Here is a 57,671-nt window from a genome sequence, read left to right on the forward strand (position 1 = left end):
CACCAACGAGACCGCCCTGCGCGAAGCCCTCGACGCCGCCTCGCAGAACCCCGAACTCGCCCCGCTCGTACGAGCCGTGGAGACCCTCCGCACACCCGCACCGACGGCTCCTGCGCAGAAGGCCTCCACTTAGAGTGCAGTCATGGGAGATCTTGAAATGCGGCCCGCCACGCCAGACGACATCCCCGCCATCGTCGCCATGCTCGCCGACGACGCTCTGGGCTCCCAGCGTGAGTCACCGGACGATCTGACTCCGTACCTGGCCGCACTGGAGCGCCTCTCCTCCGACCCGAACCAGCATGTGGTCGTCGCCGCACGCGAGGGTCGTGTCGTCGGCACTCTCCAGCTCACGATCATTCCCGGGCTGTCCCGGCGCGGCGCCACCAGGTCGATCATCGAAGGTGTGCGCATCCACGCCGACGAGCGCGGCAGTGGCCTGGGAACACGGCTCATCGAGTGGGCGATCGACGAATCCCGGCGCCAGAACTGCCAGTTGGTACAGCTGACCTCCGACAACACGCGCACCGACGCCCACCGCTTCTACGAGCGGCTCGGCTTCACCGCCTCACACGTGGGCTTCAAGCTGCCCCTGTGACGGGCTGCCGCGACGAGCCCTTGCGACGAGGCGAAGCGCTCTGTTTCACGTGAAACAGAGCGCCAAGCGCGCGAAAACCTCTAACCGATGCCCCGCCACCCCTGCGGATCCACTCCACCTGGCACGGAAGACCCCTGGTCGTACGGCTGACGAGTGAAGACGAACGATCCAAGGTCGAGGTGGTCCACGGACCCGTCCGGCCGCCGTAGGGCCTTCAGGAGCTCCCCGGCGAAGTAGCCCTCCAACCCTGTCCAGGTACCGTCACCGTTCGCCCGGAAGCGCGAGCGGCGGCCGTTACCGGACAAGGGCTCCAACGACGCGAGGCCGTCGGCAGTCAGCCGTAGCGCGAACCCGTGCGTCCCCCAGTACCACTGCCCCACCAACTCCAGCGCGGCCGCGTCGGCTTGGGGCAGCGGGCGCCACGGTTCGGGAATCCTCGGTTCGGCCTCGGCGACGATCCGTACGAGATCGGCGCCCACGGTGGACACCAACGGACCGGAGGTGCAGTTGGCGAGCACCACCGCCGCGATGTCGTCCGCCACGCTGATGGTGAGATTCGCGAGGAAGCCCGGCAGCGACCCCGAGTGGCCCACGAGCAGCCGGCCGTGGCGATGCTGGATCTGCATCCCGAGACCGTAGGTGGCACCGTCCACGACATCCGCAGTCTCGGCCGGCGCCGCGGGCGTCCGCATCTCCCTGACGGCCTCCGCACTCAGCACCCGGTCGTCCCCCTCCGCCAGGAAGATTGCGAACCGGGCCAAGTCTGCGGTGGTGGACCAGAGTTGGCCGGCCGGTGCCATCCGCCCAAGGTCCTCGGCGGGTTCGGGCAGCATCACATCGGCCCACGGGTGCACCGCCCAGCCGCCCGCATGGGGCGCTTCCGGACGTACGCCCGTGCGGCCGAGGCCCAGGGGTTCGAGCACCTCACGCCGGAGCACCTCCTCCCATGGAGCCCCCCGCAGCTTCTCCACGAGTGCCCCCAGCAGGGTGTAGCCGGGGTTCGAGTAGTGGAAGCGGCGCCCGACCGGGTGCAGGAAGGGCTGATCCCCCAGCACGTCGGCAAGTTCCGGGCGCAAGGACCCGGGAGAACGTTCCCACCAGGGCGCGGGCGACTCGGCCGCCAACCCGCTGGTGTGGGCGAGCAGTTCGGCGACGGTGGCCTCCCCCGCCGCGGTACCGGGCACGTGCTTCTCCAACGGATCACCGAGGTCGAGCAGACCCTCGTCCCGCAGCCTCAGCACGAGAACCGCGGTGAAGGTCTTGGTGATCGAGCCGATCCGATACTGCACGTTCTCGTCCGGCCCGTGCCCGTCCACCGAGGTCCGCGCACCGTGCCACACGGTCCGCCCGTCCCGTACGACCGCCGCGACCAGCGACGGCGCACGCCCTTCGGTCTGGGCCACGGCGATCCGGTGCAGCAGTGCCCTGCGCGTGCCGGGAAGCAGCTCTTCCTGAGGTGTCGTCATGGGGGCCAGTCCACCCTGCGGGGCACACGGGAGTCGAGCTCATATTGCCCAGGTGCGGTGGATCAGGTCTGCGCCATGTCCACGAAGCGCGAGTAGTGGCCCTGGAAGGCGACGGTGATCGTGGCCGTCGGGCCGTTACGGTGCTTGCCCACGATGATGTCCGCCTCGCCCGCGCGTGGTGACTCCTTCTCGTAGGCGTCCTCGCGGTGCAGCAGGATCACCATGTCGGCGTCCTGCTCGATGGAGCCGGACTCACGCAGGTCGGACACCATCGGCTTCTTGTCCGTGCGCTGCTCAGGACCACGGTTGAGCTGCGAGAGCGCGATCACCGGGACCTCCAGCTCCTTGGCCAGGAGCTTGAGGTTACGGGACATGTCCGAGACCTCCTGCTGACGGCTCTCGGAACGCTTGGAACCACCGGCCTGCATCAGCTGCAGATAGTCGATGATCACGAGCTTGATGTCGTTGCGCTGCTTCAGCCGGCGGCACTTCGCGCGGATCTCCATCATCGACAGGTTCGGGGAGTCGTCGATGTAGAGCGGCGCGGAGGAGACCTCGGGCATCCGGCGCGCCAGGCGCGTCCAGTCCTCGTCGGTCATCGTGCCGGAACGCATGTGGTGCAAGGCGACGCGGGCCTCGGCGGACAGCAGACGCATCGCGATCTCGTTGCGCCCCATTTCGAGGGAGAAGATGACGCTCGGCAGGTTGTGCTTGATGGACGCGGCCCGGGCGAAGTCCAGCGCGAGCGTGGACTTACCCATGGCGGGACGAGCCGCGATGACGATCATCTGGCCCGGGTGCAGGCCGTTGGTGAGCGAGTCGAGGTCCGTGAAGCCCGTGGGCACGCCGGTCATCTCACCGCTGCGCGAGCCGATCGCCTCGATCTCGTCGAGGGCGCCCTCCATGATGTCGCCGAGCGGCAGGTAGTCCTCGCTGGTGCGCTGCTCGGTGACCGCGTAGATCTCTGCCTGGGCGCGGTTGACGATCTCGTCGACGTCGTCGTCGGCCGCGTATCCCATCTGCGTGATGCGGGTGCCGGCCTCGACCAGACGGCGTAGAACCGCGCGCTCGTGCACGATCTCCGCGTAGTACTCGGCGTTCGCCGCCGTCGGCACGGTCTGGACGAGCGTGTGCAGATACGATGCGCCGCCGACCTTGTTGATCTCGCCGCGCTTGGTGAGCTCGGCGGCGATCGTGATGGGGTCGGCCGGCTCGCCCTTCGCGTAGACGTCGAGGACCGCCTGGAAGATCGTCTCGTGGGCCGGCTTGTAGAAGTCATGGCCCTTGATGACCTCGACCACGTCGGCGATGGCGTCCTTGGACAGAAGCATGCCGCCGAGGACGGACTGCTCGGCGTCAAGGTCCTGCGGCGGTACGCGCTCGAACGCCGTACCCCCGCCGTCCCACTCGCCGTCGTCCCGGCCGCGATCATGCTGTTCATCGCGGCCCCGCCCTCCGTTGCCCCGGCCGCGGGAGGCGGGCAGACGATCACTTGGACCGCTGTCGGCCCACGGGTCGTCCAAGGGCTCGGAAATACTCACCGAGCCACCTCCTCCCGTCCGCCGAGCGGACCTAGCCGTGCCCCTCTTTTCTACGGCACGGCACTGACAAATAAGAGGCCCAACTCCGGTTCTGGCGCGTCGGTTTTGTGACGGTTTCCAGGCCGACGGACGGAGTGGGCGTCGCACCACCGTAGGCCTGCGGGCACCGTCAGCCAATCTGGTTATCCACAGGCCATGTGGACGACGGCCCGGATGCTGTGGAGAACTCCGCAAAACCTGTGCACGACACGGTGGACAGGCCTGTGAACAAGCTCTACCTCTACGCTGAAGAGCGCCCCTGACCTGCAGGTTCACCGTCCACTGGCTGTGCAGAAGAAAAACTTTCCCAGTCGGATCAAGATCACATCGAGCGGGGCACGGCGGCGTACAGTGCGTGACGATGAGTAAGGGTCAGATCCCCATTGCGTCTCTTACCTGTGGACGATTAGATTGGTGCTCATGACACAGGCCCCCGCGACACCCAAGGCCACCCGGAGACAGCACGACCGAGAGATCGTCGCGCTCGCCGTTCCGGCCTTCGGCGCGCTCGTCGCCGAGCCCCTCTTCGTGATGGCCGACAGCGCGATCGTGGGCCATCTCGGCACTGCACAACTCGCCGGCCTCGGCGTCGCCTCGGCCCTCCTCATGACAGCCGTCAGCGTCTTCGTCTTCCTCGCCTACGCCACCACGGCCGCCGTCGCCCGGCGCGTCGGCGCGGGCGATCTCCCGGCCGCCATCCGCCAGGGCATGGACGGCATCTGGCTGGCACTGCTGCTCGGTGCCGCCGTCATCGCCGTGGTCCTGCCCACGGCACCGGCCATCGTGGAGCTCTTCGGCACCTCCGACACCGCCGCTCCATACGCGATCACCTACCTGCGGATCTCGGCACTGGGCATCCCCGCCATGCTCGTCGTGCTCGCCTCGACCGGAGTACTGCGTGGACTGCAGGACACGAAGACCCCGCTCTATGTCGCCGTCGCGGGCTTCATCGCCAACGGGGCCCTCAACGCTGGCCTCGTCTACGGCGCCGATCTCGGCATCGCAGGCTCCGCCTGGGGCACCGTGATCGCGCAGTTCGGCATGGCCGCGGCCTATCTCGTGGTAGTCGTCCGCGGAGCCCGGAGGCACGGTGCCTCCCTGCGCCCCGACGCTGCCGGGATCACGGCCTCCGCTCAGGCCGGCGTGCCCCTGCTGGTCCGCACACTCTCGCTCCGGGCGATCCTGATGATCGCCACGGCCGTCGCAGCCCGCCTGGGGGACGCCGACATCGCCGCGCACCAGATCATCCTGTCCCTGTGGAGCCTGCTTGCCTTCGCGCTCGACGCCATCGCCATCGCCGGGCAGGCCATCATCGGGCGATACCTGGGCGCCGACGACACCGAGGGCGCCCGTCAGGCCTGCCGCCGCATGGTGGAGTGGGGTCTTGCGGTCGGCATCGCGCTCGGGACACTGGTCGTGATCTCTCGGCCGCTGTTCCTGCCGCTGTTCACCAGCGACTCCTTGGTCAAGGACGCCGCCCTGCCCGCTCTGGTGATCGTGGCTCTCTCCCAACCGATCTGCGGTGTCGTCTTCGTCCTGGACGGAGTCCTCATGGGCGCCGGCGACGGCCCCTATCTGGCGTGGGCCATGGTGCTCACCTTGGCGGTCTTCACCCCGGTCGCCCTGCTCGTTCCTGGGCTGGGCGGTGGACTGACGGCCCTCTGGGCCGCGATGACGCTGATGATGGCGGTGCGGATGCTGACCTTGTGGCTGCGCGCCCGCTCGGGTCGCTGGCTGGTGACCGGTGCGACGCGCTGACTGTTTCACGTGAAACACGCCCAGCCGACCGCACTGACCGTTTCACGTGAAACATGACCCCGCAGACCTGGCCCAGAGCACGCGGAAGGGGCCGCACCCTGATGGGTGCGGCCCCTTCTCAGCTGTCCAAGCCGAGTGCAGCGATCAGGCCGCGACGACCTCGATGTTGACCTTGGCGGCAACCTCGGGGTGCAGACGCACGGACGTCTCGTGAGCGCCCAGCGTCTTGATCGGCGAACCGAGCTCGATGCGGCGCTTGTCGACCTCGGGGCCACCGGAAGCCTTGATCGCAGAAGCGATGTCGGCCGGGGTGACGGAACCGAAGAGACGACCGGCGTCGCCGGAGCGAACGGCCAGACGAACCTTGACGCCCTCGAGCTGGGCCTTCACCTGGTTGGCCTGCTCGATGGTCTGGATCTCGTGGATCTTGCGAGCACGACGGATCTGCTCGACGTCCTTCTCGCCACCCTTGGTCCAGCGGATAGCGAACTTCCGCGGGATCAGGTAGTTGCGAGCGTAACCGTCCTTGACGTCGACGACGTCGCCCGCGGCACCGAGGCCGGAGACCTCGTGGGTGAGGATGATCTTCATGTTTCGGTCACCCTTCCCTTATCGCGCGGTGGAGGTGTAGGGCAGCAGCGCCATCTCACGGCTGTTCTTCACGGCCGTGGCGACGTCACGCTGGTGCTGCGTGCAGTTGCCGGTCACGCGGCGGGCACGGATCTTGCCGCGGTCGGAAATGAACTTCCGCAGCATGTTCGTGTCCTTGTAGTCCACGTACGTGACCTTGTCCTTGCAGAAAGCGCAGACCTTCTTCTTAGGCTTGCGCACAGGCGGCTTCGCCATGGTGTTTCTCCTGTGTGATCAAGAAGTTTGGGTACGAACCCGCCCTTAGAAGGGGGGCTCGTCCGAGTAGCCGCCGCCACCGCTGCCGCCGCTGCCGCCGGAGTTTCCACCCCAGCCGCCGCCACCGCCGCCGCCCTGGCTGCCACCGGCGGGAGCGCCGGTCGCCCACGGGTCGTCGGCGGGAGCACCGCCGCCGGCCGGCTGACCGCCGCCGGAGCTTCCACCCCAGCTGCCGCCGCCCTGGCCGCCACCGCCGCCGTAACCACCCTGACCCTGCCCACCGCGGCCGGCGGTCTTGGTGACCTTGGCCGTTGCGTTGCGCAGGCTGGCGCCGACTTCCTCGACGTCCAGCTCGTAGACCGTGCGCTTGACGCCCTCACGGTCCTCGTAGGACCGCTGCTTCAGCCGGCCCTGCACGATGACGCGCATGCCTCGCTGGAGCGACTCGGCGACGTTCTCCGCCGCCTGACGCCAGACCGAGCAGGTCAGGAACAGGCTCTCGCCGTCCTTCCACTCGTTCGTCTGACGGTCGAAGGTGCGGGGGGTGGACGCGACACGGAACTTCGCGACCGCCGCACCGGACGGGGTGAAGCGCAGCTCGGGGTCATCGACAAGATTGCCGACGACCGTGATGACGGTCTCGCCTGCCATGGGGGAACCTCTCGGCGGGTTTGCTGCTGGCTGCTTGGTGCTGCTGCTACTCGAATCCCGAGATCAGCTGAGCGGGATGCTCAGTGGGTCTCGGGGCGGAGGACCTTGGTCCGGAGGACCGACTCGTTCAGGTTCATCTGGCGGTCGAGCTCCTTGACGACCGCAGGCTCGGCCTGCAGGTCGATGACCGAGTAGATGCCCTCGGGCTTCTTCTTGATCTCGTACGAGAGACGACGACGGCCCCAGGTGTCGACCTTCTCGACCTTTCCGTTGCCCTCACGGACGACGGAGAGGAAGTTCTCGATCAGGGGGGAGACAGCGCGCTCCTCCAGATCGGGGTCGAGGATGACCATCACCTCGTAGTGACGCATGTGGAACCCACCTCCTTTGGACTCAACGGCCACGGCGGTTCCGTGGCAGGAGGGTTGTGATGCGTACGCAACGGTATCGGCCGCCACTGACAATCGGGGCTCCCGAGTGGAAGTCCCTGTCGTGACGTGGGCAGACACCGCTGCAGAGGCTACAGAGTACCCGCACACCGGCTTCCGGTTGAAATCCGGCCGTGGGGACCGTCAATCTGTACACATCGGGTGTGTATGGCGCTACGATGCGCCGCCTTTCGCAGGAGGTGCCCCATGGCACAAGCATTGCGACCCAACACCGTCGGAGGCCTGTTCGCCACGGACGGCAAGCCCCACCCGCTCCAGGACACGCTGCTCGCGGTGACCCTGGTGCTGGGCATCATGTCTTTCGTCACGGCGATGTTCCACAGTCTCCACTTGCTGAGCTCCTGGACCGGCTTGGTGGGGATCATCACCGGCGCGTACGGCCAGTGGATCTCGGAGACGACCCGCGAACGCTTCGGCCTCATCCTGGGCCTCGGCACCGCGGCGATCGGCTTCTTCCTCGGCATGGCGCACGGCGGGCTCTTCGGCGGGGTCGTCGGCTGACGCCAAGGACACCGTCCGCCCAACACTTCATAAATCAGCGCGGAACGCCTCGGTGGCCCACAGGCCGAGGCGAAGGTTCCGTACGCCCAGTCAGGGCGCTCGCAAGGCGCAGTAGGCTTCGGCGCGAGAGCCGGAGCCCCTGTACCCATGGGGACACACCAGCCCGAGGAGCGCCCCGAATGAGCCTGACCCTGAGGACAATCAGCCGCGAGCAGCATCTGGCGTACATCCAGAGCCTGCCGTCGGCGAGCCACATGCAGGTTCCGGCCTGGGCCGACGTCAAGGCGGAGTGGCGCTCCGAGAGCCTCGGCTGGTTCGACGACAAGACCGGTGAGATGGTCGGCGCGGGCCTCGTCCTCTACCGTCAACTGCCCAAGATCAAGCGCTACTTGGCCTACTTGCCCGAGGGCCCGGTCATCAACTGGTTCGCGCCGAATCTCACCGACTGGCTGGAACCGATGCTCGCGCACCTCAAGCACCAGGGCGCCTTCTCGGTGAAGATGGGCCCGCCGGTGATCATCCGGCGTTGGGAGGCCACCTCCATCAAGGCTGGCATCCAGAACCCCGACGTGAAGCGGCTGCGCGACATCGAGGCCGACTTCATCGAACCGCGTGCCTTCGAGGTGGCCGACAAGCTGCGCCGGATGGGCTGGCAGCAGGGCGAGGACGGCGGGGCCGGCTTCGGCGACGTCCAGCCCCGTTACGTCTACCAGGTGCCGCTGGCGAACCGGTCGCTCGAAGAGGTCCACAAGAACTTCAACCAGCTGTGGCGCCGCAACATCAAGAAGGCCGAGAAGGCCGGTGTCGAGGTAGTCCAGGGCGGCTACCAGGACCTCGAGGAATGGCAGCGGCTGTACGAGATCACGGCTGTGCGCGACCACTTCCGGCCCCGCCCGCTGTCGTACTTCCAGCGCATGTGGACGGCCCTCAACACCGAGGACCCCAACCGCATGCGGCTGTACTTCGCCCGCCACGACGGCGTGAACCTGTCGGCGGCGACGATGCTGATCGTCGGCGGGCACGTCTGGTACTCCTACGGCGCCTCCGACAACATCGGCCGTGAGGTCCGGCCCTCGAACGCGATGCAGTGGCGCATGCTGCGCGACGCCTACGCGCTCGGCGCGACCGTCTACGACCTGCGCGGCATCTCCGACTCGCTGGACGAGACCGACCACCTCTTCGGCCTGATCCAGTTCAAGGTGGGCACGGGCGGCCAGGCCGCCGAGTACCTCGGCGAGTGGGACTTCCCGCTCAACAAGCTGCTCCACAAGGCACTCGACATCTACATGTCGCGCCGCTGAGACCCGCCGGCCCCGGCCGTTTGCTTCGATAGCTTCCATACCTCTGATACACCGCAGCCACGAGAAAGGTTCCAGGTCCGGCCATGGCGCTCACGCTCTACGTCGACACCGCGCGCTGGCGTGCGCACCACAAGCACGTGCAGGACCAGTTCCCAGGACTCGTCCCGGTCTGCAAGGGCAACGGCTACGGCTTCGGACACGAGCGACTGGCCGAGGAGGCCACACGGCTGGGCTCGGACGTCCTCGCCGTCGGCACGACGTACGAGGCTGCGCGGATCAAGGACTGGTTCGGAGGTGACCTGCTCGTGCTGACGCCGTACCGGCGCGGCGAGGAGCCCGTTCCGCTGCCCGACCGGGTCATCCGCTCGGTGTCGTCGATCGACGGGGTCTACGGCCTCGTGGGCGCCCGGGTGGTCATCGAGGTGATGTCCTCGATGAAGCGGCACGGCATCAGCGAGCAGGACCTCCCGCAGCTGCACGCCGCCATAGAGAACGTCCGCCTCGAGGGCTTCGCGATCCACCTGCCGCTGGACCGCACCGACGGCTCGGACGCCGTCGAGGAGGTCATCGGCTGGATGGACCGGCTGCGCGCGGCCCGCCTGCCGCTGCACACCATGTTCGTCAGCCACCTCAAGGCCCAGGACCTCGCCCGGCTGCAGCAGCAGTTCCCGCAGACCCGCTTCCGCGCCCGTATCGGCACGCGGCTGTGGCTGGGGGACCACGAGGCCACCGAGTACCGCGGGGCGGTCCTGGACGTCACCCGCGTCTCCAAGGGCGACCGCTTCGGCTACCGGCAGCAGAAGGCGGCCTCCGACGGCTTTCTGGTCGTCGTGGCGGGCGGCACGTCGCACGGGGTGGGCCTGGAGGCCCCCAAGGCACTGCATGGCGTCATGCCGCGTGCCAAGGGCGTCGCCCGCGCCGGCCTCGCCACGGTCAACCGGAACCTTTCTCCGTTCGTCTGGGGCGGCAAGCAGCGCTGGTTCGCCGAGCCGCCGCACATGCAGGTCTCCATCCTGTTCGTGCCCTCCGACGCCCCGGAGCCGAAGGTGGGCGAGGAGCTGGTGGCCCATCTGCGGCACACCACCACGCAGTTCGACCGGATCGTCGACCGCTGAGCACCGTAGACACAGCACAAAGGCCGTACACGGGTTCTTCCGTGTACGGCCTTTCGCGTACGTGACTCAGGGGCTGTTCGCTCAGAGCGAACCGTCGGCGGCCTTCTCGCCGCTGCCCCACTCCACCTGCGGTCCGTCGAAGTGGGCCGCGTGCCGCGGCGGATGGGCGGCGGGACCGAGGACGAAGACATCCTCCGCGCCGTCGAGGACACCGCCCGAGGGGTCGTCGTCGCCGGCCCGGCGCACCACGTCCCGCTCCGGCATGAGGATGTCGCGTACGACCATGACGCACAGGTACAGCGTGCCCAGCAGGTGGAGCCCGATGGCCCAGTGGTAGCCGTCGGTCGGCAGGCCCTTGTGGGCGTCCCCGCTGGTCGTGTACGCGAGGTACATCCAGATGCCCAGGAAGTACGCCACCTCGCAGGCCTGCCAGATCAGGAAGTCCCGCCACTTCGGCCGGGCCAGCGCGGCCAGCGGCACCAGCCACAGGACGTACTGCGGCGAGTAGACCTTGTTGGTGAGGATGAACGCCGCGACGATCAGGAACGCGAGCTGGGCGAAGCGCGGACGGCGCGGGGCGGTCAGCGTCAGCGCCGCGATACCCCCGCAGCACAGCAGGACCAGCAGTGTGGCGAGTGTGTTCACGGTGTCGGTGCTGAGCGGGTCGGTCGAGTTCTGGGCCATGATCAGCCAGAAAGACCCGAAGTCCACACCCCGCTCCTGGCTGAACGTGTAGAACTTCGACCAGCCGTCGAAGGCGAAGAGCATCACCGGCAGGTTCACCACGAGCCAGGAGACGGCCGCGCCGCCCAGGGCCTTGCCGAAGTCCCGCCACTTGCCCGCGCGCCAGCACAGCAGGAACAGCGGCCCGAGCAGGAAGACGGGATAGAGCTTGGCTGCCGTGGCGAGCCCCAGCAGGACACCGAAGGCAAGGGAGCGGCCCCGCGCCCACATCAGCATCGCGGCGGCCGTCAGAGCGACCGCCAGCAGGTCCCAGTTGATGGTGGCGGTCAGTGCGAAAGCGGGCGCCAGAGCGACCAGCAGGCCGTCCCATGGCCGCCAGGCCTGCGTACGGGCCACGCAGACCACGATGACGGCCGCGCAGACCATCAGCATCCCGGCGTTGACCATCCAGTACCACTGCTCCTGGTCCTGGATGCTCCCGCTGCCGGGTGTGAGCCAGGAGGCGACCTCCATGAACACACCGGTCAGCACCGGGTATTCGAGGTACTGCATGTCGCCGGGCAGCTTGTCGAAGTACGGCACCAGCCCGTCGGCGAAGCCACGCCCCGAGTAGAGGTGCGGGATGTCCGAGTAGCAGGCGTGCGTGTACTGCGAGCTGGCGCCGAAGAACCAGGCGCCGTTGTAGCAAGGCGCCTTCTGGACCAGACCGAGGGCGAACATACCGATCGCCACCAGCGCGACGATACGGACGGGAGTCCACCAGGACGATCCGAACAGGGCTCGCCGCCCGATGGGTCCACCGATGAGCTCGCTGCCGTTCCTGGCGATCTCGTCGTCCTTGGTCGGCCGCACCGGATCCGGCTCGTGCACGCTCGCTTGCGTCGATTCAGCACTGGGCATGCCGCACATCCTGCCGTACGCGCCTAGGAATACGCCGAGGGCCGCCGCACCTGGTGGGTGCGACGGCCCATGTTTCACGTGAAACACCCGCGGCGGGCGATATGGCGCCTAACCGGCTGGGCCTCCGAAGATGCCTCCGTTGTTATTGCCGTTGTTGCCGTTCTCCTCCGTCGATGTGGCCGTGGGTGTCGAGGTCACACCCCCGTCGGTGCCACCGCTGTCCGTCCCACCGCTGTCATCGCACTGCCAGTCGAACTGGCAGGTCTCGGTCGCCGAAGGCGTCGGAGAGGTCACCGTCTCGCTGGGCGTCGGGCTCGGAGTCGGGGTGGCCGACTCGGTCTCCGTGGGCGTCGGAACGGCCGTCGGGCTCGGGACGTCGTTGACGATCTCACCGATGGGCTCCGGCGTCGGGAACTTCTCCGCCGGCTCGTTCTTCAGCGCCTGCTCCATGTAGTCGTGCCAGATCTCGGACGGGAACGAAGCACCGTGGATCTTCTTCTGACCACCTGTTCCGAACATCTCCAGGAACTGGCGGTTCTTCTTGGTCTCGTCGTCGTCCATCCGGAACATCGTGATCGACGTGGACAGCTGCGGGGTGTAGCCGACGAACCAGGCGGACTTGTTGCCGTCGGTGGTACCGGTCTTGCCCGCCACCTCGCGGCCGGTCAGCTGGGCGTTGGTACCCGTACCGTCCTCGACCACGGTCTTGAGGACGTCCGTGACGTTGTCGGCGACCTTCGACTCGAACACCTGCTCGGGGTCTGCCTTGTGGGTGAAGACCGCGCCGTCCTTGCCGGTGACCTTCTCCACGGAGTACGGGTCGTTCTGCTTGCCGCTGGCCGCGAAGGTGGCGTAGGCGCCCGCCATGCGGATCGCGCTCGGGTCGGAGATGCCGATGGAGAACGACGGGTAGCTGGTGCCGGCCAGGCTGCTCTCCAGCAGGCCCGCATCCACGGCCGACTCCTTCACCTTGTCCAGGCCGACGTCCATGCCGAGCTGCACATAGGCGGAGTTCACCGATTCCCGCATCGCTTCACGAAGATCGATCTGGTACTTCGGGGCCGAGCCGTACGACTCCTGCCCGTCGTTCTCCTGGAGCCACTCCTTGCCCTTCTCGTTCTTCCAGACCGACTTGTCGTAGTTCTCGATCTTGAGGTCGTTCTTGCCGCTGTACAGACTCTTCGGGGAGACGACGGTGCGCTCGTCCTGTGCCTGGCTCTCGCCCAGGTCCGGGTCGCGCACACCCCACTTCATCGCCGCCGCGAGCACGAACGTCTTGAACGTCGAACCGACCTGGGCACCGGTCGAGTCGCAGTTGTTGGTGAAGTGCTTGGTCGCGTCCTCGCCCCCATAACAGGCCCGGATCGCACCCGTGGTCGGATCCACGGAGGCCCCTCCGAACTGAACGAAGGTGTCCTCCGGGCGCTCCTTGGGCTTGATGTTCGCCTTGCGGACCTTGGTGACCGCTTCCTCGAGCTCGTTGACCTTCTTCTTGTCGAAGGTCGTGTAGATCGACAAGCCGCCCTGCTGGATCTTGTCGGCGCTGACGTAGTTGTTGTTGATCAGATATGCCTTGGCGAGGTCGACGAGGTAGCCGATCTGGCCGCTCAGCTCGTTGTTCGAGCGCGGGTTCTGCCACTTGGGGAGCTCTGTGTACTTGGCCCGGTCCGCGGCGCTCAGATGGCCGTACTCGACCATCTTGTCGAGCGTGTCCTGCATCTGTGCCAGGGCCCGCTTGCTGTTGGCCTGAGGAGTGGCACCGGTCGGGTCGATGGACGTCGAGCCCGCAGGGTCGTAGTACGTGGCCCCCTTGAGCATCGCCGCCAGGAAGGCACACTCGCCCGGGTCCAGGTCGACGGCGTCCTTGTTGAAGTACGCGCGCGCGGCCGCCTGGATTCCGTAGGCACTGCGGCCGTAGTACGCGGAATTCAGGTAGCCGGCCATGATGTCGTCCTTCGAGACCGTGGTGCCGACCTTGATCGAGACGAAGATCTCCTTGAACTTTCGCGAGACCGTCTGCGACTGGTCGTCCAGCATCGCGTTCTTCACGTACTGCTGGGTGATGGTCGAGCCACCCTGCGTCTCACCGCCCCTGGCCATGTTGAACACGGCACGGCCGATGCCCTTCGGGTCGATGCCGCTGTCGGTGTAGAAGGTCTTGTTCTCCTGCGAGATGACGGCGTTCTGCATCGCCTTGGGGATCTGCGAGAGGTTGACGTTCTGGCGGTTCGTCTCACCACCCGTGGCGACCATCTCGCTGCCGTCGGACCAGTAGAAGACGTTGTTCTGGGCCGTTGCGGTCTTCGCGAGGTCCGGCACATCCACCATGGCATAGGCGATGCCCGCGGCGGCCACCATGCTGCCGAAGAATCCGATGAAGAGCCCGCTCACCAGCTTCCACGACGGCACCCAGCGCGCCACGCCGTACTTGCCCGCGCGCGGATAGTCGATGATCCGCTTCTTGCCGGGAGTGGCTGAGCGCCCTCGGCCTCGTCCCGGGCCGTTCGGGCCACCGGGAGCACCGCGCCGACCAGCGCGGCCTGCCGGCTCGGCCGCTCTGCGGCGGCTCCCTGTGCTTCTCTGTGCCGCACGGCGGGCCTCGGCGCGGCCGCCGTACTGACGGTCCTCGCCTCCCGAACCGTAGGAATCCGAATCCTGGGAGCTCGCCCCATAGGAGTCGGACAGAGACCCGGTGGCGCCTCGCGGTGCCGCGCGGCGGCCGGAGGACGAGCCGGACTGGCCGCGTCGGGCCGCGGCACGTCCGCCTCCCTGCGGCTGCGGCGGTTTGCGACGGTGCTCGCTCATCGAACGACTACTCCTCGGGCAGGCGCACCTTTGCGCGCCTGGAAACGGCGGCTGGTTTCCGGTCCCCCCGAAGTACGGATGTGGTCGGTTCCGCATTCACCCGTACTGCACCGAGGACTGTGACGCCCCCCAGGCGTCACTCGGTTCCCGGTGGTGTGCATGGCGCACAGACTACGCACCGTCAAAACCTGCCTAGCCCCGAAGTTCACCCCAAATCAGGCAACTCGCTTCCCATGAATCGGTGATGTGATCCCGTTCACCATCCCCTCTCTTGCAGCATCCGGAAGGCCGTTCTATCGTCCTGATGTATCGAGTCGATACATCAGCTCGGCATAAAGACCGTGCCGACGAGGCAGCGACAGGGAGGAGGCGACGATGAGCCGGCGTTCCGGGATCCTCGAGTTCGCCGTACTCGGCCTGCTCCGCGAGTCCCCGATGCACGGCTATGAGCTGCGCAAACGACTCAATACGTCACTGGGAGTGTTCCGTGCCTTCAGCTACGGCACGCTGTACCCCTGCCTCAAGACGCTGGTCGCGAGCGGCTGGTTGATCGAAGAGACGGGGAACGCCCCCGAGGACGCCCTCGCCGCACCACTCGCAGGGCGTCGCGCCAAGATCGTCTATCGGTTGACGGCGGAAGGTAAGGAGCACTTCGAGGAGCTCCTCTCGCAGACCGGGCCCGACGCGTACGAGGACGAACACTTCGCCGCTCGCTTCGCTTTCTTCGGGCAGACCTCTCGTGATGTGCGCATGCGCGTCCTCGAGGGCCGTCGCAGCCGGCTGGAAGAGCGCCTGGAGAAGATGCGCGCCTCGCTGGCGCGCACCCGGGAGCGCCTCGACGACTACACGCTTGAGCTCCAGCGCCACGGGATGGAGTCCGTGGAGCGCGAAGTGCGCTGGCTGAACGAGCTCATCGAAAGTGAGCGGGCGGGCCGGGACCTGAAGGGTCCCGCCCACGGAGAACCCGCTCGCGACACCACAGAGGGAGCGCCGGGCGTCCTGCCCCGGCCCGGGGACACCCCCGGTCCGGATACGCCCGGCGACACCACCACGTGAGGCCCCTGCCAGGGCCTCACTCGTACACACAGGGAGCAACCGGAATGGGTTCGGTCCGCGTAGCCATCGTTGGCGTGGGCAACTGCGCCGCGTCGCTGGTTCAGGGAGTCGAGTACTACAAGGACGCCGACCCGGCGTCCAAGGTCCCCGGCCTGATGCACGTCCAGTTCGGCGACTACCACGTCGGTGACGTCGAGTTCGTCGCCGCCTTCGACGTCGACGCGAAGAAGGTCGGCCTCGACCTCTCGGACGCCATCGGTGCCAGCGAGAACAACACCATCAAGATCTGCGACGTCCCGAACAAGGGCGTCACGGTTCAGCGTGGCCACACCCTCGACGGCCTCGGCAAGTACTACCGCCTCACCATCGAGGAGTCCGCCGAGGAGCCGGTCGACGTCGTCCAGATCCTCAAGGACAAGCAGGTCGACGTCCTCGTCTGCTACCTGCCCGTCGGTTCCGAGGACGCGGCGAAGTTCTACGCCCAGGCCGCCATCGACGCCAAGGTCGCTTTCGTCAACGCCCTTCCGGTCTTCATCGCGGGCACCAAGGAGTGGGCGGACAAGTTCACCGAGGCGGGCGTCCCGATCGTCGGTGACGACATCAAGTCGCAGGTCGGCGCCACCATCACGCACCGTGTGATGGCGAAGCTGTTCGAGGACCGCGGTGTCCGTCTCGAGCGCACCATGCAGCTCAACGTCGGCGGCAACATGGACTTCAAGAACATGCTGGAGCGCGACCGCCTCGAGTCCAAGAAGATCTCGAAGACGCAGGCCGTCACCTCGCAGATCCGCGACCGCGAGCTGGGCGAGAACAACGTCCACATCGGTCCGTCGGACTACGTGGCCTGGCTGGACGACCGCAAGTGGGCGTACGTCCGCCTCGAGGGCCGTGCCTTCGGCGACGTCCCGCTGAACCTCGAGTACAAGCTCGAGGTCTGGGACTCCCCGAACTCCGCGGGTGTCATCATCGACGCCCTGCGCGCCGCGAAGATCGCCAAGGACCGCGGCATCGGCGGCCCGATCCTGTCGGCGTCCTCGTACTTCATGAAGTCCCCGCCGGTCCAGTACTTCGACGACGAGGCCTTCGCCAACGTCGAGAAGTTCATCAAGGGCGAGGTCGAGCGCTAAGGCGTTCGCTTCGAAACTGCTCCTGCCAGGGCTGTTGAGGGTCCCCGGGTCGAAAGGCCCGGGGACCCTTTCCCGTATGTGAGGCTGTGCCCCATGTCAGTCGTGCGTGACCTGCGCGTCCTGCTCCGCTTCGGAAACTTCCGACGTCTGCTCGCCGTGCGTCTGCTCTCCCAGGCCGCCGACGGCGTCTTCCAGGTCGCACTCGCCGCCTACGTCGTCTTCTCGCCGGAGAAGCAGACCTCGGCCACCGCGATCGCCTCCGCGATGGCGATCCTCCTGCTCCCGTACTCCCTCGTGGGCCCCTTCGCCGGCGTCTTTCTGGACCGCTGGCGCCGCCGCCAGGTCTTCCTCTATGGCAACCTCGTGCGGGCCCTGATGGCGACGGCGACGGCCGTCCTGATGATCAGCCACATCCCGGACTGGCTCTTCTACGTCTCCGCGCTGTGCGTCACCGCCGTCAATCGCTTCGTGCTGTCCGGCCTGTCCGCCGCACTGCCCCGCGTCGTCGACACAGAGCGTCTGGTGATCGCCAACTCCCTCTCCCCGACCGCCGGAACGCTCGCGGCGACCGCGGGGGGCGGCCTCGCCTTCGTCGTACGGCTGGTGGTCGCGGACTCCGACGCGGCCGTGGTGCTCCTGGGAGCCGCGCTGTACCTGTGCAGTGCGCTCGCGTCCCTGCGCATGCCACCGGAACTGCTCGGCCCCGACCGCGAGTTGGTACAGCCACGGCTCACGGCAGCACTCACCGGCACGGCCCGCGACCTGACGGCAGGCGTACGGCATCTCGCCGCGCCGACCCGCAGGGAGGCGGCCTGGGCGCTCGGCGCGATGTCGCTGATGAGGTTCTGCTACGGCGCCCTGCTGGTCATGGTGCTGATGCTCTGCCGCTACGCGCTGACGTCCGACCCTGATGACGGACTCGCCCTGCTGGGGCTGGCGTTGGGCATCTCAGGCGCCGGCTTCTTCGCCGCGGCGGTCCTCACGCCCTGGGCCGCGGGGCGGCTCGGGCCCGGCCGCTGGATCGTCGTGTGCGCCGCGGCCGCCGCAGTGCTGGTGCCCGCCCTCGGCCTCCCCTTCGCCACCGCCCCCATGCTCGTCGCGGCGTTCGTCCTGGGACTGATCACCCAGGGCGCAAAGATCGCCACGGACACCATCGTGCAGTCCTCGGTCGACGACGGCTTCCGGGGCCGGATCTTCTCCGTCTACGACGTGCTCTTCAACGTCGCCTTTGTGGGCGCCGCAGCCGTCGCCGCCCTGATGCTGCCTCCGGACGGACGCTCGGTACCGCTGGTGGTCACTGTCGCCGTCATCTACGGAGCAGTCGGGGCGTTGTTTCACGTGAAACAACGCCCCTCAGCACACCCGAGCCAGCCCCGGTAGGGAACGGGGGTCATGTTTCACGTGAAACATGACCCCCGTTTCACGGCCTCAGCTCTGCTCGGCCCACCACTCTTTGAGCGCGGCCACCGCCTCGTCGTGCTGCATCGGCCCGTTCTCGAGTCGGAGTTCCAGCATGTGCTGGTAGGCCTTACCGATCACCGGGCCAGGTCCGACGCCCAGGATCTCCATGATCTGGTTGCCATCGAGGTCGGGCCTGATCGAGTCCAACTCCTCCTGCTCCTGAAGCTGGGCGATCCGCTCCTCCAGACCGTCGTACGCCCGTGAGAGCGCGGCCGCCTTGCGCTTGTTCCGAGTCGTGCAGTCCGAGCGCGTCAGCTTGTGGAGGCGGTCGAGCAGCGGTCCGGAGTCCCTGACGTAGCGGCGGACCGCCGAGTCGGTCCACTCCCCGGTGCCGTACCCGTGGAAGCGCAGGTGGAGTTCGACGAGGCGCGAGACGTCCTTCACCAGTTCGTTGGAGTACTTGAGCGCCGTCATCCGCTTCTTCGTCATCTTCGCCCCGACCACTTCGTGGTGGTGGAAGGAGACCCCGCCGTCCTTCTCGAAGCGGCGGGTGCGCGGCTTGCCGATGTCGTGCAGCAACGCGGCCAGGCGGAGGACCAGATCGGGTCCGCTGTCCTCCAGGGCGATCGCCTGCTCCAGGACGATCAGCGTGTGCTCGTAGACATCCTTGTGCCGGTGATGCTCGTCGCTCTCCAGGCGCAGGGCCGGCAGCTCGGGCAGTACGTGGTCGGCGAGCCCGGTGTCGACCAGCAGCGCCAGCCCCTTGCGTGGGTGGGCGGACAGGATCAGCTTGTTCAGCTCGTCCCGCACCCGCTCGGCCGAGACGATCTCGATGCGTCCGGACATCTCCTTCATCGCGGTGACCACCTCGGGGGCCACCTCGAAGTCGAGCTGCGCCGCGAAGCGAGCGGCGCGCATCATCCGCAGCGGATCGTCCGAGAAGGAGTCCTCGGGAGTGCCCGGGGTACGCAGCACGCGCGCCGCGAGGTCGTCGCGGCCACCGTGCGGGTCGATGAACCTCTTCTCCGGGAGCGCGACGGCCATCGCGTTCACGGTGAAGTCGCGCCGGACGAGGTCCTCCTCGATCGAGTCGCCGTACGAAACCTCGGGCTTGCGCGAGGTGCGGTCGTACGCCTCTGACCGGTAGGTGGTCACCTCGATCAGGTAGCCGTCCTTCTGTGCCCCGACCGTGCCGAAGGCGATCCCGACCTCCCATACGGCGTCCGCCCACGGCCGCACGATCTTGAGTACGTCCTGGGGCCGCGCGTCGGTCGTGAAGTCCAGGTCATTGCCGAGCCGGCCGAGCAACGCGTCCCGGACCGAGCCGCCGACGAGCGCGAGTGAGAACCCGGCCTCCTGGAAGCGGCGGGCGAGGTCGTCGGCGACCGGAGCGACCCGCAGGAGGTCACTCACCGCGGGGTTCTGCACCTGGCTCGGGGCACTGAGGTTGTCTTCGTTGGCGTTCGGCACAACAGAAGAGGGTACGTGGCCCGCACGACCACGGTCGCCTCCATTAAACGTGCACAGACTCTCCATCCCCCTCTTCAGGGCGCCTACCCCGGAGACCTCGAAGACGGTCCTCTTTATACGTGCACATTCGGGACAGCACGGCCGTGTCCCCCGATCTTGTGGAGCAGACCGCGGCACTTCCCCTCAGCGCGCATCGTTACCATGCGTGGACGCACATTCCGACGACCACTGACGATGACGAGGGACGGGCGAGCGCGTGGCCGAGGCGGCAGACTTCCAGGGGATGAGTCCCTCACCTGCCCGCCGCTGGCTGCGGCGCACCGGGGCACTGCTCGCCGGGGCGCCCCTGCTGGCCGGCCTGTTCCAGCTGCCCGCCGCCACGCCCGCCCAGGCCGCGGAGTCGGGCAGCGTGTCCGTCGCCGTCGACACACTCAGCCCCAGCGTCCCCACGGACGGCGACACGCTCACCGTGTCCGGCACGGTGACCAACAACGGCAAGCAGGCCGTCACGGACGCCCACGTGGGGCTGCGGGTGGGGTCCGAGCTGACCACCCGCTCGTCCATCGACACCACCGCCAAGAGCAGTACCGACGTGCAGGCCTCCACCGCGCCGGAGATCGGCGGCAAGTACGTCGAGAAGTTCTCGAAGCTGACCCCGGGCGTCGCCCAGTCCTTCTCCATCTCGGTGCCGGTCGACGAACTGGACCTCGGCGACAACGGGGTCTACCAGTTCGCAGTCTCCCTTTCCGGCCAGACGTCCGCGCAGCCGTGGGAGCAGATGCTCGGCATCCAGCGGACGTTCCTGCCGTGGCAGTCCGACGAGGCGGACACCACGACGAAGACGACCTATCTGTGGCCGCTCATCTCCACTGTCCACATGACGGTGGAGACGGGTTCGAACGAGCAGCAGACGCCGGTCTTCCTCAACGACGACCTGGCCGAGGAGATCGCGCCGGGCGGCCGCCTGGACCAGATGCTGTCGCTCGGTGAGGACCTCGACGTCACCTGGGTCATCGACCCCGACCTGCTGGCGTCCGTCGACGCGATGACGAAGAGCTACCGGGTACAGGGCGAGGGCGACGCCACCACGGCGGGCACCCACCAGGAGGTCGCCAAGGACTGGCTCGCCCGGTTGCAGAAGGCAGTGGCGGACAAGGAGGTCGTCGCCCTTCCCTTCGCCGATCCGGATCTCGCCTCCCTCGCCCACAACGGCACGAGCGTCACCGGCTCACTCAGCCACCTCGACGAGGCCACCGACGTCGCCACCACCACGGTGAAGACCGTGCTCCACGTGACCCCGAGCACCGACTTCGCCTGGCCCGTGAACGGCGCCGTGGACCCGTCGATCGTCAAGGTCGCCACCTCCGCCGGTGCCGACAAGGTGATCGCACGCAGCGACAGCCTGCAGGAGACGGGCGGCCTGTCGTACACGCCCTCCGCGGCCCGTCCCATCGGCGGCGGCACCACGGCGGTGGTGGCCGACGCCCGGATGTCGACGGCGTTCCAGGGCGACCTGACGAAGGCCTCCTCCGCCACGCTCGCCGTGCAGCAGTTCCTCGCCCAGAGCCTCGCCCTCAACCTCCAGACGGACAAGCAGCGCAGCATCGTCGTCGCCCCGCAGCGCATGCCCACGGCGAGCCAGGCGAAGGCCATGGCCGAGGCACTCACGGCCCTGCAGGGCGGGAACTGGTCCCAGCCGCAGAAGCTCACGGCGGCCGCCGCCGCCAAGCCCGACTCCGGGGCCACCACCAAGGTGCCGTCGACGTCCGCGTACTCCTCCTCGCTGCGCAAGCAGGAGTTGCCGAAGTCGGCCTTCGAGCAGATCGCGAGCACGCAGGACAAGCTCGGCAACTTCAAGGTGATCCTCACCGACGAGTCCCGGGTGGTGACCCCCTTCGGACGGGCCATGAACCGCGAGATGTCCACGTCGTGGCGCGGCCGCTCCACCGAGGCGAGCAGCTTCCGCGACGACGTCGAGGCGTATCTCGACGAGCTGACCGACCAGGTCAGCCTGATCGACAAGTCCGAGACCAAGCTCTCCGGACGCAGCGCCACGATCCCGGTGACCGTGCAGAACAACCTGGTGCAGGGCGTGGACCACCTGGTGCTGCGGCTCACCTCACTGAGCCCGAAGCGCCTCGAGATCGGCGGCGCGTCCTACTACGAGCAGCGGGTCGAGGTCTCCGGCGGCCACAGTCAGACGGTGAAGTTCACCACGACGGCCAACGCCAACGGCAAGGCAACGGTGATCGCCCAGCTGTTCACGGAGGACGGACAGGCGTACGGAGCGCCCGTCAGGTTCGATGTGAAGGTCACGGAGTTCACGGCCACGGTGATGCTGGTCATCGGCGGCGGTGTCCTCCTCCTGGTGCTCGCCGGCTTCCGGATGTACACGCAGCGCAAGCGCGCGGCCGCCCGTGAGGCCGAGGAGGGCCCCGACGAGGCGGGCGAGGCCGCGGACGGCCCGGAGAGCTCCGAAGACCGTCTCCCGGAGGAGTCCGGCTCACCGGCCGGGGCAGACGACCCGGAGCACCCGAGTGACCTGACACCGGACACCCCAGCGGAAAGCGCCGACCCGTCCGGCACGGGTGAGAGAGTGGACCGTTGAGGATGTCGTGGCCGGTGGGCCCGGGACGATGAGGTGGGGTAACCATGAACGCGCCGTACGACGGTGACCGCGGCCAGGCCGCGGGCAGCTCGGGGCACCCCGAGGGCCCGCCGCCCGAGCCCGGCCAGGTGCCGCCGCAGCCCCCCGCGGACATGTACCTCCAGGACGCCTACGACCAGGACCCCTACCGGTCCCAGGACCTCTACGCCCAGGACCCGGTCGCCGAGGCGCTCTACGACCGCGCCGCGCACCCCCCGCCGCCCCCGAGCACGCACCAGCCGCAGCAGCCGCTGTACGCCCAGCCTCCCCAGTCGCCCTACGCCCCCGACCCGCACGTGTGGGCGCAGACCCCGGCGCCCGAGCCGGACGGCCCGACCCAGTACCTGCCGTACGGCGACAACCCTCGTACGACGCAGTTCGTGGGCGTCGACGACCTGGTGACCCAGGCGAGCGAGGAACGCCACGAACCGGACGCCTTCGCCCACCTCTTCCGGGACCAGCAGCAGGGCGGCGGCCGACCGCCGTCGGAGCCCCCGTCGGTACCGGGTCCGGCAGCGGCCCCGGGCGAGCAGGCGCCGGCCCCGCAGTACCAGGCTCCGGCAGCCCCCACGCCCGCGGCCGACCAGACCATGAACCTCGGCGCCGTGCCCGCCGCGGCGCCGGCGCCCCCGGCGAAGCAGGGCGGGCGGGCCGCAGGCCTGCTGAAGTCGAGTGCCGTGATGGCGGCCGGCACGATGGTCTCCCGCCTCACCGGCTTCATCCGCTCCGCGCTGATCGTCTCGGCGCTGGGCACCGCCGTCCTGGGTGACGCCTTCCAGGTGGCGTACCAGCTGCCGACCATGATCTACATCCTCACCGTCGGCGGCGGCCTCAACTCCGTCTTCGTACCGCAGCTCGTGCGCGCCATGAAGGACGACGACGACGGCGGTGAGGCGTTCGCGAACCGGCTGCTGACGCTCGTCATGGTGGCCCTCGCCGCGCTCACCGCGCTCACGATGTTCGCGGCGCCGCTGATGGTGCGTGCACTGTCGAACTCCGTCGCGACCGACCCTGCGGCGAACGACGTCGCCGTCACCTTCACGCGTTACTTCCTGCCCTCCATCTTCTTCATGGGCATCCATGTGGTGATGGGGCAGATCCTCAACGCCCGCGGCAAGTTCGGCGCGATGATGTGGACGCCGGTCCTCAACAACATCGTCATCATCGTGACGCTGGGGATGTTCCTCTGGGTGTACGGCACCGCGGAGCACTCCGGCATGGGCGTCACGAATATCCCGCCGGAAGGCCAGCGGCTGCTCGGCGTCGGCATCCTCCTCGGCCTCGTGGTGCAGGCCCTCGCGATGATCCCGTATCTGCGCGAGACCGGGTTCAGGATGCGACTGCGCTTCGACTGGAAGGGCCACGGCCTGGGCAAGGCCGCGATGCTCGCGAAGTGGACCATCCTGTTCGTCCTCGCCAACCAGGTGGGCGCCCTCGTCGTCACCCAGCTGGCCACCGCGGCGGTCGCCGACACGAAGATCCCCGGCACCGGCTTCAGCGCCTACGCCAACGCACAGCTCATCTGGGGTCTGCCGCAGGCCATCATCACCGTCTCCCTCATGGCCGCCCTGCTGCCGCGCATCTCGCGCTCGGCCGCGGAGGACGACGGCGGTGCGGTGCGCGACGACATCTCGCAGGGGCTGCGCACGACAGCGGTCGCGATCGTGCCCCTCGCCTTCGGCTTCGTCTCACTCGGCATCCCGATGTGCACGCTGATCTTCGGCTCCTCCGGCACCAGCGCCGCCACGAACATGGGGTACATGCTGATGGCCTTCGGCCTCGGTCTGATCCCGTACTCGGTGCAGTACGTCGTCCTGCGCGCCTTCTACGCCTACGAGGACACCCGAACCCCCTTCTACAACACGGTCATCGTGGCGGCCGTCAACGCCGCCGCATCCGCCGTCTGCTACGCCGTGCTTCCGCCCCGCTGGGCCGTGGTCGGCATGGCCGCCTCCTACGGCCTGGCGTACGCGATCGGTGTCGGCATCGCCTGGCGCCGGCTGCGCAAGCGGCTGGGCGGGGACCTCGACGGCAACCGCGTGCTGCGGACGTACGCCAGACTCTGCATCGCCTCGGTACCGGCGGCGCTGCTCAGCGGCGCGGCCTGCTACGGCATCGGCCACTCGCTCGGCCAGGGCGTCCTCGGCTCCTTCGCCGCGATCATCGCCGGCGGTGCGATCCTGCTCGGGATCTTCTTCGTCGCCGCCCGCCGTATGCGGATCGAGGAGCTGAACTCGCTGGTCGGTATGGTGCGCGGACGGCTGGGGCGCTGAGTCGGGGGTACGCGCACAACCATCGTCCGCCACCGTGTGTCGTGCATAGCGGCGGACTGTGGGCACAATTGGATTCTGCGTCGCACGGCGCGCAACGGATGGGGAGGCAGGAACGACGGTGGCGGAACGGAGCACGGCTGCCGTCGACGTGGCAGACAACAGCGGTGACGAGCCGCTGACCGCCAAGGCGGACCAGTCCACGGCCGACGGGGTGGCCAAGAACCGGGAGCGGGACACGGAAGACGTCGAGGCACAGGGGAGTGGTGGGACCGAGAGTCCCGGAAAAGCCTCACCGCCGGAATTGCACAGCGGCCACAAGCTCGCCAGACGCTACCGGCTCGAGGAGTGCGTCACCCGTCTGGACGGGTTCAGCAGTTGGCGTGCGGTGGACGAGAAACTGCGTCGCGCCGTCGGCGTCCACATCCTGCCCGCGGACCATGCGCGGTCGCGTTCGGTCCTGGCGGCCGCCCGCTCGTCCGCGCTGCTCGGCGATCCTCGCTTCGTCCAGGTCCTGGACGCCGTCGAGGAGAACGACCTCGTCTACGTCGTCCACGAGTGGCTGCCCGACGCCACCGAACTGACGGCGCTCCTCGCGCCCGGTCCGCTGGAGGTGTACGACGCCTACCAGATGGTCAGTCAGGTGGCCTCCGCCATGGCCGCCGCCCACCGCGAGGGCCTCGCGCATCTGCGCCTGAATCCGAATGCCGTCCTGCGTACCTCGTCGGGCCAGTGGCGCATCCGCGGGCTCGCAGTGAACGCCGCGCTGCGCGGCGCCAGTTCCGACACTCCGCAGCGCACGGACACCGAAGCGGTCGGTGCCCTGCTGTACGCCGCGCTCACCCAGCGCTGGCCGTACGAGAGCGACGCCTACGGCCTGTCCGGCCTGCCCAAGGGCGTCGGCCTCATCGCCCCGGACCAGGTGCGTGCCGGCGTCCACCGCGGGCTGTCCGAGCTGTCCATGCGGGCGCTCGCCAACGACGGTGCGACCGCCTCCCGCCACGAGTCCCCGTGCACCACGCCCGAGGAACTGGTGAAGGCGATCGGCGAGATGCCCCGCATCCGCCCGCCCGAGCCGGCGTTCACCGCCCCGCCGGACTACCAGCGCACGACGTACCAGCAGGGCAGCTACGGCCGTCCGGCACCGCGTCCTGGCGTCACCCAGCCGGTGCCGACCCCGCCTCCGCCGCTGCAGAGCCGCACCGGCAGGGCGCTGAAGTGGGCCGTCTCGGCCCTCCTCATCGCCGCGCTGGGCCTGGGCAGTTGGCAGCTGGCGGACGCGCTGATGGACAGGAGCGGCAAGTCCGACGACACGAACCAGACGCAGACCGACGACGGGGACGACAAGAGCCCGACGAAGGCAGCCAGCGAACCCATCTCCATCGAAGGCGCCCGTGACTTCGACCCGTTCGGCACCGACGGCTCCGAGAATCCGGATGAAATAGACAAGATCTACGACTCCGCTTCAGGCACCTACTGGCAGACGAGCTTCTACACGAGCGCCGACTTCGGTCGGTTGAAGTCGGGTGTCGGTGTCATCGTCGATCTCGGCAAGGTCCAGCAGATCGGAAAGGTGACCGTCTCCTTCGTGGGTGACACGTCCGTCGAGCTCCGCGCCGCTTCCGGTGACACAGGGACCGAACCGACGTCCTTCGACAGCTACACAAAGGTGGCCGAAGGCTCCGGCACGAGCGTGACACTCAAGCCCGGTGAGTCCCTCAAGTCCCGCTATCTTCTGGTCTGGCTGACCCAGCTGCCGAAGCAGACCGACGACGGGCACTTCCGTGGCAGGGTCGTGGACGTCAAGGTGACCAGCTAACCGCGAAGGGGAGGGGGTCCGATGGCAGATGGCACCGCATACGGCGACGCGAGCGATCAGGACCTCCTGGCCCGTCACGTAGAGGGCGACCCCGACGCCTTCGGTGAGCTCGTGCGCCGGCATCGGGATCGGCTCTGGGCGGTGGCCCTGCGGACGCTGGGCGACCGCGAGGAGGCCGCTGACGCCGTCCAGGACGCCCTGGTCTCCGCGTACCGGGCCGCCCACACCTTCCGCGGCCAGTCGGCCGTCACGACGTGGCTGCATCGGATCACCGTCAACGCCTGCCTCGACCGTGCCCGCAAGGCCGCCTCCCGCAAGACGTCTCCGGTCGACGACACCGAGCGCCTGGAGCAGCTCCTGGAGCCGCACGAGTCGGCCTCGGCGCCCGCGGAGCGCAACGACCTCCACCGCCAGCTTCTGGAGGCGCTCGGCACCTTGCCGCCCGAACAGCGGGCCGCCCTTGTCCTCGTGGACATGCAGGGCTACCCGGTCGCGGAAGCCGCCCGCATGCTCGACGTGCCGACGGGAACGGTGAAGAGCCGCTGCGCCCGGGGCAGAGCCAGACTGCTCCCCCTCCTCACCCATCTGCGGCCGGAAAACACCGGCGACAGCAGAGATCCGGGCGCCGGACGGAACCGGACGCAGGGGACATCCGTCCCACCCGCAGCGGGACCGCCTGAAGCGGGTCCGCCGGACACGGGACCAAGCGATTCAGCTGCAGTGAAGGGCGGAGGTGGGCGAGCGTGACATCCACGACAGACACAGCCGGGCACCCGGACGTCGCGGAGATCTCCGACCTCGCCGAAGGCCTGCTGCCGCCGTCCAAGACCGCTGACGTACGTCGGCATCTGGACGAGTGTGAGCTCTGCGCCGACGTCCACGCGTCGCTGGAGGAGATCCGAGGGCTGCTCGGGACGCTGCCGGGTCCCCCGCGCATGCCCGCCGAGGTCGCGAGCCGGATCGATGCCGCCCTCGCCGCGGAGGCCCTGCTGCACGCCACGGCTCCTGAAGTGATCGATGCGTCGGCGCCCGTCGCCGTGTCATCGACCCGCCCTCCGTCCGACGCGGACGACAGCGCGCGTGTTTCACGTGAAACATCAGCCGCAGCCGACGGTCCCGCAGGCCATGCCCGCCCCTCGTCCACCGGTCCTGGCCGCAAGGAGCGCACGAAGAGCGGGCGGCGCAGGATCGCCGTCCTCGGAACCGTGTTCACGGTCGCCGCTCTGGGATTCGGTTCCGTGCTCATGTCGACGCTGAACGATGGCAAGCCCTCCGACCCCTCGGCACACGGACAGGCATCCTCCTCCGCGGACACCTTCTCCGAGAGCACTCTCGAGAAGCATGTCGGCGAGCTCGTCGACAGGAGCCAGACCTCGAACGACGGATCCCGTTCTCCGGACGACATGGGCGCCGAGAACCTTCCCGGCTCCGGACAGCCCAAGATCCTCAAGGAGCCCGCGGTGCCCCCGTGTGTCAAGAAGGGCATCGACACCAGCGGCACGACGCTCGCGCTCGAGAACGGCGTCTACAAGGGAACGGACGCTCTCCTCGTCGTGCTGCGTGATGCTTCCGATGCCACCCACGTCACCGCTTACATCATGGATGCGTCCTGTGTGGACAACGCTCCGTCCAGCAAAGCCAAGGTTCTGCTGAAGCAGTCCTACGCGCACTCCTGAGCGCGCACGCTTCGTCTTCGTCCCGCGTGGTATCCCCTACGGTGTCGCGTCTCCGTGTGCCCGGACACACCGGGAATGCTGGCCCCTTAGGATCCGTTGGGTGGGGTGAGAGTTCTGCGAGGGGCTCCCACCGGTCCGACGACGCAGTCCAGAGACGAGGAAACAAGCCGTGAGCGACGTCCGAAACGTGATCATCATCGGCTCCGGGCCCGCCGGCTACACGGCGGCGCTCTACACCGCGCGCGCGTCGCTGAAGCCGCTGGTGTTCGAGGGCGCCGTCACCGCGGGTGGTGCGCTGATGAACACCACCGAGGTGGAGAACTTCCCGGGCTTCCAGGACGGCATCATGGGCCCCGAGCTCATGGACAACATGCGCGCCCAGGCCGAGCGCTTCGGCGCCGAGCTCATCCCGGACGACATCGTCAACGTCGACCTGACCGGTGAGATCAAGACCGTCACCGACACCGCCGGTACGGTCCACAAGGCGAAGGCCGTCATCGTCACCACCGGCTCGCAGCACCGCAAGCTCGGGCTGCCGAACGAGGACGCCCTCTCCGGCCGCGGTGTCTCCTGGTGCGCCACCTGTGACGGCTTCTTCTTCAAGGACCAGGACATCGCCGTGATCGGCGGCGGCGACACCGCGATGGAGGAGGCCACCTTCCTCTCCCGCTTCGCCAAGTCCGTGACAATCGTCCACCGCCGCGACACCCTGCGCGCCTCCAAGGCGATGCAGGAGCGCGCCTTCGCCGACCCGAAGATCAAGTTCGTGTGGGACAGCGAGGTCGCCGAGGTCCAGGGCGACCAGAAGCTGGCCGGCCTGAAGCTGCGCAACCTCAAGACCGGCGAGCTCTCGGACCTCCCGGTGACCGGCCTGTTCATCGCGATCGGCCACGACCCGCGCACCGAACTCTTCAAGGGCCAGCTGGACCTCGACGAAGAGGGCTACCTGAAGGTAGAGGCCCCCTCGACCCGGACGAGCCTGACCGGTGTCTTCGGCGGCGGTGACGTGGTCGACCACACCTACCGCCAGGCGATCACCGCGGCCGGCACCGGCTGCTCGGCCGCCCTCGACGCCGAGCGTTTCCTCTCCGCCCTCGCGGACGAGGAGAAGGCCGAGCCCGAGAAGACCGCTGTCTGACCCCCCTTCCCGCCCCACCGCACCAACCAGTTAAGGAGCCCGCCGTGGCCGGCACCCTGAAGAATGTGACCGACGATTCCTTCGAGCAGGACGTCCTGAAGAGCGACAAGCCCGTCCTGGTGGACTTCTGGGCCGCCTGGTGCGGTCCGTGCCGCCAGATCGCTCCGTCCCTCGAGGCAATCGCCGCCGAGTACGGCGACAAGATCGAGGTCGTCAAGCTCAACATCGACGAGAACCCGGGTACGGCCGCCAAGTACGGCGTCATGTCCATCCCGACCCTCAACGTGTACCAGGGTGGCGAGGTCGCCAAGACCATCGTCGGTGCCAAGCCGAAGGCCGCGATCGTTCGCGACCTCGAGGACTTCATCACCGAGTGATGTTTCACGTGAAACGCGATGGGGCCGGCCCGGAAGGGCCGGCCCCATTCGCCGTTAGAGGGGTCGCAGCGCCGGTTCCTTCTGTACCGCCCCCAGGAGCCGGTCCAGCGCCATCTCCACGTCTTCCTTCCAGGAGAGCGTGGTGCGCAGCTCCAGCCTCAGCCGCGGGTACGCAGGATGAGGTCGGACCGTCTTGAAGCCCACTGCCAGGAGATGATCGGCGGGGAGCAGACAAGCGGGCTCCTTCCAGCGCGCGTCCCCGAAGGCCTCGATCGCCTTGAAGCCCCGCCGCAGCAGATCCTTGGCGACCGTCTGGACCATCACGCGTCCCAGTCCCTGACCCTGGTATCCCGGCATGATGAACGCCGTCATCAACTGCACCGCGTCAGGCGAGACAGGGCTGGTGGGAAACGCAGTCGCGCGGGGGACATAGGCCGGAGGGGCGTAGAGAACGAAGCCCACCGGCACGTCGTCGACGTAGACGACACGACCGCACGACCCCCAGTCCAACAGGACGGCGGAGAGCCACGCTTCTTTCTCCAGTGCGGGGGTTCCGGCTTTTACCGCGGCTTCGCCGCTGACTGGGTCCAACTCCCAGAAGACGCACGAGCGACAGCGCTTGGGAAGGTCCTGAAGGTTGTCCAGCGTGAGCGGTACGAGCCGACGCCCCATGAAGGCTGTTCCTCGCTTCCTTCGCCCGCCGCGTCGCGAGCGGCCGTCAGAGCGCTCCGTTCCCTGAGCAGACTGCCGACGAAGCCGCCGACCGCGCCCAGCCCCAGGCCCGCGCTCACCAGTCCGGTTCGGCTCACCGTTCGCATGGCCCCTGCCTCCCCTCAGAGGTACTGCCGGGTGGATGCGCCATACCCGAACGCATCGTATCCACGATCAGATTCCCTCGATACTGCCTGAAAGCAAAGAGCGAGCCGTGTTCCGGTACACACCGGACACGGCTCGCTCTGGCGGTCGGACGAGCGCGATGCCACCCGCCCGGCCGGAGGCTCAGCCTTCCGACTCCTCCGCCTCGCTCTCCAGAAGGCTCTTCTGGAGCGCCAGCTTCTCGCCCGGAGCGAGCGTGCTGAGGATCCGCTCGAGGTCCTCCGGGGAGGCGAACTCGACGGTGATCTTGCCCTTCTTCTGGCCCAGCTCGACCTTCACCCGCGTCTCGAACCGGTCCGAAAGACGGGTCGCGAGATCGGACAGCGCCGGGGAGACAAGAGCACCGGCACGCGGCCCCTTTGCACGCTGAGCCGTCTGCGGCCGCGACCCCATCAGGGTCACGATCTCCTCGACGGCACGCACCGAGAGCCCTTCGGCCACGATCCGGTGAGCCAACCGGTCCTGCTCCTCCGAGTCATCGACGGAGAGCAGCGCTCGGGCATGTCCGGCGGAGAGGACTCCGGCGGCCACCCGGCGCTGGACCTGCGGCGAGAGCTTCAGTAGACGCAGGGTGTTGGAGACCTGCGGGCGCGAGCGGCCGATGCGGTCCGCCAACTGGTCGTGCGTGCAGTTGAAGTCCTTCAGCAGCTGGTCGTAGGCGGCTGCCTCTTCCAGCGGGTTCAGCTGCGCACGGTGCAGGTTCTCCAGGAGGGCGTCCAGGAGGAGCTTGTCGTCGTCCGTGGCCCGCACGATCGCCGGGATCGCCTCCAGGCCGGCCTCACGGCAGGCCCGGAAGCGCCGCTCGCCCATGATGAGCTCGTAGCGCGCAGGGCCCAGCTGCCGTACGACGACGGGCTGGAGGAGACCGACCTCCTGGATGGAGGTGACCAGTTCCTGCAGTGCGTCCTCGTCGAAGACCTCACGCGGCTGGCGCGGGTTCGGCGAGATGGAGTCGAGGGGGAGTTCCGCGAAGTGGGCGCCCGCGGGAGGCGCGGGTGTCTCCACGGCGCCGTTCAGCGACGGCTCCTCGGTTTCATGTGAAACAGGCGGCAGCGTGGCCACCTTCGCCGCGGCCACGCCACGATCGGTGGTCAGCACCGGCACGGCCGCCGGAGACGTCGAAGCGCCGCCCCCCACCGCGGCCGAGGCCATCGTCTTCTCCGTCGGGGCAGCAGGGATCAGTGCGCCGAGACCGCGGCCCAAACCCCTCCGTCGCTCACTCACTGGATCCCCTCCACCATGCTCGGGTCGCTCTGTGCGCCGATGTGGGCGTGCGTCGCCTCGTAGGAGACGCCAACCCCCTTCAGCGCGATCTCTCGTGCCGCCTCAAGGTAGGACAGCGCACCGCTCGATCCTGGATCGTAGGTCAGCACCGTCTGTCCATAGCTCGGCGCCTCGGAAATACGGACGGAGCGGGGAATGCTCGTCCGCAGCACCTCGTCGCCGAAGTGGGTGCGCACCTCGTCCGCGACCTGGGACGCAAGACGCGTCCGGCCGTCATACATGGTGAGCAGAATCGTCGATACATGAAGGGTGGGGTTGAGGTGCCCCCGCACCAGATCGACATTGCGCAGCAGCTGGCCCAGTCCCTCCAGCGCGTAGTACTCGCACTGAATCGGGATGAGGACTTCCTCTCCGGCCACCAGGGCGTTGACGGTCAGCAGACCGAGCGAAGGCGGGCAGTCGATGAGGATGTAGTCCAGCGGCTGCTCGTACGCCTGGATCGCTCGCTGCAGCCGGCTCTCACGTGCCACCAGAGACACCAGCTCGATCTCCGCACCGGCGAGATCGATGGTGGCGGGGGCGCAGAAGAGGCCTTCGACATCGGGGACCGGCTGGACGACTTCCGCGAGCGGCCTGCTCTCGACCAGGACGTCGTAGATGGAAGGCACTTCGGCGTGATGGTCGATGCCCAGTGCCGTGGACGCGTTGCCCTGGGGGTCAAGGTCGATCACCAGGACACGGCCGCCGTGCAGAGCCAGCGAAGCGGCAAGGTTGACGGTCGTCGTCGTCTTGCCCACCCCGCCCTTCTGGTTGGCGACGACCATGATCCGGGTCTGCTCGGGCCGTGGCAGGCCCTCGCCGGCGCGGCCCAAAGCCTCAACCGCCAGTTGGGCAGCACGACCGATCGGAGTGTCGTCCATCGGAGGCGGTGTTTCACGTGAAACATCGTCCCCCATCGACTCGGTTCGGGGACCGGGGACCGGATCGGTCATCGGTCCCGCGATGTTGGCGTCGGACCGCAAGGATTCACTCTCCTCGACTTCAGGCTCGCAATGAACAGAGCCTCCCATGTCTTCGGGGTCGTGAACCAGTGAGGCCTGTTGTTCTGTGGAGAAATCCACCTCTGTGGACAACTCAGGAACCTCTCCGAGTGAACCGAGAGGCTTTCGGTCGCGGGGTTCGGCAGCAGCTCGGCCCCGGCTGATGATGCCGTGCAGCAGTGAGCGACGTTTCACGTGAAACACGATGCACAGCAGCCGAAGCCGAATTGCCGCGACACTCCGGCATGCATAGGTTTGGCAGCTTGTGTGGAGTACGTCTCGTCGTCAGGACGGATCAGCGACGTCGACGTGTCCGCCCCGTCCGAGCCGCCTTCGCGCGCTTCGCCGCGAAGCGCACACCGCCCGGGCTCTCCCCGACCTCCACGCGTACGACCGTGGACAGCGGATCCACCACACCCTCACCGACATGCAGGATGGACGTCTCCACCGCACCGAGCTTACTCAGCGCCGTACCGGCGGCCTTGAGCTCCTCCTCGGCCGTATCGCCCTTGAGGGCCAGCATCTCCCCGTACGGCCTCAGTAGCGGAATGCCCCATGCGGCCAGTCGGTCCAGCGGGGCCACGGCCCGTGCGGTCACCACATGCACGGGTGTGAGCTTGCCCATGACTTCCTCGGCCCGGCCGCGGACGACCGTCACATGGTCCAGGCCCAGCATCTCCACGACCTCGGTCAGGAAGGTCGTACGCCGCAGCAGGGGCTCCAGCAGCGTGATCTGCAGGTCCTCGCGGACAAGCGCCAGGGGGATGCCGGGCAGGCCGGCGCCCGAGCCCACGTCACACACCGTCACGCCCTCAGGAACCGCCTCCGAGAGTACCGCGCAGTTCAACAGGTGCCGCTCCCACAGGCGGGGCACCTCACGCGGGCCGATGAGACCGCGCTGCACCCCCGCCTCGGCGAGCAGCTCCGCGTAGCGGACCGCGTCCGCGAAGCGATCGCCGAACACCTCACGCGCCTGTTCGGGCGCGGGGGGGAGCTCCGCTGCCTCCGTCACGGGGAACCGTCCTTCCGTACCGCATGGGCGCACCGGGCGCCGACACCAGAACCACCAGAACTATCAGGCTGACAAACTTCGGCCCCGTCTGCGCTACAGACGGGGCCGGAGGAACGTACGGTCCGATCAGGCGGGAAGCACGACGACGAAGCGCTGCGGCTCCTCGCCCTCGGACTCACTGCGCAGACCCGCGGCCTTGATCGCGTCGTGCACGACCTTGCGCTCGAACGGCGTCATCGGATTCAACTTCACGGCCTCACCGGTGCTCTTCACCTCGGCGGCGGCCTTGGCGCCCAGCTCGGAGAGCTCGGCGCGCTTCTTGGCGCGGAAGCCCGCGATGTCCAGCATCAGACGGCTGCGGTCCCCGGTCTCCCGGTGCACGGCCAGGCGCGTGAGCTCCTGCAGGGCCTCCAGCACCTCGCCGTCGCGGCCGACCAGCTTCTGCAGATCGCGGCCGCCCGCGTCGCTGATGATCGAGACAGCAGCGCGGTCGGCCTCGACGTCCATGTCGATGTCGCCGTCGAGATCGGCGATGTCGAGCAGACCCTCAAGGTAGTCCGCCGCGATCTCACCCTCCTGCTCCAGGCGGGTCAGGGTGTCTGCACCCTCGGCAGCGGCGGAGGTGGTGCCTTCCGTCACGGGATGGACTCCTTCTTACTTCTTGGACGGGGACTTGGGCCGCTGCGGGCCCTTGCGCTGTCCGGACTGGGCCTTGCTGCGGGTACCACCGGTGCCGGGCTGCTTCTGGGCAGCCTTCTTGGCGGGAGCGGCGGGCTTGGCGTCCTCGGGCTCGTCGGACTTGCTCAGCGACAGAGACGACGACTCCGACTCGGATTCGGACTCCGACGTGGTCTCGCCGGCCGTCTTCGCACTGCCGGACTGACGCTGGGACTTGGTCTGCCGCTTGGGCTGCTGACGCTTGGGAGCGGCGGTGCTCGTCGGCGTACCGTCCTCGGTCTGCGCGACCGCCTGGGTCTCGCTCTTCACCACGGTGCCGTCGGTCTGGGCCGCGAGGCCCGCCTTGCTCAGACCGTTGATGAACTTGCGCTCGAACTCGTTGCGGTCACGGCCCTTGGCCACAATCGCCTTGATGATGGTGCGCTCGCTGCGCTTACGGGCCTTGCCGTGGTGCGTGACGTGCTTGTTCAGGCGCTCCAGATACGAGGCCTGGGCCTTGGAACCCGGAGTCGGGTTGTTGTGGATGACGTACATCTGCTGACCCATGGTCCACAGGTTGGTGGTCAGCCAGTAGACGAGGACACCGACCGGGAAGTTGATGCCGAAGACGGCGAACATGACCGGGAAGACGTACATCAGCATCTTCTGCTGCTGCATGAACGGCGTCTTCACCGTGGTGTCGACGTTCTTCGTCATCAGCTGGCGCTGCGTGTAGAACTGCGACGCCGACATCAGGACGATCATGATCGCGGTGACGACCCGGACGTCCGTCAGCGTGGCGCCGAGCGCCTCCACCTTGGAGGAGCTGTCGGTGAACTTCGCAGCCAGCGGGGCACCGACGATGTGCGCCTTACGGGCGCTGGCCAGCAGCGATTCGTTGATGACACCGATGGTGTCGCCCGTCGCGATGCCGTTGAGCACGTGGTACAGGGCGAAGAAGAACGGGGACTGCGCCAGGATGGGAAGGCACGAGGAGAGCGGGTTGGTACCCGTCTCCTTGTACAGCTTCATCATCTCTTCGGACTGGCGCTGCTTGTCGTTCTTGTAGCGCTCCTGGATCTTCTTCATCTCGGGCTGCAGCGTCTGCATCGCCCGGGTCGCCTTGATCTGCTTCACGAAGAGCGGGATCAGGCAGATACGGATCAGGATCACGAGGGACACGATCGACAGGCCCCAGGCCCAACCGGTGTCAGGGCCGAACAGGGCGCCGTACACCGAGTGGAACTGGACGATGACCCAGGAGACGGGTGTCGTGATGAAGCTGAAAAGACTGGCAATCGTGTCCACTAATCATGCTCCTTGGGCATGGGACGGAGTCTCTGCGGCCGGGCTCGAAGGAGTCTGCCCGGTGGCCGAGTCGGCGGCGGAGGGCCCGCCCCTGCGTGCACGCCAGGCGTTACGCAGCATTTCGTGCCACCGCGGACGCCTGCGCGGCGGGACATGGTCCACACCGCCCAGCGACCACGGATTGCACCGCAGGATGCGCCAGGCCGTGAGTGCCGTTCCCTTGATCGCACCGTGCCGGTCGATGGCCTGGTAGCCGTAGTGGGAGCACGACGGGTAGTACTTGCACACCGGCCCGAGCAGTGGGCTGATGGTCCACTGGTACAGCTTGATCAGTGCCAGCAGCGGGTACTTCATCGCGCGCCCCCTCCCAGCAGCCGCTGAAGGGCGGCATCCAGGTCTCGGGCCAGTTGTTGGTGATCGGCGTCACCCGCGTCGGGCAGCGCTCGTACGACTACCAGGCTACCGGGGGGCAACAGGGCGACCCGGTCGCGCATCAGATGGCGAAGTCTGCGCCTCACCTTGTTGCGCACGACCGCGCCGCCGACGGCTTTGCTCACGACGAAACCCGCACGCGTCGGGGGAGCGCTCTCCCCAGGCGCGTGCGGGTCCGTGGCACCGCTACGAAGATGGACGACGAGGGACGGGCGGCCGGCCCGGCGCCCTCGTCGTACTGCGGTCGCGAAGTCTTCGCGCCGCCTCAGCCGATGCTCGGTAGGCAGCACGACGTCATGACCTGATCAGGATCAGGCGGACAGGCTGGCGCGACCCTTGCCACGACGGTTCGCGAGAATCGCGCGACCGGCACGGGTACGCATCCGCAGGCGGAAGCCGTGGGTCTTCGCGCGACGACGGTTGTTCGGCTGGAAGGTGCGCTTGCTCACTCGGGGGCTCCAGAAATAAATCGTTGGTTGCGGGGTGCCGTCCTGGCTGTCACCGTGCGCCCACGAGTAGCTCGCGTCACGCCCGAGTGCACCGCTTCCCGATCACCTAGAAGCGATCTGTGCCCATCGGAGGCAGGCGGCAGCAGCCATCGACAACTCGACCTGGTCACGGTACGCGGGGCTACGCCATCCGGTCAAACCAACGGTCACGGGGAGACACTATCCACAGCCTGGGGACAACAACTTGAACCGCACCCGTCGCCCTGACTACCGTGGCTGAACTCCGATTCGTTCCCTTGTCCCCTTCTCCTGGCTCCACCCCCTTGTGAAACCCGACCCGTCCCACAACCACACGTTCGTGGGACTCGTGAGAGAGCGTGCCCTGTGGCTGACGTACCTGCCGATCTTGCCGCAGTGTGGCCACGAGTGATGGAACAACTTCTCGGTGAGGGGCGCGGGCAGGGTGTGGAGACGAAGGACGAGCACTGGATCCGGCGCTGCCAGCCCCTCGCACTCGTCGCGGACACCGCACTGCTCGCCGTACCGAACGAATTTGCGAAAGGCGTACTGGAGGGCCGCCTGGCCCCCATCGTCAGCGAGACGCTGAGCCGCGAGTGCGGCCGCCCGATCCGCATCGCGATCACCGTCGACGACTCCGCGGGCGAGCCCCCGACCCCGCTTGCGCCGCCCTCCCGGCCCCAGCCCCGCTACGAGGAGCCCGAGCTCCCCGCCGGTCAGTACGAGGGCTACGGCCGCCACCGCGCCGACGACCGCGGACCGGGTCGCCCCGAGCAGCAGTCCGGCCACCAGGGTGACCACACCCCCCGCCCCGACCAACTGCCCACCGCCCGCCCCGCGTACCCGGGCGAGTACCAGCGCCCCGAGCCCGGCGCCTGGCCGCGCCCGCCCCAGGACGAGTACAGCTGGCAGCAGCCCCGACTCGGCTTCCCGGAGCGGGACCCGTACGCGTCGCCGCAGGAGAACTACGGAGCCCCCTCGCAGGACTACCGTCCGCAGCCGATGGAGCGCTCGCCCTACGACACACAGCGCCCGGACTACGACCAACAGCGCTCCGACTACGACCAGCACCGCCCCGATTACGACCAGCGCCCGGACTACGACCAGCCACGGTCCGACTACGACCAGCGCGACGCCCGCCGGGACCGCCCCGACTCGCAGTCCGGCTCCGGTCACGTGCACCGCGGCGGCCCGGTCGGCTCCAACCTGCCCGCCTCCAGCGGCGCCCCCGGCCCCCTGGCCGCGCAGCCCGCGCCGGCCACCGGCCCCGGTGAACCGACCGCACGCCTGAACCCGAAGTACCTCTTCGACACGTTCGTCATCGGCGCCTCCAACCGCTTCGCGCACGCGGCCGCGGTGGCCGTCGCCGAGGCGCCGGCGAAGGCGTACAACCCCCTCTTCATCTACGGGGAGTCGGGACTCGGCAAGACGCACCTGCTGCACGCGATCGGGCACTACGCCCGCAGCCTCTACCCGGGCACGCGCGTGCGGTACGTGAGCTCGGAGGAGTTCACCAACGAGTTCATCAACTCCATCCGCGACGGCAAGGGCGACAGCTTCCGCAAGCGCTACCGCGAGATGGACATCCTGCTCGTCGACGACATCCAGTTCCTCGCGGACAAGGAGTCGACGCAGGAGGAGTTCTTCCACACCTTCAACACGCTCCACAACGCGAACAAGCAGATCGTGCTGTCCAGCGACCGGCCGCCGAAGCAGCTGGTCACGCTGGAGGACCGGCTGAGGAACCGTTTCGAGTGGGGCCTGATCACCGACGTCCAGCCGCCCGAGCTGGAGACGCGTATCGCGATCCTCCGCAAGAAGGCGGTGCAGGAGCAGCTCAACGCCCCGCCGGAGGTGCTGGAGTTCATCGCCTCCCGGATCTCGCGCAACATCCGCGAGCTGGAGGGGGCGCTGATCCGGGTGACGGCGTTCGCGTCGCTCAACCGGCAACCGGTGGACCTCGGCCTCACCGAGATCGTCCTCAAGGACCTCATCCCCGGCGGCGACGACGGGGCGCCCGAAATCACGTCGACAGCCATCATGAGCGCGACCGCCGACTACTTCGGCCTCACGGTCGAGGACCTGTGCGGCACCTCGCGCGGCCGCGCGCTGGTGACGGCCCGCCAGATCGCCATGTACCTGTGCCGCGAGCTGACGGACCTCTCGCTGCCGAAGATCGGCGCGCTGTTCGGCGGCCGCGACCACACGACGGTCATGCACGCCGACCGCAAGATCCGCAATCTGATGGCCGAGCGGCGCTCCATCTACAACCAGGTCACCGAGCTGACGAACCGCATCAAGAACGGCTGACAGAGCCGGTCGTACGGCGCCGAGGGCGCTCCTGGGACGAGGTCCCGGGGGCGCCTTTCGCCATCTCCGGGGGCGCCCCTCGTCATTCCCGGAGCACCCGCTGTTCGAATAGCTGCCGCGTTACGGCCACTCTCCACAGATTCGGCGACTTTCTCCCGTCCACACCCTGGGGACTGGGAAGTTGTCCAGATCACGGTCCACAGGGCGCTTGTTGAAAGACCATCAGACCAGGTCAGGTGGTTGTGGATTGGTGGACGAAGGATCTCCACAGACTGTGGACAGTCGCGTGATCCACAACCTGTGCACGGAGTTGTCCACCGGCAACCCACAGGCTGAGCCCGGTTGTCCCCAGCGATCCCCAGCTTCTCCACATCGCTGTCCACTGTTCGGCAACGCGACGCGCCAGATCACCGAGTCGAGTGAAAGGCGTCACACGAAGGTGCCGGGTTGCCCTGTGGGAAAGGTGGGTAAAGCTGGGGACGGCGCTGGGGAGAAGTCGCCTTGGGCTGTGCATGGAGTGTGCAGAACTTTCCGTTCTCCACAGATGCGCCCAGTTGTCCACCGCCTCCGCCCACAGGGCCCGTGGACAAAATTTCGGTGCTGACCTGCGCAAACACGGTTATCCACCGTTTCCACAGCCCCTACTACTACTCCCAACTAGAGAGAGCTGGGAATCCGTTTCGAAGGGGGTCCTGTGCACAACTCGCTGTCCGGCTCCCGACTGCCCCTCGTCACGACTTGACCCCGAGAGGCACCTACTGTCAGTGGGGTGCGTCAGACTGTTCCCCGGTGTCCTTCCCCTCACTGGGGCCGACGACACCGAGACAGACGACGAAGCCAGGCAGGCCGAGAAGCGCCGGCAACAGCAGGAGGCGGCAACAGTGAAGATCCGGGTGGAACGCGACGTACTCGCGGAGGCAGTGGCCTGGGCGGCACGCAGCCTCCCGGCCCGTCCGCCGGCGCCTGTCCTCGCCGGCCTTCTGCTGAAGGCCGAGGAAGGCCAGCTGAGCCTGTCCAGCTTCGACTACGAGGTCTCCGCGAGGGTCTCCGTGGACGCCGAGGTCGAGGAGGAGGGCACCGTCCTCGTCTCCGGCCGGCTCCTCGCCGACATCTGCCGCGCCCTCCCCAACCGCCCGGTGGAGATTTCCACAGACGGTGTACGGGCGACCGTGGTCTGCGGTTCCTCGCGATTCACACTCCACACCCTGCCTGTGGAGGAGTACCCGGCGCTGCCGCAGATGCCGACCGCCACCGGCACCGTCCCCGGTGAGGTCTTCGCCTCCGCCGCCGCTCAGGTGGCCATCGCGGCCGGCCGTGACGACACGCTGCCGGTCCTCACGGGTGTGCGCATCGAGATCGAGGGCGACACCGTCACGCTGGCGTCCACCGACCGCTACCGCTTCGCGGTCCGTGAGTTCCTGTGGAAGCCGGAGAACCCGGAGGCGTCCGCGGTGGCCCTGGTGCCCGCCAAGACGCTCCTGGACACCGCCAAGGCCCTCACGAGCGGCGACAGCGTCATCCTGGCGCTCTCCGGCTCGGGCGCGGGCGAGGGTCTGATCGGTTTCGAGGGCGCCGGCCGTCGTACGACGACGCGCCTCCTGGAGGGCGACCTTCCGAAGTACCGCTCGCTGTTCCCGACGGAGTTCAACTCCATCGCCGTCATCGAGACCGCCCCCTTCGTAGAGGCTGTCAAGCGCGTGGCCCTGGTCGCCGAGCGCAACACCCCGGTGCGGCTCAGCTTCGAACAGGGCGTGCTCATCCTGGAGGCCGGTTCCAGCGACGACGCACAGGCTGTGGAGAGGGTCGACGCCCAGCTGGAGGGCGACGACGTGTCGATCGCCTTCAACCCGACCTTCCTGCTGGACGGCCTGAGCGCCATCGACTCCCCGGTGGCCCAGCTGTCCTTCACGACGTCCACCAAGCCGGCGCTGCTCAGCGGCAAGCCGGCCCTGGACGCCGAGGCGGACGAGGCCTACAAGTACCTGATCATGCCTGTGCGACTGAGTGGCTGAGCAGGCGAGCAGGCTTGAGCTGGACGACTGCTGAGGGTGTGGGGGTTATGCCCCACAAGGTCGCAGCATGCCGGTGCGGCTCAGCGGCTGATCAACCCCGTCAGAGAACCCGCAGGTCGGGGCATACGTTTGAGCGCGTATGCCCACAGGTGTGCGTGAGCGTCCGGGTTTAGGCTCGGACGTAGGTACGAAGGTGCCACACACGCCACAGCAACCTAAGGAACAACTGATGGAGCTCGGTCTCGTCGGCCTCGGCAAGATGGGCGGCAACATGCGCGAGCGGATCCGCCGCGCAGGCCACACCGTCATCGGATACGACCGCAACCCGGACCTCGCCGATGTCCACAGCCTGGAAGAGCTTGTGGGCAAGCTCAAGGGCCCGCGTGTGGTGTGGGTGATGGTTCCCGCCGGTGCCGCGACCCAGTCCACCGTCGACGAGCTCGGCGAGCTGCTGGAGCCCGGTGACGTCGTCGTGGACGGCGGCAACTCGCGCTGGACGGACGACGAGAAGCACGCCGAGGAGCTGGCGGCCAAGGGCATCGGCTTCGTCGACTGCGGTGTCTCGGGCGGTGTGTGGGGCCTGGAGAACGGCTACGCGCTGATGTACGGCGGTGACGCGGAGAACGTCGCCAAGGTGCAGCCGGTCTTCGACGCGCTGAAGCCCGAGGGCGACCTCGGCTCGGTGCACGCCGGCAAGGTCGGCGCGGGCCACTTCGCGAAGATGGTCCACAACGGCATCGAGTACGCGATGATGCAGGCCTATGCCGAGGGCTGGGAGCTGCTGGAGAAGGTCGACTCCGTGACGGACGTCCGGGAGGTCTTCCGCTCCTGGCAGGAGGGCACGGTCATCCGCTCCTGGCTGCTGGACCTGGCGGTCAACGCCCTCGACGAGGACGAGCACCTGGAGAAGCTGCGCGGTTTCGCACAGGACTCCGGCGAAGGCCGCTGGACTGTGGAGGCCGCCATCGACAACGCGGTGCCGCTGCCGGCGATCACCGCGTCGCTGTTCGCGCGGTTCGCCTCCCGCCAGGAGGACTCGCCGCAGATGAAGATGATCGCGGCGCTGCGCAACCAGTTCGGCGGCCACGCGGTAGAGAAGAAGTAATCCACAGGACTGCTGAGCAGTCCACAAGCCGGGGGAGGTCGGCGACCGACCATGCACGTCACGCACCTGTCGCTGGCCGACTTCCGCTCGTACGCCCGGGTCGAGGTTCCGCTCGACCCGGGCGTCACCGCGTTCGTGGGCCCCAACGGGCAGGGCAAGACGAACCTGGTCGAGGCGATCGGCTATCTCGCCACCCTCGGCAGCCACCGTGTCTCCTCGGATGCTCCCCTGGTCCGCATGGGCGCCGATCGCGCGGTGATCCGGGCGCAGGTCAAGCAGGGCGAGCGGCAGCAACTGGTCGAGCTGGAGCTGAACCCCGGCAAGGCGAACCGCGCCCGTATCAACAGGTCGTCGCAGGTCAGGCCGCGGGACGTGCTGGGGATCGTACGGACCGTGCTGTTCGCGCCCGAGGACCTCGCTCTGGTGAAGGGCGATCCGGGCGAGCGGCGGCGTTTCCTCGACGAGCTGATCACCGCCCGCTCGCCGCGCATGGCCGGGGTCCGCTCCGACTACGAGCGGGTGCTCAAGCAGCGCAACACCCTGCTGAAGTCGGCCGCCCTCGCGAGAAGGCACGGCGGCCGCTCGATGGACCTTTCCACCCTCGACGTGTGGGACCAGCATCTCGCGCGTGTGGGTGCCGAGTTGCTCGCCCAGCGGCTCGATCTGATCGCCTCGATCCAGCCGCTGGCCGACAAGGCGTACGAGCAACTGGCCCCCGGCGGCGGCCCGGTCGCGCTGGAGTACAAGCCGTCCGCGCCCGGTGAGGCGCACACGCGCGAGCATCTCTACGAGCAGCTGACGGGGGCGCTCGCCGAGGTGCGCAAGCAGGAGATCGAGCGGGGCGTCACCCTCGTAGGACCTCATCGGGACGATGTGATTCTCAAACTCGGTCAGTTGCCGGCCAAGGGATACGCCTCGCACGGCGAGTCGTGGTCCTACGCGCTCGCGCTGCGCCTGGCCTCCTACGACCTGCTGCGTGCCGAGGGCAACGAGCCGGTGCTGATCCTCGACGACGTCTTCGCGGAGCTGGACACCCGTCGCCGTGAGCGGCTGGCCGAGCTGGTCGCGCCCGGCGAGCAGGTGCTGGTGACGGCGGCGGTGGACGACGACGTACCGCACGTACTGGCGGGGACGCGGTACTCCGTGGCGGAGGGGACGGTGGAGCGCGTATGACCACAGAGGAACCCACCGAACCCACCCCGAAGAAGGCCCCCGAACCCTCCGGCGTCGACCTCGCGCGCGTGGCGCTCAGGGCCGCGAAGGAACAGGCACGCGCGCGTGGGGACGCGGCGCAGCAGAAGAAGCAGGCGCGGCGGGGCGGTCTGCGCTCCGGCGCGCGCGCCGACGGTCGCGACCCCATGGCGTTCGGCGCTGCCATTAACCGCTTGATCACCGAGCGGGGTTGGGAGACCCCGGCCGCGGTGGGCGGTGTGATGGGCCGCTGGCCTCAGATCGTGGGCGAGGACCTGGCCAAGCACTGTGTGCCGGAGAAGTACGACGAGGAGGAGCGGGTCCTGGTCGTACGCTGCGACTCCACGGCGTGGGCGACGAACCTGCGCCTGCTCGCCCCGCAGCTGGTCGCGCGCCTCAACGAGGATCTGGGCCACGGCGCGGTGAAGTTGATCAAGGTGAACGGCCCTGGTGGTCCCCCTCGCCGTTACGGCCCCCTGCGTGCTCCGGGCAGCACGGGACCCGGTGACACCTACGGGTGATGGACGTCACATTCACGGCCGTCGGCGGTGCTGTCGCAGCACCGCCGACGGCTTTGTCGTACGCCTGGACGCGGTTGCGAATTCCGACCTGACTCCCAAGTAGCCAAGGGTTGACAGCCAGAAGCGCTGAGTGCCTCCGTGAGCCTCTTGGAGCCCCGCTCCGTATATGGGGACCCGGAGGATGCCGGTTCAGGGCGCCACATGAGGACTCAGGTACCGGCAAACCCCCATCACTGTCGGCGCTACCGGTAGACTGGAAGCTAATCCCGCCCCACTTGTGGGACGCACCGAGCAACGCTGACTAAGGCTTACCAACGCAACACGCCGCAGCCGCTCCGGCCACCCGCCGGGAGCTTGGCTTGTGCTGTGCCAGAAAGGGCGCTTCGTGGCCGATTCCGGCAACCCCAACGAGAACATCCCGTCCACCGACGCCGGCATGAACGGCGAGGTCACCGCCTCGTACGACGCCAGCGCCATCACCGTCCTCGAGGGTCTGGACGCGGTCCGCAAGCGACCCGGTATGTACATCGGCTCGACCGGTGAGCGCGGACTTCACCACCTTGTGCAAGAGGTCGTCGACAACTCCGTCGACGAGGCACTGGCCGGCCACGCGGACACCATCGACGTCACGATCCTCGCCGACGGCGGCGTGCGTGTTGTCGACAACGGCCGTGGTATCCCGGTCGGCATCGTCCCCTCCGAGGGCAAGCCGGCCGTCGAGGTCGTGCTGACGGTCCTGCACGCGGGCGGAAAGTTCGGCGGCGGCGGCTACGCGGTCTCCGGCGGTCTGCACGGCGTGGGTGTCTCCGTCGTGAACGCCCTGTCGACCAAGGTCTCCGTCGAGATCAAGACCGACGGCCACCGCTGGACGCAGGACTACAAGTTGGGCGTCCCGACGGCCCCGCTTGCCAAGCACGAGGCCACGGACGAGCACGGCACCACGGTCACCTTCTGGGCCGACCCGGACATCTTCGAGACCACCGAGTACTCCTTCGAGACGCTCTCGCGGCGCTTCCAGGAGATGGCGTTCCTCAACAAGGGTCTGAGGATCAACCTCACCGACGAGCGCGAATCGGCGAAGGCCACGGCCGGGGCGGACGAGGCGGGCGAGGACGAGAAGCACGAGGTCAAGACCGTCTCGTACCACTACGAGGGCGGCATCGTCGACTTCGTGAAGTACCTCAACTCCCGCAAGGGAGAAGTGGTGCACCCCACCGTGATCGACCTCGAGGCCGAGGACAAGGACAAGAGCCTTTCCCTCGAGCTCGCCATGCAGTGGAACGGTGGTTACAGCGAGGGTGTGTACTCCTTCGCCAACATCATCCACACGCACGAGGGCGGTACGCACGAAGAGGGCTTCCGCGCGGCGCTGACGAACCTGGTCAACAAGTACGCGCGCGACAAGAAGCTGCTGCGCGAGAAGGACGACAACCTCACGGGTGACGACATCCGCGAGGGTCTGACGGCGATCATCTCGGTGAAGCTGAGCGAGCCGCAGTTCGAGGGCCAGACCAAGACCAAGCTGGGCAACACCGAGGTCAAGACCTTCGTCCAGAAGGTGGTCTACGAGCACCTCAACGACTGGTTGGACCGCAACCCGAACGAGGCCGCGGACATCGTCCGCAAGGGCATCCAGGCGGCCACCGCGCGCGTGGCGGCCCGCAAGGCCCGCGACCTGACCCGTCGCAAGGGCCTCCTCGAGACCGCGTCCCTGCCGGGCAAGCTCTCCGACTGCCAGTCGAACGACCCCACCAAGTGCGAGATCTTCATCGTCGAGGGTGACTCCGCCGGCGGCTCGGCCAAGTCCGGCCGGAACCCCGAGTACCAGGCGATCCTCCCGATCCGAGGCAAGATCCTCAACGTCGAGAAGGCGCGGATCGACAAGATCCTGCAGAACCAGGAGATCCAGGCGCTGATCTCGGCCTTCGGCACCGGAGTCCACGAGGACTTCGACATCGAGAAGCTGCGCTATCACAAGATCATCCTGATGGCGGACGCCGACGTCGACGGTCAGCACATCAGCACCCTGCTGCTGACCTTCCTGTTCCGCTTCATGCGGCCGCTGGTCGAGGCCGGGCACGTGTTCCTGTCGCGTCCCCCGCTGTACAAGATCAAGTGGGGCCGTGACGACTTCGAGTACGCGTACTCGGACCGTGAGCGCGACGCGCTGATCGAGCTGGGCCGGCAGAACGGCAAGCGGATCAAGGAAGACTCGATCCAGCGCTTCAAGGGTCTCGGCGAGATGAACGCCGAGGAGCTGCGCATCACCACGATGGACCAGGAGCACCGCGTCCTCGGCCAGGTCACCCTGGACGACGCCGCCCAGGCCGACGACCTGTTCTCGGTCCTCATGGGCGAGGACGTCGAGGCGCGCCGCCAGTTCATCCAGCGCAACGCCAAGGACGTCCGCTTCCTCGACATCTGAGTCGGTCTCAGCTGACCGCACCAGGAAGGATCTTCACCAGCAATGGCCGACGAGAACACTCCCAGTACGCCTGAAGAGGGCGTCATCGCCCAGCGCGTCGAGCCCGTCGGGCTCGAGACGGAGATGCAGCGCTCGTATCTCGACTACGCGATGTCCGTCATCGTGTCGCGGGCGCTGCCCGACGTCCGGGACGGTCTCAAGCCCGTCCACCGCCGCGTCCTGTACGCCATGTACGACGGCGGCTACCGGCCCGAGAAGGGCTTCTACAAGTGCGCCCGTGTCGTCGGCGACGTCATGGGTAACTACCACCCGCACGGCGACTCCTCGATCTACGACGCGCTGGTCCGCCTCGCGCAGCCGTGGTCGATGCGGATGCCGCTGGTGGACTCCAACGGCAACTTCGGCTCTCCGGGCAACGACCCGGCGGCCGCCATGCGCTACACCGAGTGCAAGATGGCGCCGCTGTCGATGGAGATGGTCCGTGACATCGACGAGGAGACCGTCGACTTCACGGACAACTACGACGGCCGCTCCCAGGAGCCGACCGTCCTGCCGGCCCGCTTCCCGAACCTGCTGATCAACGGCTCGGCCGGTATCGCGGTCGGCATGGCGACCAACATCCCGCCGCACAACCTGCGCGAGGTCGCGGCCGGCGCCCAGTGGTGCCTGGAGAACCCGGAAGCCAGTCACGAGGAGCTGCTCGACGCCCTCATCGAGCGCATCAAGGGCCCGGACTTCCCGACCGGCGCGCTCGTCGTCGGCCGTAAGGGCATCGAGGAGGCGTACCGCACGGGCCGTGGCTCCATCACCATGCGCGCGGTCGTCGAGGTCGAGGAGATCCAGAACCGCCAGTGCCTGGTGGTGACGGAACTGCCGTACCAGACCAACCCCGACAACCTTGCGCAGAAGATCGCCGACCTGGTGAAGGACGGCAAGGTCGGCGGCATCGCGGACGTCCGGGACGAGACCAGTTCTCGTACGGGCCAGCGTCTCGTCATCGTCCTGAAGCGTGACGCGGTCGCCAAGGTCGTACTGAACAACCTGTACAAGCACACGGATCTGCAGTCCAACTTCAGCGCCAACATGCTGGCGCTGGTCGACGGTGTGCCGAGGACCCTCTCGCTGGACGCGTTCATCCGCCACTGGGTGACGCACCAGATCGAGGTCATCGTCCGGCGTACGAAGTTCCGGCTGCGCAAGGCCGAGGAGCGGGCGCACATCCTGCGCGGTCTGCTGAAGGCCCTGGACGCCATCGACGAGGTCATCGCGCTGATCCGGCGCAGCGACACCGTCGAGATCGCGCGCGCGGGCCTGATGGACCTCCTGGAGATCGACGAGATCCAGGCGAACGCCATCCTCGAGATGCAGCTGCGCCGACTGGCCGCTCTGGAGCGCCAGAAGATCATCCAGGAGCACGACGAACTCCAGGCGAAGATCACCGAGTACAACGCGATCCTGGCCTCGCCGGTCCGCCAGCGCGGCATCGTGAGCGCGGAACTCGCCGCGATCGTCGAGAAGTTCGGCGACGACCGCAAGACCATGCTGGTGCCCTACGACGGTGACATGTCCATCGAGGATCTGATCGCCGAGGAGGACATCGTCGTCACGGTCACGCGCGGCGGTTACGTCAAGCGCACCAAGGCCGTCGACTACCGGGCGCAGAAGCGCGGCGGCAAGGGCGTACGCGGCACGAAGCTCAAGGAAGACGACATCGTCGACCACTTCTTCGTGTCGACCACGCACCACTGGCTGCTGTTCTTCACCAACAAGGGCCGCGTCTACCGGGCGAAGGCGTACGAGCTGCCCGACGCCGGACGTGACGCGCGTGGACAGCACGTCGCGAACCTGCTGGCCTTCCAGCCGGACGAGGCGATCGCCGAGATCCTCGCGATCCGCACCTACGAGGTGGCGCCGTACCTGGTGCTGGCCACAAAGGGCGGCCTGGTCAAGAAGACGCCTCTGAAGGATTACGATTCGCCGCGTTCCGGTGGTGTCATCGCGATCAACCTCCGTGAGACGGAGGACGGTTCCGACGACGAACTGATCGGAGCCGAACTCGTTTCGGCCGACGACGATCTGCTTCTGATCAGCAAGAAGGCACAGTCGATCAGGTTCACCGCCACGGACGACAGCCTGCGGCCCATGGGCCGTGCCACCTCGGGTGTCAAGGGCATGAGCTTCCGCGAGAGCGACCAGCTGCTCTCGATGAATGTTGTTCGACCCGGTACGTTCGTGTTCACTGCTACGGACGGTGGGTACGCAAAGCGGACCGCCGTCGACGAGTACCGCGTCCAGGGTCGCGGCGGCCTCGGCATCAAGGCCGCCAAGATCGTCGAGGACCGCGGATCGCTCGTCGGTGCGCTGGTGGTCGAGGAGACCGACGAGATCCTCGCCATCACGCTCGGCGGCGGTGTGATTCGTACGCGAGTCAACGAGGTCAGGGAGACGGGCCGTGACACCATGGGCGTCCAACTGATCAACCTGGGCAAGCGCGATGCCGTGGTCGGCATCGCTCGTAACGCCGAGGCGGGGCGCGAGGCGGAGGAGGTCGACGGCGATGTGGCCGACGACGAGACCGCCGAGGGTGTCGCGACCACCGGCACGGACGAGGGTGAGGCGCCCTCGGCCGAGTAGGACGAGGAGTGAGTCATCGTGAGCGGAGCCACGGGCGCCGGATCGACCGGTACTTCCACCGGTTCTTCCACCGGTCCTGAGACGGACGGCGGCGGCCGTGGCTCTGCCGCGCGTGCGACAGATTCGCACACGTCGCGTGTGACGGATTCGCACACGACCAACCTGCAAGCGATCAAGTCGCCCGCGACCGACTCGCACTCGCCCGACTCTCATGGATCCCAGGGGGGAACTGTGACGGACACCCAGCCGCCGGCCCAGCCCGCGGCACCCGCCGCACCGCCGCAGACGCCGGCCCAGCAGTCGGCCTCGCCGCTGCCCGGGGAGCGGCAGCCGCAGCAGCCGGCCGGGCCCTACCACCCGCCGCAGGCCTACCCGACGGCTGCTCCGGCGGGCGGTCCTGCGGGCTCTCCCGCAAGCGCGGTACGGCGGCCGCGCACGGGTGCGCGGACGACGCCCCGTACCCGCAAGGCGCGTCTGCGGGTGGCCAAGGCCGACCCGTGGTCGGTGATGAAGGTCAGCTTCCTGCTCTCCATCGCGCTGGGCGTCTGCACCATCGTCGCGGCCGCCGTGCTGTGGATGGTCATGGATGCGATGGGCGTCTTCTCGACGGTCGGCGGCACGATCTCCGAGGCGACCGGCTCGAACGAGTCGAACGGCTTCGACCTGCAGTCGTTCCTGTCCCTGCCGAACGTCCTGATGTTCACGTCGATCATCGCGGTCATCGACGTCGTCCTCGCGACGGCCCTCGCGACCCTCGGCGCGTTCATCTACAACCTCTCCGCGGGCTTCGTCGGCGGTATCGAGCTGACGCTGGCCGAGGACGAGTAAACGCGCTCCCAAACCTCCGGTGGCGGTCCTGTGAGAACCGATTTTGGGACTGCCCGCGTCGTGCGCTAATCTTCAGGAGTCAGCGCGCGGGACACACTCCGCAGAGCGCGGCGGGGCTATAGCTCAGTTGGTTAGAGCGCATCCCTGATAAGGATGAGGCCACAGGTTCAAATCCTGTTAGCCCCACCAGCACGAAGACCCCCGACCGATCATGGTCGGGGGTTTTTGGCATCTACGGGCGTGTGTCCGGGCCGCGCTCGACGGGCCGAACGCCGCGGGCTGTCCCGCAAGCACGTCATGGAGTCCTGCGAGGCCTCGCTGCGCAGGCTGCGCACCGACTACGTGGACATCTCCGGGCGCACCGGTTCGACGAGCGCACGCCGCTGGAGGAGACCCTCGTCGCCTTCGACGACATGGTGCGGCAGGGCAAGGTGCTGTATCTGGGCGGGTCCGAGTGGACCGCGGCGCAGATCGAGTCCGCGCTGACGCTCGCCGACGAGCTGGGGCTGCGCAGCCGGATCGTGTCCAACCAGCCGCAGTACAACATGCTGTGGCGCGTCATCGAGCCCGAGGTATTGGCCGCTGGGCCGTGCGCGGGGCATCGGTCAACTGGCCTTCCAGCCGCCGCTCAGGGCGTGCTGACCGGGAAGTACCGTCACGGCGAGGCGCTGCCCGAGGGCTCCCGGGCGGTCGCGGGCGGTCGTGGCCCGCGGTTCATCGGCCGGGTGCTGGGCGGTCGGCTCCTGGAGAAGGTCCAGGAACTGCGCCCGCTGGCCGAGGGGTCAGGGTGTCGATGGCTCAGCCGGCCATCGCCTGGGTGTTGCACCAGGAGGGTGTGTCGTCGACGGTCATCGGCGCGAGCCGCCCGGAGCAGGTCACGGAGAACGCGGCGGCCTCCGGCGAGCGTCTGGACGACGAGGTCCTGAAAGCCGTGGACGAGGTGCTCTCCACCCTGATCGACCGCGACGCTTCGAAGACGGCACGGATGACGGCGGTGGAGCCGAGCTGGAGGGACTGACCTACTGGGGTGACCAACGGGGGTCAGCGAAGCTCGAGGGTGGCAGGGGTGGCAGGGGCGGCAGGGGCGGCCGGAGCGGCCGAGTCCTTGACCTCGCCCGTGTTCGTGTCCGTGCTCGCGTCCGCGTCCGCATCCGTGCTCGTCTCGTCGAGCGGGCGGTTGCGGCCGCTGGGGGTCTTGCCGTGGGCCTCGGCGCGGATCCGCTGCTTCATCGTGGGCGGCAGGGACCTGGCGTGGGACCAGACTCCGTGGGACAGCGCCGGCGTCGTCAGCTGTGCGGAGGTGCTGTTGCGCGTCTGCTCGGCCTGCGGTACGGCCGCGGCGGCGGTCGTCGTGATGAGTCCGAGCGCTGTGCACAGCGCGAGGAAGGCGGTGATGACGGCGGTCCACAGCTTCATGGCCTTGTTCTGGTCCATGGCCTCTCACTTTCGGGTTGGGTTGATTTGCGTACTTTCCTCATGATGTGTATGGCGGTCGCGAAATCACGGACCGACGCCCATGGCGCGTCGATCTTCAGATGAACACCACTCGGATGGGTGCAAGAGGGCCGAGAAGGGTGCCAGACGGGAGGAGCACGGCCAAAGTGACCGTCCGTGGAGGTCTGATCACCCTCTGATCGGAGCGGCTTCTTCCGGTTCTACTGCGCTGTTCCGGGCGGGAGTTGGGGGTCGGACACAGGTCACCGATCGGTCTCGGTCGGTGTGTATAGTCGGGCGCCAGAGGTCCCCTACGTCAAGGAAAGACGAGGTCGCGCGGTGAAGAAGCTTCTCCTGGTCGCACTGGCCGCCATCGGCGGGCTCCTCGTGTACCGCCAGATCCAGGCGGATCGCGCCGAGCAGGATCTGTGGACGGAGGCGACTGACTCCGTGCCCACGGGTTCGTGATTACCGATACTGAGTTCCGGTCCATCCGGTTCTGAGCAGACCCCGGCCGCCTCGCGGTCGGGGTTTTGTGTTTGCGGATTCGGCGCGGCCCGGCGGGGCAGGATGGGCCACGGTCACACGGAGCGGCGACGGAGGGGTGGCGCGTGATGGGGCGGCGGCGTATGGGCGGGTGGCGCGCGGGCGCTTTGGCGGTGTGCGCGGTGGCGGCGACCGCGCTGCCGGGGCAGGCCGCGCACGCCGCCGACGTACCCACCCCGTACGCCTTCGCCCCGGACGCCCGGCCGGTCACGGGTGCCGTGAGCACCACGGGCGCCAAGCGCCTCGACGCCGGGAAGACCTACAAGAGCTCCCTCCCGGCGAGCGGCAAGCTCTACTACCGTCTCGAACTCGACCCCACCTCGGACGCGTACGTCTCCGCGACGGCCGTCCCGCGCGCGGGGACGACGGTTTCCGCGACCGACGGCATCCGGGTGTCCGTGCGGGACGCCAACAGCCGCCTCTGCTCCGCCGCCGAGAGCGTCTACTTCGGCACGAGCCGCAGCCCGCACCCGATCGCCGCGTGGGGAGCCCGCGAGGCCTTCTCCCAGCGCACGTCGTGCCAGGGCGCCGGCACGTACTACGTGCTCGTCGAACGCCTCGACCGGGCCGGCTCGTCGACGGACACCTGGGACCTGGAGCTCGCGCCGATGTCCGAGCCTCGCCTGAAGCAGACCGGTGCGACCACCGCCCCCGAGGCCTGGAACTCCGCCTCGCCCGCACCCCTCACGAGCGAAGCGGTGAGCCGCCCGGGCGGCGCGGGCTTCGCCACAGCCACCTCCATGGGACAAGGGGTCTGGAGTGCCGACATGACACCCGGGCAGACCTTCTTCTACAAGGTGCCGGTCGACTGGGGACGGCAGCTGTACGTCACCGCCGAGCTCGGCAGTCTGGGCAGTGACGCGCGAGGATACGTGCCCGGTGCTCTGACCGCGTCGCTCTACAACCCCGCACGCGGTCACCTCGACGACGTGGGCATCGGCTACGACGGCCGCCAGAAGTCGGAATCCCTCGAACCGCTCCCGCCGGTCGAGTACGTCAACCGCTACGCCGTCTCCGACCGGGTGAACGGCATGCGGGTCGCCGGCTCGTACTACCTCGTCGTCCATCTCTCGGCGGGGATGGCGGAGGAGTTCGGCGACGGGCCGTTCGGGATGACGCTGCGGGTGCGGATCGGCGGTACGACCGAGGCCTCGCCCGCATACGCCGGGCAGTCCCGGCCGCAGGGCGTCTTCGAGGTCGCGGGGCAGGGCGGCCGCGACGGGGGGACGGCGTCGGAGGCGGCGACGGCGGAGGGCGGGGCCGCGGGGGACGACGCGGTGATGAAGGCCGTGGCCGTGGCCGGGATCGGGGCGGGGACCGTGCTGCTGGCGGTGCTCGGGGCGTGGACCCTTGTCGCCCGGCGTCGGGCCGGGGCCTGGTAGGGCGGGTCCTCGGGTGTGGGGCCGGGCTCGGGTGTGGGGCCGCGGTCAGATGCGGGTCACTGCCCAGAAGCCCACCGCGTAGCAGGCCAGCGCGAGGAGCAGAAGAGTGAGCGTCACCTTGGGCGGCGGGCCGGGGCGTCGTCGTGCCCTCGATGCGCGGTGCCGCGAGATCGGCCGGGCCGGAGGTGGAACCTGCGGGCTCTGAGCGGTGTACGAAGCAGTAGAGGCGTCAGCACGCTGGTGCGCTGGTGGCGTCGGAGGCTGAGTCGGGTATCGCTGCGCCGGTGGTCGAGGGGAGAGCAGGACATGGGTGGGGTCGTGGGGGGAGCCCTGGGCGGGCTGGTGCTGTGCGCCCTCGTGTGTCTGTGGCGGTGCCTGTATGTCGGGGTGCTGCACCTGAGGGGAGGAGGTGCTGGTGGCCTGCGGGGGCGGCAGGTGGAAGCTGCCGGTGTCCGACATGGAGGGCGGCCGGGCGGTGCCGGACTGCTCCGAGGCGGCGGAGGTGCCGGCGGGAGCGGGCATGGACCAGGACGGTGCGACGTCCGGTCCTGGCAGCGGGCCTGTGCTCCGCCGCGGATCGGTCGGTACGGAGCCGGTGCCGGGCCAGACGGAGGCGGAGTTCTCGCTCTGTCCGTAGGGATGGGCTCCTGTCCCGGGTTCCGACGGCTCCCCGCCCCTCAGCGTCCTGGAGGATCCCGTCCCGGTCGCAGTCCCCACGTCCACACCCGCGGCGAGCTTGAGGGGCCCATCGGGGCCGAACCCCGGTGGCAGCGGGCCGAGTTGGTCGAAGATCTCGATCAACTCGTCGTCGGGGCCCGGTTCGGGCAGGAGCTCCACGGCCGAGGCGAGCGCCTTGCGGGCCCCCGTGGCCGTGCGGAACCGCGCCTGCGGGTCCGGCTGGAGCAGCGTGGACACAACCTGCCACAGGGGCTCGGGGATGCCCTTGGGCGCGCTCGGCGTCCCATGGGCGGCGAAGTACTGGACGAGCGCCTTGGCGTCCGGCTTGGCGCCCTCCAGGAGATACAGCGCGACCAGGCCCGCGGCGAACAGGTCGGCGGGGAAGTCCGGTTCCGAGCCCATCATCTGCTCGGGCGAGATGTAGCCGGGCGTCCCGACCACGAGGTTGGTCTCCGTCAGGCGTGGTTCGCCCAGCCGCATGGCGATGCCGAAGTCGGACAGACGCAGCCGGGGGCGGCCGGTGCCGGTGGCTTCCAGGAGCACGTTGGCGGGCTTGACGTCGCGGTGTACGACACCTTCCGCGTGCACGGCGGCGAGGCCCGCAAGGAGCTGGTCGAGCAGGGTGCAGACGAAGACCGGCGGCAGGGGACCGTAGTCCCCGATCAGATGGACCAGCGAGCCCCCGGCGACCAGGTCCATGGTGAACAGGACCTTGTCGTCGTCGGCGGCCCAGCTGGCGGGTGCGAGCACATGGGGGTGGTCGATCCGCAGGGCCTGTTCCCGGACGAAGCGCAGCAGGGAGTGCGCGTCGCTCTGCTGCAGGACCTTGGCGGCCACATAGCGGCGCCGGCGGTGGTCCCAGGCGCGCCAGACGGCGCCGACGCCGCCGCGTCCGATCGGGTCGGCCAGTTCGTACCGGCCGGCGAACACCTCACCCATGGCTGTGCGTTGCTCCTCCCCCTTCGACTACCCCCCTTGCCTGCCCCCCGATGAGCGATACGACCCCTCGTGCTCCTCGCGTCTTTCCACAGCCGGTGACACACCCCCGCATGTCACTCCCGGCGAGGAACGCGACCCCCTCGCGCTCCTCCTCGGTCGTCGGCCCGGCCGCCGAACCCCCTTCGGCCGCCGGGCCGCCGGTTCAGCTCTGGTGGGACTGGTAGTGCGCGACGGCGTCGGAGGTGCGGCCGGCGCCGTAGACCCGGAGGAACTCTGCCAGTTCCGGGTGGGTCGGGGCGAGGGTGTCGGCCGCCTCGATGATGTCTCCGGCGGCGGCCACCGAGCGCAGCAGCGACTGGATCTCACGGACCACCCGCTTGACCGTGGGCGCTCCCGAACTGCTGGTCGTCTGTGTGGTGTTGCTGAGCACCGAGCCCCCCTGCGACTTCTTGATCTCGTCCATGCGGTCGGTTGCCTCGGCGGCGCTGACGCTGCCGTCCGCGACCTGTCCCGCCAGGTCCTGCAGCAACTGCACGCGCTGCACCACCGCGGGATTGCCGATCTTCGCCCGCTGACCGCTCATCAGCTGCGACAGCATCGGTGCCGACAGTCCCAGTACCCCCGCGAGACGAGCCTGGTTGAGGCCAAGATCGTCTATGAGCTTACGGAAGAGCGCCCCCAGCGGCTCCCCGTACCAGTTCCGCTGCAGTTCCCGCGCTCTCGCGGTCGCTTCCTGCTGTGCGGCGTCCATTGCGTCTCCCCATCGCTTCCCCAAATACCGTGGTTCGCGACAGCGAACCACGCCGAGCATCTTACGGAGAGTGGTCGTTCATCGGGACCCCTAATCTTTTTGCGAGATACCCGGGGTGACCCGGTACTCTGGTCTGCGGCGCCCCCCGGTGAGCGGTTCTTCCGGGCCGGACGTCCACCTTCCGGGGCCTTAGCTCAGTTGGTAGAGCGCTGTCTTTGCATGGCAGATGTCAGGGGTTCGACTCCCCTAGGCTCCACTCGGAAAATGCCCCTTGACCTGCGGATAAGCAGGGCAAGGGGCATCTTCGTTTCACGTGAAACATGGGGCAGGAAGCCCATGGCCTCCTGCCCCATGCAATGTGGTTGGCGTCAGCCGCGTTCGTCGCGGTGTGCGGCCTCCTCCTCGGCCTCCTTGGCCTGTACCTCGGGGTCGAGTACGGACTGGCCGGTGCCGTCCACCGACGTCAGGCGACTCGACTCGGGCACCTCCGTCGCGGCGGGTGGCTCGACCAGCCAGTCCGGGTTGGCCTGCTTGTCCCACCACTTCCAGGCGGCGAAGGCGCCGCCCGCGACGATGCCGACAACCGCCAGCGCCTTGGCGAGGCGGCCGGCTCGGGCCCGCCGCTCCTGCTTGCGCACCAGCTTCTGGATCTCCTTGGGCGAGACCTGGCCACGCAGGGCGGCCAGCGCCGCGGCGCTGCGGGCCGCGGCCTCCTCGCGGGCGGGACCGGCCGCGGCCACGGCCTGCTCCAGCCTCGGACGTGAGTAGTCGGCCGCCTGCCGGGCGGCCTTACGGGTGCGGACGGCTGCCTCATGGGCGGCTTGGTCGACCTTCGGCGGTACATGCGTGCGTGCCTGTTCCAGGCGCGGCGCGAGATGCGCGTCGTACTGGACACGAGCCTGTTCGGCGGCCTGCGAGACCTTCGGCGCGAGCCGTACGCGTGCCTCGTGTGCGTAGTGCGCAGCCCTGTCCTTGGCCGTGTCGGCGTAGGGCGCCACCACTTCCGCGGCGTGCAGCACGCTGTCCTTCGCCGAGCCGCTCGCGGCGCGCACGCTGTCGATGCGGGTCACGGGATCCTCCTCCTCGGTGGCGTACGGTATTTCGACTTTCCACCCTTTTACGGATCATGCCTGCCAGGGGACTCCTGGGCATGTGAGGGCGGGCATCCGGGTCATGGGGTACTGATCACGTGCGATAGCGGATCTATTGCATCAGCGGATCAATAGCGGATGAATACGGGGCAACAGGAGCTTGTCGACGACAATGCCACGGATCGCCGCCCAGCGCCCCCGGCCCGGGGCCACTCGACCGGATTTCTGCATGCGAAAACCCCCAACCCGGCCACGAGAGAGGGTGCCGGGCGACGCACAGGCCGAAGCGTGCAAGGATCGGGAGGGCACAGAAGGACAACGGAAGGCAGGATCGTGGCCGAGCAGCTTTACGCCACCCTCAAGACGAACCACGGCGACATCGAAGTCCGGCTCCTGCCGAACCACGCCCCCAAGACGGTCAAGAACTTCGTCGAACTGGCCCAGGGCGAGCGCGAGTGGACCCACCCCGCCACGGGCGAGAAGGCCGCCAAGAAGCTGTACGACGGCACGATCTTCCACCGCGTCATCCCCGGCTTCATGATCCAGGGCGGCGACCCGCTCGGCACCGGCATCGGTGGCCCCGGCTACGAGTTCGAGGACGAGTTCCACCCGGACCTGCGCTTCGACAAGCCCTACCTGCTGGCCATGGCCAACGCCGGCCCCGGTACCAACGGCTCGCAGTTCTTCGTCACCGTCGCCCCGACGGCCTGGCTGACCCGCAAGCACACCATCTTCGGCGAGGTCACCGACGCGGCCAGCCAGAAGGTCGTCGACGCCATCGCCGGCGTCAAGACCACGCGCCCCAACGACCGCCCGGTCAACGACGTCGTCATCGAGTCCGTCGTGGTGGAGTCCCGCTGAGGCTGAGGCCTGCGCGAAGGGAACCAAACGCCCCGCTCGTCCGTAAGGATGGGCGGGGCGGTGCACGTGCGGACGACGAATGAGGGGAAGTCATGGACCAGGCGGCAGGCAGTTCACAGGGCGCCCAGAGCCTGCCCGGCTGCTACCGGCACCCGGACCGCGAGACCGGCATTCGCTGTACTCGCTGTGAGCGGCCCATCTGCCCCGAGTGCATGGTCAGCGCCTCCGTCGGCTTCCATTGCCCCGACTGCGTCCGTGGCGGCTCCGGCACGGGACACGCCCCCACCGCCGCACAGCCCCGCACGATCGCCGGCG

At 68.2% G+C, this 57,671-nt stretch carries 50 protein-coding genes, 2 tRNA genes and 1 pseudogene (1 of these 53 running past the window's edge); 31 read left to right on the forward strand and 22 right to left on the reverse strand.

The window, feature by feature from the left end; genetic code table 11:
* Window positions 1-142: 142 nt before the first annotated feature.
* Entirely contained in the window at window positions 143-595 is a 453-nt protein-coding gene (locus tag IG08_RS0127750) for a GNAT family N-acetyltransferase (RefSeq protein WP_030608021.1), read from the forward strand.
* Between the two features lie 80 nt (window positions 596-675).
* On the opposite strand, the gene IG08_RS0127755 is transcribed toward IG08_RS0127750, so the two are convergent.
* Window positions 676-2,061: a serine hydrolase domain-containing protein gene (locus IG08_RS0127755; protein ID WP_030608024.1), complete on the reverse strand. Its 1,386-nt coding sequence runs from the start codon at window positions 2,059-2,061 to the stop codon at window positions 676-678.
* A 62-nt stretch (window positions 2,062-2,123) separates the two neighbouring features.
* Window positions 2,124-3,602, reverse strand: coding sequence for a replicative DNA helicase (gene dnaB, locus IG08_RS0127760; protein ID WP_030608026.1), 1,479 nt, complete (start codon window positions 3,600-3,602; stop codon window positions 2,124-2,126).
* A gap of 450 nt (window positions 3,603-4,052) precedes the next feature.
* Between dnaB and IG08_RS0127765 the strand changes: the two genes are divergently transcribed.
* Window positions 4,053-5,399: an MATE family efflux transporter gene (locus IG08_RS0127765; RefSeq protein ID WP_030608029.1), complete on the forward strand. Its 1,347-nt coding sequence runs from the start codon at window positions 4,053-4,055 to the stop codon at window positions 5,397-5,399.
* Window positions 5,400-5,543: 144 nt separating this feature from the next.
* On the opposite strand, the gene rplI is transcribed toward IG08_RS0127765, so the two are convergent.
* From rplI to rpsF, 4 genes are all read right to left on the reverse strand, one after another.
* A complete protein-coding gene (rplI, locus tag IG08_RS0127770) occupies window positions 5,544-5,990 on the reverse strand; it encodes a 50S ribosomal protein L9 (protein WP_010032778.1) in 447 nt (148 codons plus the stop codon).
* Between the two features lie 18 nt (window positions 5,991-6,008).
* Window positions 6,009-6,245: a 30S ribosomal protein S18 gene (rpsR, locus tag IG08_RS0127775; RefSeq protein WP_003949403.1), complete on the reverse strand. Its 237-nt coding sequence runs from the start codon at window positions 6,243-6,245 to the stop codon at window positions 6,009-6,011.
* A 45-nt stretch (window positions 6,246-6,290) separates the two neighbouring features.
* Entirely contained in the window at window positions 6,291-6,896 is a 606-nt protein-coding gene (locus IG08_RS0127780; RefSeq protein ID WP_030608033.1) for a single-stranded DNA-binding protein, read from the reverse strand.
* Between the two features lie 80 nt (window positions 6,897-6,976).
* On the reverse strand, window positions 6,977-7,267 hold the full coding sequence (rpsF, locus tag IG08_RS0127785; protein WP_006604399.1) for a 30S ribosomal protein S6: 291 nt from the start codon (window positions 7,265-7,267) through the stop codon (window positions 6,977-6,979).
* A gap of 264 nt (window positions 7,268-7,531) precedes the next feature.
* On the opposite strand from rpsF, the gene IG08_RS0127790 reads away from it, so the two are divergent.
* The 3 genes from IG08_RS0127790 (at window position 7,532) to IG08_RS0127800 (ending at window position 10,262) form a co-directional block, all read left to right on the forward strand.
* The gene (locus IG08_RS0127790; RefSeq protein WP_030608038.1) at window positions 7,532-7,846 is read left to right on the forward strand and encodes a hypothetical protein; all 315 of its coding nucleotides are present in this window, start codon (window positions 7,532-7,534) and stop codon (window positions 7,844-7,846) included.
* Between the two features lie 179 nt (window positions 7,847-8,025).
* Window positions 8,026-9,147, forward strand: coding sequence for a peptidoglycan bridge formation glycyltransferase FemX (gene femX / locus IG08_RS0127795; RefSeq protein ID WP_030608041.1), 1,122 nt, complete (start codon window positions 8,026-8,028; stop codon window positions 9,145-9,147).
* Window positions 9,148-9,230: 83 nt separating this feature from the next.
* Window positions 9,231-10,262, forward strand: coding sequence for an alanine racemase (locus IG08_RS0127800; RefSeq protein WP_030608045.1), 1,032 nt, complete (start codon window positions 9,231-9,233; stop codon window positions 10,260-10,262).
* 81 nt (window positions 10,263-10,343) lie between these two features.
* Here the strand turns inward: IG08_RS0127800 and IG08_RS0127805 are convergent, their stop codons facing one another.
* Complete coding sequence (locus tag IG08_RS0127805; protein WP_030608048.1) at window positions 10,344-11,846, reverse strand: glycosyltransferase family 87 protein; 1,503 nt, start codon at window positions 11,844-11,846, stop codon at window positions 10,344-10,346.
* A gap of 108 nt (window positions 11,847-11,954) precedes the next feature.
* A complete protein-coding gene (locus IG08_RS0127810; RefSeq protein WP_078655781.1) occupies window positions 11,955-14,651 on the reverse strand; it encodes a transglycosylase domain-containing protein in 2,697 nt (898 codons plus the stop codon).
* A 375-nt stretch (window positions 14,652-15,026) separates the two neighbouring features.
* On the opposite strand from IG08_RS0127810, the gene IG08_RS0127815 reads away from it, so the two are divergent.
* From IG08_RS0127815 to IG08_RS0127825, 3 genes are all read left to right on the forward strand, one after another.
* On the forward strand, window positions 15,027-15,707 hold the full coding sequence (locus IG08_RS0127815; RefSeq protein ID WP_030608056.1) for a PadR family transcriptional regulator: 681 nt from the start codon (window positions 15,027-15,029) through the stop codon (window positions 15,705-15,707).
* 44 nt (window positions 15,708-15,751) lie between these two features.
* On the forward strand, window positions 15,752-16,834 hold the full coding sequence (locus tag IG08_RS0127820; RefSeq protein ID WP_030608060.1) for an inositol-3-phosphate synthase: 1,083 nt from the start codon (window positions 15,752-15,754) through the stop codon (window positions 16,832-16,834).
* 93 nt (window positions 16,835-16,927) lie between these two features.
* Window positions 16,928-18,214: an MFS transporter gene (locus IG08_RS0127825; protein WP_030608064.1), complete on the forward strand. Its 1,287-nt coding sequence runs from the start codon at window positions 16,928-16,930 to the stop codon at window positions 18,212-18,214.
* A 48-nt stretch (window positions 18,215-18,262) separates the two neighbouring features.
* Here IG08_RS0127825 and IG08_RS0127830 read toward each other — a convergent pair whose 3' ends face one another.
* The gene (locus IG08_RS0127830; RefSeq protein WP_030608066.1) at window positions 18,263-19,705 is read right to left on the reverse strand and encodes a CCA tRNA nucleotidyltransferase; all 1,443 of its coding nucleotides are present in this window, start codon (window positions 19,703-19,705) and stop codon (window positions 18,263-18,265) included.
* 256 nt (window positions 19,706-19,961) lie between these two features.
* Here IG08_RS0127830 and IG08_RS0127835 point away from each other — a divergent pair, with 256 nt between their 5' ends.
* The 7 genes from IG08_RS0127835 to trxA all read left to right on the forward strand — a co-directional run bounded on the left by IG08_RS0127835 (window position 19,962) and on the right by trxA (window position 29,632).
* Window positions 19,962-22,313 (forward strand): DUF6049 family protein, encoded by a 2,352-nt coding sequence (locus tag IG08_RS0127835; RefSeq protein ID WP_030608068.1) that lies wholly within the window; start codon window positions 19,962-19,964, stop codon window positions 22,311-22,313.
* Window positions 22,314-22,357: 44 nt separating this feature from the next.
* On the forward strand, window positions 22,358-24,625 hold the full coding sequence (gene murJ / locus IG08_RS0127840; protein WP_030608071.1) for a murein biosynthesis integral membrane protein MurJ: 2,268 nt from the start codon (window positions 22,358-22,360) through the stop codon (window positions 24,623-24,625).
* Window positions 24,626-24,743: 118 nt separating this feature from the next.
* The gene (locus IG08_RS0127845; RefSeq protein ID WP_030608074.1) at window positions 24,744-26,441 is read left to right on the forward strand and encodes a protein kinase family protein; all 1,698 of its coding nucleotides are present in this window, start codon (window positions 24,744-24,746) and stop codon (window positions 26,439-26,441) included.
* 21 nt (window positions 26,442-26,462) lie between these two features.
* Entirely contained in the window at window positions 26,463-27,188 is a 726-nt protein-coding gene (gene sigM / locus IG08_RS0127850) for an RNA polymerase sigma factor SigM (protein ID WP_030608078.1), read from the forward strand.
* Window positions 27,185-28,117, forward strand: coding sequence for an anti-sigma factor family protein (locus IG08_RS0127855; RefSeq protein WP_030608081.1), 933 nt, complete (start codon window positions 27,185-27,187; stop codon window positions 28,115-28,117). Before sigM ends, IG08_RS0127855 begins: the two co-directional genes overlap by 4 nt.
* Window positions 28,118-28,286: 169 nt before the next feature.
* Window positions 28,287-29,255, forward strand: a complete 969-nt coding sequence (trxB, locus tag IG08_RS0127860; protein WP_030608085.1) for a thioredoxin-disulfide reductase — start codon at window positions 28,287-28,289, stop codon at window positions 29,253-29,255.
* 44 nt (window positions 29,256-29,299) lie between these two features.
* Window positions 29,300-29,632 (forward strand): thioredoxin, encoded by a 333-nt coding sequence (gene trxA / locus IG08_RS0127865; RefSeq protein ID WP_030608088.1) that lies wholly within the window; start codon window positions 29,300-29,302, stop codon window positions 29,630-29,632.
* A 54-nt stretch (window positions 29,633-29,686) separates the two neighbouring features.
* On the opposite strand, the gene IG08_RS0127870 is transcribed toward trxA, so the two are convergent.
* The 9 genes from IG08_RS0127870 to rpmH form a co-directional block, all read right to left on the reverse strand.
* Window positions 29,687-30,304 carry a GNAT family N-acetyltransferase gene (locus tag IG08_RS0127870; RefSeq protein WP_030608091.1) on the reverse strand — a complete coding sequence of 206 codons (618 nt, stop codon included), beginning with the start codon at window positions 30,302-30,304 and terminating at the stop codon, window positions 29,687-29,689.
* Window positions 30,305-30,631: 327 nt separating this feature from the next.
* Window positions 30,632-31,732 (reverse strand): ParB/RepB/Spo0J family partition protein, encoded by a 1,101-nt coding sequence (locus IG08_RS0127875; protein WP_030608094.1) that lies wholly within the window; start codon window positions 31,730-31,732, stop codon window positions 30,632-30,634.
* Window positions 31,729-32,802, reverse strand: coding sequence for a ParA family protein (locus IG08_RS0127880; protein ID WP_078655782.1), 1,074 nt, complete (start codon window positions 32,800-32,802; stop codon window positions 31,729-31,731). Before IG08_RS0127880 ends, IG08_RS0127875 begins: the two co-directional genes overlap by 4 nt.
* Before the next feature lie 265 nt (window positions 32,803-33,067).
* Window positions 33,068-33,784, reverse strand: coding sequence for a 16S rRNA (guanine(527)-N(7))-methyltransferase RsmG (gene rsmG, locus IG08_RS0127885; RefSeq protein ID WP_030608100.1), 717 nt, complete (start codon window positions 33,782-33,784; stop codon window positions 33,068-33,070).
* 126 nt (window positions 33,785-33,910) lie between these two features.
* The gene (locus IG08_RS0127890; RefSeq protein ID WP_030608103.1) at window positions 33,911-34,423 is read right to left on the reverse strand and encodes a Jag family protein; all 513 of its coding nucleotides are present in this window, start codon (window positions 34,421-34,423) and stop codon (window positions 33,911-33,913) included.
* 15 nt (window positions 34,424-34,438) lie between these two features.
* A complete protein-coding gene (yidC, locus tag IG08_RS0127895) occupies window positions 34,439-35,749 on the reverse strand; it encodes a membrane protein insertase YidC (protein ID WP_030608106.1) in 1,311 nt (436 codons plus the stop codon).
* Window positions 35,750-35,752: 3 nt separating this feature from the next.
* The gene (gene yidD / locus IG08_RS0127900) at window positions 35,753-36,103 is read right to left on the reverse strand and encodes a membrane protein insertion efficiency factor YidD (RefSeq protein ID WP_030608109.1); all 351 of its coding nucleotides are present in this window, start codon (window positions 36,101-36,103) and stop codon (window positions 35,753-35,755) included.
* Window positions 36,100-36,471, reverse strand: a complete 372-nt coding sequence (gene rnpA, locus IG08_RS57450; RefSeq protein ID WP_078655783.1) for a ribonuclease P protein component — start codon at window positions 36,469-36,471, stop codon at window positions 36,100-36,102. Before rnpA ends, yidD begins: the two co-directional genes overlap by 4 nt.
* 21 nt (window positions 36,472-36,492) lie before the next feature.
* The gene (gene rpmH, locus IG08_RS0127910; protein ID WP_006381191.1) at window positions 36,493-36,630 is read right to left on the reverse strand and encodes a 50S ribosomal protein L34; all 138 of its coding nucleotides are present in this window, start codon (window positions 36,628-36,630) and stop codon (window positions 36,493-36,495) included.
* A gap of 384 nt (window positions 36,631-37,014) precedes the next feature.
* Here rpmH and dnaA point away from each other — a divergent pair, with 384 nt between their 5' ends.
* The 11 genes and pseudogenes from dnaA to IG08_RS62545 all read left to right on the forward strand — a co-directional run bounded on the left by dnaA (window position 37,015) and on the right by IG08_RS62545 (window position 50,692).
* Window positions 37,015-38,958: a chromosomal replication initiator protein DnaA gene (gene dnaA, locus IG08_RS0127915; RefSeq protein WP_078655784.1), complete on the forward strand. Its 1,944-nt coding sequence runs from the start codon at window positions 37,015-37,017 to the stop codon at window positions 38,956-38,958.
* An 881-nt stretch (window positions 38,959-39,839) separates the two neighbouring features.
* Window positions 39,840-40,970 carry a DNA polymerase III subunit beta gene (gene dnaN / locus IG08_RS0127920; protein WP_030608118.1) on the forward strand — a complete coding sequence of 377 codons (1,131 nt, stop codon included), beginning with the start codon at window positions 39,840-39,842 and terminating at the stop codon, window positions 40,968-40,970.
* Window positions 40,971-41,199: 229 nt separating this feature from the next.
* Window positions 41,200-42,075, forward strand: coding sequence for a phosphogluconate dehydrogenase (NAD(+)-dependent, decarboxylating) (gnd, locus tag IG08_RS0127925; protein WP_030608121.1), 876 nt, complete (start codon window positions 41,200-41,202; stop codon window positions 42,073-42,075).
* A gap of 51 nt (window positions 42,076-42,126) precedes the next feature.
* Window positions 42,127-43,248 carry a DNA replication/repair protein RecF gene (recF, locus tag IG08_RS0127930; protein ID WP_030608126.1) on the forward strand — a complete coding sequence of 374 codons (1,122 nt, stop codon included), beginning with the start codon at window positions 42,127-42,129 and terminating at the stop codon, window positions 43,246-43,248.
* Window positions 43,245-43,787 (forward strand): DciA family protein, encoded by a 543-nt coding sequence (locus tag IG08_RS0127935; RefSeq protein WP_030608129.1) that lies wholly within the window; start codon window positions 43,245-43,247, stop codon window positions 43,785-43,787. Before recF ends, IG08_RS0127935 begins: the two co-directional genes overlap by 4 nt.
* A gap of 385 nt (window positions 43,788-44,172) precedes the next feature.
* Window positions 44,173-46,212: a DNA topoisomerase (ATP-hydrolyzing) subunit B gene (gene gyrB, locus IG08_RS0127940; protein WP_106981039.1), complete on the forward strand. Its 2,040-nt coding sequence runs from the start codon at window positions 44,173-44,175 to the stop codon at window positions 46,210-46,212.
* Between the two features lie 42 nt (window positions 46,213-46,254).
* The gene (gene gyrA / locus IG08_RS0127945) at window positions 46,255-48,846 is read left to right on the forward strand and encodes a DNA gyrase subunit A (RefSeq protein WP_030608135.1); all 2,592 of its coding nucleotides are present in this window, start codon (window positions 46,255-46,257) and stop codon (window positions 48,844-48,846) included.
* Window positions 48,847-48,864: 18 nt separating this feature from the next.
* Window positions 48,865-49,674 carry a DUF3566 domain-containing protein gene (locus tag IG08_RS57460; RefSeq protein ID WP_078655786.1) on the forward strand — a complete coding sequence of 270 codons (810 nt, stop codon included), beginning with the start codon at window positions 48,865-48,867 and terminating at the stop codon, window positions 49,672-49,674.
* A gap of 112 nt (window positions 49,675-49,786) precedes the next feature.
* A tRNA-Ile gene (locus IG08_RS0127955) sits at window positions 49,787-49,863 on the forward strand.
* Between the two features lie 224 nt (window positions 49,864-50,087).
* Window positions 50,088-50,387: pseudogene (locus IG08_RS63090) on the forward strand (aldo/keto reductase); the annotation flags it as partial.
* Between the two features lie 80 nt (window positions 50,388-50,467).
* Window positions 50,468-50,692, forward strand: coding sequence for an aldo/keto reductase (locus IG08_RS62545; RefSeq protein ID WP_052424913.1), 225 nt, complete (start codon window positions 50,468-50,470; stop codon window positions 50,690-50,692).
* Between the two features lie 23 nt (window positions 50,693-50,715).
* On the opposite strand, the gene IG08_RS0127965 is transcribed toward IG08_RS62545, so the two are convergent.
* A complete protein-coding gene (locus IG08_RS0127965) occupies window positions 50,716-51,108 on the reverse strand; it encodes a DUF6344 domain-containing protein (protein WP_043455358.1) in 393 nt (130 codons plus the stop codon).
* Between the two features lie 339 nt (window positions 51,109-51,447).
* On the opposite strand from IG08_RS0127965, the gene IG08_RS57470 reads away from it, so the two are divergent.
* Window positions 51,448-51,576, forward strand: coding sequence for a DLW-39 family protein (locus IG08_RS57470; protein WP_003999697.1), 129 nt, complete (start codon window positions 51,448-51,450; stop codon window positions 51,574-51,576).
* A gap of 161 nt (window positions 51,577-51,737) precedes the next feature.
* Window positions 51,738-53,036: a hypothetical protein gene (locus IG08_RS0127975; RefSeq protein WP_234342992.1), complete on the forward strand. Its 1,299-nt coding sequence runs from the start codon at window positions 51,738-51,740 to the stop codon at window positions 53,034-53,036.
* 45 nt (window positions 53,037-53,081) lie between these two features.
* Here IG08_RS0127975 and IG08_RS0127980 read toward each other — a convergent pair whose 3' ends face one another.
* Window positions 53,082-54,653, reverse strand: coding sequence for a serine/threonine protein kinase (locus IG08_RS0127980; protein ID WP_030608147.1), 1,572 nt, complete (start codon window positions 54,651-54,653; stop codon window positions 53,082-53,084).
* A gap of 202 nt (window positions 54,654-54,855) precedes the next feature.
* Window positions 54,856-55,404 carry a helix-turn-helix domain-containing protein gene (locus tag IG08_RS0127985; protein WP_030608150.1) on the reverse strand — a complete coding sequence of 183 codons (549 nt, stop codon included), beginning with the start codon at window positions 55,402-55,404 and terminating at the stop codon, window positions 54,856-54,858.
* A gap of 183 nt (window positions 55,405-55,587) precedes the next feature.
* Between IG08_RS0127985 and IG08_RS0127990 the strand changes: the two genes are divergently transcribed.
* Window positions 55,588-55,660, forward strand: a tRNA-Ala gene (locus IG08_RS0127990).
* A 112-nt stretch (window positions 55,661-55,772) separates the two neighbouring features.
* Here IG08_RS0127990 and IG08_RS0127995 read toward each other — a convergent pair.
* Entirely contained in the window at window positions 55,773-56,474 is a 702-nt protein-coding gene (locus IG08_RS0127995; RefSeq protein WP_030608153.1) for a DUF5324 family protein, read from the reverse strand.
* Window positions 56,475-56,828: 354 nt separating this feature from the next.
* Between IG08_RS0127995 and IG08_RS0128000 the strand changes: the two genes are divergently transcribed.
* Together IG08_RS0128000 and IG08_RS0128005 are read left to right on the forward strand one after the other, a co-directional pair.
* Complete coding sequence (locus IG08_RS0128000) at window positions 56,829-57,356, forward strand: peptidylprolyl isomerase (protein WP_030608156.1); 528 nt, start codon at window positions 56,829-56,831, stop codon at window positions 57,354-57,356.
* A 92-nt stretch (window positions 57,357-57,448) separates the two neighbouring features.
* Window positions 57,449-57,671, forward strand: partial view of a rhomboid family intramembrane serine protease gene (locus IG08_RS0128005; RefSeq protein ID WP_030608159.1) — the beginning only. It continues 662 nt past the right edge of the window; the window shows 223 of its 885 coding nt (coding positions 1-223); it begins with the start codon at window positions 57,449-57,451; its stop codon lies beyond the right edge, outside the window.

This window comes from Streptomyces fulvoviolaceus, from assembly GCF_000718165.1.
Lineage (GTDB): Bacteria > Actinomycetota > Actinomycetes > Streptomycetales > Streptomycetaceae > Streptomyces > Streptomyces fulvoviolaceus.

Excerpts from the sequence above, each read along its gene's own strand:
- IG08_RS0127820 (WP_030608060.1), top strand. The coding sequence starts at position 15,752 with ATGGGTTCGGTCCGCGTAGCCATCGTTGGCGTGGGCAACTGCGCCGCG.
- rpsF (WP_006604399.1), bottom strand. The coding sequence starts at position 7,267 with ATGCGTCACTACGAGGTGATGGTCATCCTCGACCCCGATCTGGAGGAG.
- IG08_RS0127935 (WP_030608129.1), top strand. The coding sequence starts at position 43,245 with ATGACCACAGAGGAACCCACCGAACCCACCCCGAAGAAGGCCCCCGAA.
- IG08_RS0127750 (WP_030608021.1), top strand. The coding sequence starts at position 143 with ATGGGAGATCTTGAAATGCGGCCCGCCACGCCAGACGACATCCCCGCC.
- IG08_RS0127800 (WP_030608045.1), top strand. The coding sequence starts at position 9,231 with ATGGCGCTCACGCTCTACGTCGACACCGCGCGCTGGCGTGCGCACCAC.
- rpsR (WP_003949403.1), bottom strand. The coding sequence starts at position 6,245 with ATGGCGAAGCCGCCTGTGCGCAAGCCTAAGAAGAAGGTCTGCGCTTTC.
- IG08_RS0127880 (WP_078655782.1), bottom strand. The coding sequence starts at position 32,802 with ATGGGAGGCTCTGTTCATTGCGAGCCTGAAGTCGAGGAGAGTGAATCC.
- murJ (WP_030608071.1), top strand. The coding sequence starts at position 22,358 with ATGAACGCGCCGTACGACGGTGACCGCGGCCAGGCCGCGGGCAGCTCG.
- sigM (WP_030608078.1), top strand. The coding sequence starts at position 26,463 with ATGGCAGATGGCACCGCATACGGCGACGCGAGCGATCAGGACCTCCTG.
- femX (WP_030608041.1), top strand. The coding sequence starts at position 8,026 with ATGAGCCTGACCCTGAGGACAATCAGCCGCGAGCAGCATCTGGCGTAC.
- IG08_RS0127810 (WP_078655781.1), bottom strand. The coding sequence starts at position 14,651 with ATGAGCGAGCACCGTCGCAAACCGCCGCAGCCGCAGGGAGGCGGACGT.
- IG08_RS62545 (WP_052424913.1), top strand. The coding sequence starts at position 50,468 with ATGGCTCAGCCGGCCATCGCCTGGGTGTTGCACCAGGAGGGTGTGTCG.
- IG08_RS0127790 (WP_030608038.1), top strand. The coding sequence starts at position 7,532 with ATGGCACAAGCATTGCGACCCAACACCGTCGGAGGCCTGTTCGCCACG.
- IG08_RS0127975 (WP_234342992.1), top strand. The coding sequence starts at position 51,738 with ATGGGCGGGTGGCGCGCGGGCGCTTTGGCGGTGTGCGCGGTGGCGGCG.
- gnd (WP_030608121.1), top strand. The coding sequence starts at position 41,200 with ATGGAGCTCGGTCTCGTCGGCCTCGGCAAGATGGGCGGCAACATGCGC.
- IG08_RS0127815 (WP_030608056.1), top strand. The coding sequence starts at position 15,027 with ATGAGCCGGCGTTCCGGGATCCTCGAGTTCGCCGTACTCGGCCTGCTC.
- IG08_RS0127985 (WP_030608150.1), bottom strand. The coding sequence starts at position 55,404 with ATGGACGCCGCACAGCAGGAAGCGACCGCGAGAGCGCGGGAACTGCAG.
- rplI (WP_010032778.1), bottom strand. The coding sequence starts at position 5,990 with ATGAAGATCATCCTCACCCACGAGGTCTCCGGCCTCGGTGCCGCGGGC.
- IG08_RS0127965 (WP_043455358.1), bottom strand. The coding sequence starts at position 51,108 with ATGGACCAGAACAAGGCCATGAAGCTGTGGACCGCCGTCATCACCGCC.
- yidD (WP_030608109.1), bottom strand. The coding sequence starts at position 36,103 with ATGAAGTACCCGCTGCTGGCACTGATCAAGCTGTACCAGTGGACCATC.
- recF (WP_030608126.1), top strand. The coding sequence starts at position 42,127 with ATGCACGTCACGCACCTGTCGCTGGCCGACTTCCGCTCGTACGCCCGG.
- IG08_RS0127755 (WP_030608024.1), bottom strand. The coding sequence starts at position 2,061 with ATGACGACACCTCAGGAAGAGCTGCTTCCCGGCACGCGCAGGGCACTG.
- gyrA (WP_030608135.1), top strand. The coding sequence starts at position 46,255 with ATGGCCGACGAGAACACTCCCAGTACGCCTGAAGAGGGCGTCATCGCC.
- IG08_RS0127870 (WP_030608091.1), bottom strand. The coding sequence starts at position 30,304 with ATGGGGCGTCGGCTCGTACCGCTCACGCTGGACAACCTTCAGGACCTT.
- IG08_RS0127825 (WP_030608064.1), top strand. The coding sequence starts at position 16,928 with ATGTCAGTCGTGCGTGACCTGCGCGTCCTGCTCCGCTTCGGAAACTTC.
- IG08_RS0127805 (WP_030608048.1), bottom strand. The coding sequence starts at position 11,846 with ATGCCCAGTGCTGAATCGACGCAAGCGAGCGTGCACGAGCCGGATCCG.
- IG08_RS0127780 (WP_030608033.1), bottom strand. The coding sequence starts at position 6,896 with ATGGCAGGCGAGACCGTCATCACGGTCGTCGGCAATCTTGTCGATGAC.
- IG08_RS0127980 (WP_030608147.1), bottom strand. The coding sequence starts at position 54,653 with ATGGGTGAGGTGTTCGCCGGCCGGTACGAACTGGCCGACCCGATCGGA.